Here is a 57,671-nt window from a genome sequence, read left to right as displayed (position 1 = left end):
GTACCGCTCCAGTTCGGCGAAGACGGGGCCGAAGCCGAGGGTGGAGACCTTGTCGCGCAGGCTGTAGAGCTGGATGCCGAGGCGCCCGGGCGGCAGCACGGGGCGGCCGCGGCCCTTCGCGCCGGAGGCCGCCGTGCCGGTGGCGGCCGTCGCGTTGCCGGTGGCGGCTGTCGCGGGGGCTGCGGCGCTGAGCAGGGCGGCGGCGGTGGCGCCTGCGGCCACGCCGAGCATGCCTCGTCTGCTGAGGCGGTGGGTGAGCTCGGGGTCGGGCTGGGAGAAGCGGCTCATGCGTGGAACTCCTCGTGATCGCGGGGCGTTGTCCGTGGTGAGTGCTTCACTTGTGACCGGTCGGGACTGATCGGGGCTGATCGGGACTCATCGGGACTGAGGGGTACAGCCTCAGCCGAGACCGGCGAGTCGGAGCAACAGTGACTTCACATCGGTGGCCGCGACGCGGTCGCCGACAGCGCGGGGGGTGGAGCAGATGAGGAGCGGACCGTCGTCGTCGCTCGCCGGAAGGCGGCCGTGGCTGCCGCGAATAGGTGACGGGTCCAGGGGAACCACCGCCATGCGGTAGCGCATGCCGAGCTTCTTGCGCGCCAGTGCGGTGGCCGCCTTGACCTTGACGTAGGGGTCGAGGGGATCCATGAAGAGTTCGACCGGGTCGTAGCCGGGTTTGCGGTGGATCTCGACGAGTCGCGCGAAGTCGGGCGCATGGTCGTCGTCGAGCCAGTAGTAGTACGTGAACCAGGCGTCGGGCTCCGCCACGGCGACGAGTTCGCCCGCGCGCGGATGATCGAGGTGCTGGGCCTTCTTGCCCTTGTCGTCGAGGAGTTGCTCGATGCCGGGCATGCCGTCGAGGGCGGCGCGGGTGGCGTCGAGGTCCTCGGGGCGGCCCACGTAGACGTGGGCGATCTGGTGGTCGGCGACCGCGAAGGCGCGGGAGGCCATCGGGTCGAGGTACTCCATGCCGTCCTGCGTGTGCACCTCCAGCAGGCCGGCGCGGCGCAGGGCGCGGTTGATGTCCACGGGCCGGTTCACGCGGGTGATGCCGTACTCGGACAGCGCGACGACGGTGCGGCCCTCGGCTCGGGCCTCGTCCAGGAGCGGGGCCAGGGCGGTGTCCAGGTCGGTGGCCGCCTTGAGGGAGCGCGGGTCGTCGGGGCCGAAGCGCTGCAGGTCGTAGTCGAGATGAGGGAGGTAGCAGAGCGTCAGGTCGGGGTGCCGGGTGCCGATGATGTGGCGGGTCGCGTCGATGATCCACCGGCTGGAGACGAGGTCCGCTCCGGGGCCCCAGAAGTGGAACAGGGGGAAGATGCCGAGTTTGCCGGTGAGTTCGTCGTGCAGTGCGGCCGGCCTGGTGTAGCAGTCGGGCTCCTTGCGGCCGTCGGCGTAGTAGAGGGGACGGGGGGTGACGGTGATGTCGGTGTCGGCGCCCATGGCGTACCACCAGCAGATGTTGGCGACGGTGTAGCCGGGGTGGGCGCGGCGGGCGGCGTCCCAGAGTTTGTCGCCGGCCACGAGCCCGTTGTGCTGGCGCCACAGGAGGACGTCGCCGAGTTCCCGGAAGTACCAGCCGTTGCCCACGATGCCGTGCTCCGAGGGCATGGTGCCGGTGAGGAAGGTGGACTGGGCGGCACAGGTGACGGCGGGCAGGACGGTGCCCAGCGGGGCGCGGGAGCCGGATTGGCCGAGTGCCTTGAGGTGGGGCATGTGGTCGAGGAGACGGGGGGTGAGGCCTACGACGTCGAGGACGAGCAGGGGGGCGGGGCGCTGAGCGATGGCAGGGGCCGGGTGCTCCTGGGTGCTCATGGCAGCTCCTTCAGGCCGAGATCCGTCAACAGGTCCCGGGCGAGGGCGATTTCGGCGGCGATGCCCTCGGCGAGCTGGGCGCGGCCCTTGGGGCGCAGCTGGTACGGGAGGGCCTGCCAGGTGTAGGTCTCGACCTCGAGGTGGTGGGTGAGCGGTGCCGGGCCGCCGACGAGCCGGGCCAGGGCGGCTTTCAGGACCGGGAGTGTGGAGGTGAGGGGTGCGGCGGGGGCCGCGTGCAGCGGGACGTGGAAGTGGGCGCGCCAAGGTGAGGTGTCGGGCAGGGCGTCGCCGGCGAGGGCCTCGTCGAGGTCGTCGGTGGCGCGCAGACCGGCCGGGGTGGGGGTCCCTCCCGCTCGAACGGAGTCGGGAGTGGGGGAGGTGCGGGTCTGGTGCAGGAAGCGGGGTTCGGCGAAGACGGCGAGGGCCTCGCGAACTTCGGGGAGATGGGGGTATTCGGCGTGCAGGGCGGCGGAGAGCTGGGATTTGACGACGGGGACGCGAGCGTCGGTGAGCGCGTCCAGGGCGGTGTGCGGGTCCTCGAAGGAGGTGGCGAGATGGCAGGTGTCGACACAGATGCCGATACGGTCGTGGCCGATCGCGGTGATCGGGGCGATGGCGTCGCGGGTGGTCTCGACGACACAGCCGGGTTCTGGTTCCAGGCCGACGCGAATGGAGCGGCCGGTCAGTTCCTCGATGGCGTCGAGGCGTTCGGCGAGGATGCGCAGGGCGGCACGGGCGGTCTCCGCGCGTCCGTCGTCATACGCGGTGCGCCAGGCGAGGGGCAGGGTGGAGATGCTGCCGTCGGTGACGTCGGCGGGGAGGAGCCCGGCGAGGAGGCGGGCCAGGGCGGTGGTGTGGTCGAGGCGCTCCGGGTCGGCCCAGTCCGGCTTGTAGACGCGGTACTTGACCTCCTCGGCGCCGAAGCCCTCATAGGGGAAGCCGTTGAGGGTGACGACCTCCAGACCGCGCCGGTCGAGCTCGGTGCGCAGGCCGCGCAGCGCGGAAGGGTCGGTGACGAGGGCGTGTGCGGCGTCCTTGGCGAGCCACAGCCCGATGCCGAGCCGGTCGCGGCCCAGGCGACGGCGGACGGGTTCGCAGTGGTCGCGGAGCTGGGCGAGGACGCCGTCGAGGGTCTCGGCGGGGTGGACGTTGGTGCAGTAGGCGAGGTGGACGGTGGAGCCGTCGGGGTGACGGAAGCGCATGGTTCACGCCTCCGCGGCGGAGACCCGGCCCGGCCTGTCGGGGCCGGGGTCCGGCTCGTGCGGGTCCTTCGGGGCGCCGCGCAGCACGGAGTTGCCCTCGTGAGTGGCCCCGGTGCCGGTGACGTCGAGGTTCAGGCGGCCGCTGAGCCCGTAGAAGGCCACGGGGTTGCGCCACAGTACGCGGTCGACGTCGTCCTCGTCGAAGCCCTCGGCCAGCATCAGATCGCCCACCTTGCGTGTCTTGAGGGGATCGCTCCTGCCCCAGTCGGCGGCGGAGTTGACCAGGATCTGCTCGGGTCCGTAGGCGCGCAGGATCGCGACCATCCGTTCCTCGTCCATCTTGGTGTCCGGATAGACGGAGAAGCCCAGCCAGCAGCCGCTGTCCTTGGCCTCCTTGACGGTGGTCTCGTTGAGGTGGTCGACCAGGACGCGTTCGGCGGGCAGGGCGGACTCCCGGACGGCGTCGAGGGTGCGGCGCAGGCCGGCGAGCTTGTCGCGGTGCGGGGTGTGCACGAGTGCGGGCAGGCCGTGGTCGGCGGCCAGCTGGAGCTGCGCGGCGAGGGCGGTGTCCTCGGCGGGGGTCATGGAGTCGTAGCCGATCTCGCCGACAGCCACGACGTTGTCCTTGACGAGATACCGGGGCAGTTCGTCGAGGACGGGCGCACAGCGCGGGTCGTTCGCCTCCTTGGGGTTGAGGGCGATCGTGCAGTGGTGGGCGATGCCGTACTGGGCGGCGCGGAAGGGCTCCCAGCCGAGGAGGGAGTCGAAGTAGTCACGGAAGGAGGCGGGCGAGGTGCGGGGCTGGCCGAGCCAGAAGGAGGGCTCGACGACGGCGCGGACGCCGACGGCGTGCATCGCCTCGTAGTCGTCGGTGGTGCGGGACGACATGTGGATGTGGGGGTCGAAGATGCGCATCAGGACTCCTTGCCGTGGGGGTGGTCCGTGCCGGGTGCCGGGGTGACGGACTCGGTCAGGTCCAGAACGCGGTGCAGGTCCTCGGGGACGGCGCGGCAGGCGGCGGTGCGTTCGGCGGCGTAGTCGGCCAGCATGCGGGCGAGTTCGCCGTCGCCGCGGGCGCGCTCGCACAGGTCCGCCACGTGGTCGACGGGCACGCCGGTGAACAGGCACTTCAGTACGGCGTGACGCCAGGGGTGCGGGGCCAGGTGCCGGGCGGCGTACGGGCCCACGGCGGCGGTGAGGAGCCGGGTGTCGTTGGTGCGCAGGGCGTCCTCGACGAGCGGGAGCGCGGCGGGGCCGGACACGAGGTGGGGCAGGGCGTGCAGGACGGCCCGGCGCTCGTCGGCGGTGCCCTGGAAGTACACGCGGGTCAGGGCGTCGGTGCCGGCCCGGGCCGCGTGGAGGATGAGGACCCGTGCGGCGTCGGCGTGCGCGGCACCACAGCGACGGCCGGCCTCGGCGAGGCGCAGCTCCCACACGGAGATGGGCCCGTGGATGCCGGGGTGGGCGGCGGCCTCGTCCAGGGCGCGGTCGAACCAGGTGCGGGCGGCCGGATCGAGGTGGGCGGACAGGTGGCGGCGGAGGCCTGCGAGTGAGGGGAGGGTGGTGCGGTCTGCGTCATGCGTGGGCCGGCCCGTGTGGGTTCTGGCGCTGGGGGCGTCCTGGGTGCTCTCGGTTCTCGCCTCCGGTGTGGCGCGGGGGTGGGTCATCTGCTGCTCCCCTCAGGGGTGGTGGAGGGAGCGCCGTGGGGTGGCGCGGTCTGCTGGGGGCGGAGGGGGGTGGCAGGGTGGCCGCGGACCGCTCGGCGTGGCGGAGGAACGGGAGGGAGTGTGCGGCGAAGTGCGGTCCGGCGTGGGAATGGCGGGGCAGTTCGACGACCGTCAGCCCCTGGTAGCCGGTGGCGGCGAGCGCCGCCAGGACCGACAGGAAGTCGATCTCCCCGTCCCCGAAGGGGAGGTGTTCGTGGACGCCGCGCCGCATGTCCTCGATCTGGACGTGCCGAAGCCACGGGGCGGCGTCCCGCACGCAGTCGGCGGGAGAGAGGGGTTCGAGGCACTGGCAGTGGCCGATGTCGAGGGTGAGGCCGAGAGGTTCCGGGTCGCCGAGGTCGCGGCGGAGGTGGTGGAAGTCGGTGAGGGTGGCGAGGAGGTGACCGGGTTCGGGTTCGACAGCCAGCGGGATGCCGGCGGAGGCGGCAGCGTCCAGGACAGGTGTCAGGGTCCTGGCGAGGCGCTTCCAAGCGGTGCCCGTGTCGGTCCCCTCCGGGACGACCCCGCTGAAGCAGTGGACCGCGTGGGCGCCCAGGTCGGCCGCGACCCGGACGGCCCGGACGAGCAGGTCGACTCGGCGCGCCCGGTCGTCGGGGTCCGGGTCCAGCAGGGACGGGCCGTGCTTGCGGCGCGGGTCGAGGACATAGCGGGCGCCCGTCTCCACGGTGACGTCCAGACCGAGTGCGTCCAGCCGTTGCGCGACCCGGCGGGTGCGGGCGGGCAGGTCGGGGGCGAGCGGGTCGAGGTGCATGTGGTCCAGGGTCAGACCGACGCCGTCGTAGCCGAGGTCGGCGAGGAGGGAGAGCGCGTCGTCGAGACGGAGATCGGCGAGACCGTTGGTGCCGTAGCCGAAGCGGAGGGGAGGGGGAGCGCCTGGTTGGGCTGACGTGGGTGACACGGAGGTGGGGCGGCGGTTGTCGGGGGCCGGTGTGCGGCCGGAGTTCTCCTGGACCGGTGTGCGGCCGGTGTTCTCCTGGACCGGTGTGCGGCCGGTGTTCTCCTGGTGGGCGGGGGGCGTCGCAGGGTCGGCCGACGCGAGAGGTTCGGTGGTCCCCACCGGGCGGGCCGGTGCCTGGTGTGCGGCCGGTGTCACAGGTTCTGCCTGCTCTCCGTGCACAGCCGTCGCCACAGGCTCTGTCGGCGCCTGGTGCACAGCCGACGTCACAGCCCCAGCCGCTCCCCGGTGCGCAGCCGTCACGGGTCCGGACGACCGCGGGGTCGTGTCACGGCTGCTGTCGGACGTACGGGCTGCGGAGGTCATGTGAGGCTCACCTTCTTCGCGAACCGCGCTCCCAACGGGGCGAGGGCCGCGATGACGAGAGCAGTGGCCGTTCCTCTGGAGCGGGCGGCCAGGGTGGCTTGGAGAGGGATCGTCGCGCGGATGCCTGCGCCCACGGCGCGTTGGGTGAGAGGAGGTGAGGGGTTGAGCATGGCGTGGAAGTAAGGGCGGACCGTGGTCGCGGCGTAGGCGGCTGCGAGGGCCGGGGTGAGCAGCTCTCCGGGTTGTGGACCGGGTGCCTGCCGTCGGGGCCGGGCCGCTCGGAAGCCCTTCCCCGACGGCCGGACCACCCGCAGACCCGGCCCAGACCACCGGACCACTCGCAGGCCGGGCAGGGCAGCAACAGCCGCTTCCTGGGGACCTGCCTGAACCCGCACGGAGCGGTGAGTCACCAGGCGGGTCAGCAGGGCGGTCGTCGCGAGGGCTGCGAGGGGAGGCAGGGGTGAGCCGCCCTGGGCCTCCTGCCGGGAGACCGTCGTGACGGCCAGGGTGTGGGTGCCTAGGAGGGCGGCGGAGGGCAGCGCTTCTCGGGTGCGGCCGGTGGTGGCCACGGATCCGAGGAGCAGGTCGAGGCCCCGTGCCGCGCCCATGGCCACGGGTCCGGCGGGCGTGTGTTTCAGGCCGAGGTCGTACGCCCAGACGGTGGCCGCCAAGGGGGCGGCGACGGCCAGGGCCGGGCGGCCGGCGCGGGCGGCCAGGGCCAGGCCGGCGGCGGTGAGGGCGCAGGCCGCGGTGAGGGCGGCCGACGGTCGGATGCGGCCCGAGGGCAGGGGGCGGTGCGGGCGTTCGGTGGCGTCGATGTCGCGGTCCGCCCAGTCGTTGAGGGCCATACCCGCCTCGTACAGGCAGACGGAGGACGCGATGGCGAGCAGGGTGCGGGAGTTGGGCGGCGCGCCGGCCGCGGCCGTGCCCGCGAGGGCATCGCCGGGCACGCTGAACAGGGCGGGCAGACGCAGGAGTTCGACCCAGGCGCGTCGCCGGTGCGTGCGGCCCGCGGCTCCGTAGGGGGCCGTGCCGCAGAAGCCCCCCTTGAGGGCGGCATCCCCTCCGCCGGCCGGGCTTCCAGGAAGTTGCTCGTGACGCCGCGTCACGGCCGCTCTCCGGCCCCGTAGATCTCCCGGTCCGGATCGCCGACTCGGGCTGCGACATCGCTCCGTTCCGCCGCCCCGTCGATCTCCCGGTCCGGATCGCCGACCCGGGCTGCGACATCGCTCCGCTCGGCCGCGACCTCATGCCGCGCAGCCGCGCCGTCGTGCCGCTCGGCCGCGACCTCATGTCGCGCGCCCGCGACCTCGTTCCGCTCGGCCGCCCCCTCCCCCGTCCCAGCATCCCCGGGGCGGGCGCCAGGCCGGAGCCTCCCCGCGAACCGGAGAAGCTCCTCGTACTGATCGGCCAGACCGGACGGCCCTTCCCCCACCGGGTCCTTGAAGTAGAACCCGAGCGCTGAGAGCGGGCCGCGGAGCCCCGCCTCGTGCGCGCGGGCGGTGAGGCGGGCCAGGTCGAGCACCAAGGGGGCCGCCAGGGCGGAGTCGCAGCCCTGCCAGGTGGTCAGGAGGATCATGCGGATGCCGAGGAAGCCGTCGAAGGCGATGTGGTCCCAGGCGGTCTTCCAGTCGCCGAGGGCGGGGACGTCGTCGATGTGGACCTCGCCCTGGGGGGTGGTGCCGAGGGTGTCGGTGAGGGCCCGTTCCTTGCCGGCGTTCTTGGCGGCCGCGGCGGCCGGGTCGGCCAGGGCCGCGCCGTCACCGCCGCCCAGCAGGTTCGTGCCGGACCAAGCGCGGACGGTCAGCGCCCGCTGGGCGAACATGGGGCCGAGCACGGAGCGCAGGAGGGTCTGGCCGGTCTTGCCGTCGCGGCCGGCGTACGGCAGGCCGCTCCGTTCGGCCTCGCGGGCGGCGACGGGGTGGTGCACGCCCTCGGACGGGGTGAAGTTGACGTAGGGACAGCCCGCGCGCAGGGCCGCCAGCGCGTACAGGGTGCTGGCCGGCGGTGGGGCGCCGGGCCCCTGGGGCGCGGGTTCGGTGGAGGCGACGTTCACCACCACGGCCCGCTCCAGTTCATGGCGGTGGACGAAGTCGCGTATGTCGTCGGCGAAGGCCGTGATCAGCTCGGCCTCGCTCCTGGTGTCCCCCGGAGTGGGGCCGCCGGGCCTGATCTCCCGGTCGGCGGCGGCGAGTTCGGCGGCGACGGCGGTGGCGAGACCGGGCGGGAGGACGCCGCCGGCGGTCAGGGTCTCGGCGCGTTTGGGCAGGGGGCAGTCGAGGATGTCGTGGCCGCCGAAGACGAGGGCGGACAGGGCGGGCAGACCGCTGTCGGTGAACGCCGGGGTCTCGGTCACCATGCCTGTGGGCGGGTGGAGTCCCGCGGTGACGGCGGCGCACCCCGTGACGACGGTGGTGGCGACGGAGCCTCGGGCCCCGATCAGCCACACCCCCACACGCGGTCGGGAGAGGGACACGGACATGTGCAGCCTCCTGGTCGTGCTAACCCGAGGAGAGGAAGGGGAGACGGTGGGCGGGGGTCCGGCGTCCCCCGCCCGCCGCCGTTCAGTCACCCTTGACGGGCAGTTCCTTCAACTGGATGTCGCGGAAGGAGACCTGGTCGCCGGCCCCGTGGTTCTGGAGGCCGATGTAGCCGTCGGTCAGGCTCCGCTGGGGGTCCTTGTTGGTGAAGTCGTTGATCTTGACTCCGTTGAGGAACACCCGGAGGCGTTCGCCCTGGACCTTGATCTCGTAGGAGTTCCACTGGCCGGGTGGCCGCAGGACCTGGTCACGGGCCTTGATGTTCGCCGACTTGAAGGAGTAGACGGAGCCCGTGGTGCGTTCGGGCGCGTCCGTGGCGTCGATCTGGATCTCGTAGCCCTTGCTCACCGCGGACCAGGGGTCATCGGAGGCGGGGAAGCCCACGAAGATCCCGGAGTTGTCGTCGCCCCGCATCTTCCAGTCGAGCTTGAGGGAATACGACTTCAGCTCCTTGGCCTGGTACCAGAGCAGGCCCATGCCGCCCTCGGACTCCAGGGTGCCGTCCTTGACGTTGAACGTGCCGGGGCCGGCCTGCTTCCAGCCGTCCAGGCTCTGGCCGTTGAAGATCTTCCGGTAGCCCTTGCCGGGCTTGCAGTCCGCCTTCACCTGGCCGGTGGCGTACCGCAGGCCGCCGAGCAGATGGGCGCGGAAGGCCTCGTCGGCGTAGGACTCCTTGGTGTGGCCGCCGCCGGTGTAGAAGGACCGGCCGCCGCCGTAGCTCTGGCACCAGGCGATCGGGTGGTCGCCCTTCATGGTGCCGCCCTGGTACGTGGTCTCGTCGAGGGTGGCGAGGATCTTGGCCTGCTCACGCGGGTTGGTCCGGTAGTTGTACCACTCGTCGGTGCGCTCCCAGGCGTCGTCGAGGTGTGCGGTCGACGGGTGGTCGTGGTCCTCGACGCGGACGGTGGCCTTCTGGATCGCCGGGTGCGAGTCGAAGTAGGCGCCGACGAGGCCGCCGTAGAACTCCCAGTCGTACTCGGTGTCGGCGGCGGCGTGGATGCCCATGTAGGCGCCGCCGTTCCTGACGTAGTTCTCGAACGCGTTCTGCTGGTCGGCGTTCAGCACGTCACCGGTGGTGGACAGGAAGGCCACCGCGTCGTACTTGGCGAGGTTGGCCGTGGTGAACTGCCGGGCCTCCTCGGTCGCGTCGACGGTGATGCCCGCCGGGCCGCCGAGCTCCTTCAGCGCGGCGATGCCGGCCGGGATGGAGTCGTGGCGAAAGCCGGCGGTCTTGGAGAAGACCAGGACCTTCTTGCCGGCCTTGGACGGCTGCTTGGAGAACTCGAAGTCGTCCACGTCGTACAGTGCGCCCTCGCCGCCCTTGAAGACCAGGTAGATCTCCGTGGTGCGCCTGGGCAGCGACCGCAGCGGCACGTCGACGTTCTGGAACGTCTCCCAGCCGCCGGTCGGCGGGATGTACGCCGATCCGTGCAGCGGACCGTCGGGCGAGCCGGTGCGCAGTTCGATGAAGCCGCCGGCGCCGCCCGAGGAGGCCCGCACGGTCATCTTCCTCTGCCCGTCGAACCGGTAGGGGCTGAAGGAGATCCAGTCGCCGTCGTTGATGTCGCCGACGGTCTTCCCGCCGTGGGCGGCGGTCTTGTCGATCACCGACACGCCCGACTGGGTGGAGAAGTGCTCGCCCTGGCGGTGCTGCGGCTGGAGCACGGTGCGCGCGGTGCCGGTCAGGGCCTCCTGGCCGTTCGCCCCGCCGTCGGTGTAACTGGCGCCGACGACACCGTAGATGTTGGCGTTGGGGTCGTGGCCGCCGTCACCGGCGGGCGGCCTCAGGGTGCCCTCGCAGCCCATCTCGCTGGTCAGCTCGTGGGCGTGGGAGTCGTGGCCGAGGCTGTAGGTGACCTTGACCTTGGAGCAGTCGACGGTCTCCTCGGGGTCGGTGACCTTCACCTTGAACGGGACGGGCTCGCCGAAGGCGGCCACGCTGCCGTTGGCAGGCGTCTCGATCGTCACCTTGGGCTCGGTGTTGCCGACCACGATCCGGACACTGGCGTTGCCGGTGTTGCCCTCGGGGTCCTTCGCGGTGAAGGTCGCGCTGTAGGTGCCGGCCTTCCTGTACTTGTGCGTGGGGGTGAGACCCTCGCCCTTGGTGCCGTCGCCGAAGTCCCAGCCGTAGGTGAGGTTCTGGGAGTCGGCGTCCTTGGCGGTGGCGGTGAACCTGACCTTGAGACCGGCCGCGCCGGACGTCTTGTCCGCGCTCACCTCGGCGATCGGCGAGAAGCCGTCCTCGGCGTTCTCGATGCGGTACAGCGCGGAGTGCTCGTCGCCCTGGAACCAGGAGACGCCGTAGTCGAGGACGTAGAGCGCTCCGTCGGGGCCGAACTCCATGTCCATGATCTGGGTGCCGGTCCACGGGAAGTCATTGATCTTCGCGACGGAGCCGTCGGGGCCGTCCGAGGTCTGCTCGATCCGCTTGATCCAGCGGCGGCCGAACTCACCCGCGAAGAAGTCACCGTCGTACGCCTCGGGGAACTTCACGCTGGAGTCGAGTCCGGGGTCGTAGCGGTAGACCGGGCCGGCCATCGGGGACTCGGAGCCGCTGCCGAACTCGGGCACGGAGCCGCCGTCGTACGGGATCCAGGCGGCCTGCGCGGGCGGCAGGTCGACCAGGCCCGTGTTGGAGGGCGAGGTGTTCTTCGGGGCATCGCAGTCGAACGTCGCGCCGGACTCCTTGGTGGCGAAGTCGTAGTCGACGTAGGCGTCGTTGTCGCCGGTGCAGAAGGGCCAGCCGAAGTTGGCCGGCTTGGTCACCTTGGCGAACTCGACCTGCCCTGCCGGTCCGCGCTTCGGGTCGGCGGCGCCCGCGTCGGGGCCGTAGTCGCCGACGTACACGATGCCGGTCTTGTCGTCGACGCTCATCCGGAACGGGTTGCGGAAGCCCATCGCGTAGATCTCGGGGCGGGTCCTGTCCGTGCCCGGGGCGAAGAGGTTGCCCTCCGGGACCGTGTACGAGCCGTCCTCGGCGACCTTGATGCGGAGGATCTTTCCCCGCAGGTCGTTGGTGTTGGCGGAGCTGCGGCGGGCGTCGAAGGCGGGGTTGCGGCCCTCGCGGTCGTCGATCGGCGTATAGCCGTCCGAGGCGAAGGGGTTGGTGTCGTCGCCGGTCGACAGGTAGAGATTGCCGTCCGCGTCGAAGTCGATGTCGCCGCCGACGTGGCAGCAGGTGCCGCGGGAGGCCGCGACATCGAGGACCTTCTTCTCGCTGGCCATGTCCAGCGTGCCGTTGGCCTCGAGGACGAAGCGGGAGAGGCGGTTGACGCCGTCGAACTTCTCGAAGTCCTCGGCGGTGCCGGTCTCCGGGGCGTCACCCGCGGGGGTGTCGAGCGGCGGGGCGTAGTAGAGGTAGATCGCCCGGTTGTTCTCGAAGTCCGGGTCGATGCCGACGCCCTGGAGGCCTTCCTCGTCGTGGCTGTAGACGTCGAGCTTTCCGGCGACCTTGGTGACGCCGCCCTGGTCGGTGAGGCGCAGCGTGCCGTCGCGCGCGGTGTGCAGGACGCTGCGGTCCGGGAGCACGGCGAGCGACATCGGCTCGCCCGTCTCGGGTTCGCCCTTGGCGAGCGGCACCTGCTGGAACTGGCCCTCCGCGGCCGCCGGTTCGTCGTGGTCCGGGTGGCCGGGACGGGCGCCGGCGGCGGTGGCCGGGGTGCCCACGGTCAGGAGCAGGCCGGTGAACAGGGCGACGGCGGTACGAAGCCCGGGGCGCCTGCGGGTGCGGGTGCTTCTTGGTCCGGTTGTGTGCACGAAGTCCCTCCGGGAACGGGATCGGCCGTACGGGGTGGGTGCGAAGACGTGCGGTGCGGGCGCCGGGGTGCGCCGTCACCCCGGAGGTGCGTGTGTCCTGAACACTTCAAGGAAGGTAGCCGCCACCGTCCGGGGCGAACACCCCTTGGGGCAGGGCGGGTCGGGCTTTCCCTCAGCCCCGGACGAAGCAGGATCCGGGCAGGTCGGAGGGGAGATTGGCGGTGAGACCGGTCCCCGTCGCCAACCAGCGCCGGGTGCCTGGTTCAGCTGTTGAACGCCGCGTCGAAGGACGCGCTGGGCGGCTCGAAGTCGAAGGCCTTGAGGCGGGTCAGTGCCTCGGGCGCCCCCTGGAGCCGGTCCATGCCGGCGTCCTCCCACTCGACGGAGATGGGGCCCTGATAGTTGATGGAGCGCAGCATCCGGAAGACGTCCTCCCAGGGGACGTCGCCGTGCCCGGCGGAGACGAAGTCCCAGCCGCGTCGCGGGTCGCCCCAGGGCAGGTGGGACCCGAGCCGGCCGTTGCGTCCGTCGAGGCGCTTGCGGGCCTCCTTGCAGTCGACGTGGTAGACGCGGTCGCGGAAGTCCCAGAGGAAGCCGACCGGGTCGAGGTCCTGCCACACGAAGTGGCTCGGGTCGAAGTTGAGACCGAAGGCGGGTCGCCGGTCGACGGCCTCCAGGGTCCGTACCGTCGTCCAGTAGTCGTAGGCGATCTCGCTGGGGTGGACCTCGTGCGCGAACCGCACGCCCTCGGCGTCGAAGACGTCCAGGATCGGGTTCCAGCGGTCGGCGAAGTCCTGGTAGCCCCGTTCGATCATCGTGTCGGGCGCGGGCGGGAACATGGCGACCAGGTGCCAGATGGCGGAGCCGGTGAAGCCGACCACGGTGTCGACGCCGAAGGCGGCCGCGGCGCGTGCGGTGTCCTTCATGCGGTCCGCGGCCCGCTGCCGGACCCCCTCCGGGTCTCCGTCGCCCCACACCTGGCCCGGCAGGATCGCCTGGTGGCGTTCGTCGATGATGGCGTCGCAGACGGCCTGGCCGGCCAGGTGGTTGGAGATGGCCCAGCACCTGAGGCCGTACTTTTCGAGCAGCGCCCGGCGGCCGTCGAGGTACCCGGCGTCGGAGAGCGCCTTGTCGACTTCGAAGTGGTCCCCCCAGCAGGCGAGTTCGAGGCCGTCGTAGCCGAAGTCGCGGGCCAGGCGGCAGACCTCCTCCAGGGGCAGGTCGGCCCACTGGCCGGTGAACAGCGTGAACGTGCGCGGCATACGCGTCAGCCTCCTCAGAGCGCGATCGGTGTGTAGACGGAGTTCTTCTCGGCGCTCTCCTCGACCGCGGCGAGCACGCGCTGCACCTGGAGCCCGTCGGTGAAGGAGGGTTCCGGGCTGCGGCCCTCGGCGACGGCGTGGACGAGGTCGCGGACCTGGTGGACGAAGGTGTGCTCGTAGCCGAGGCCGTGGCCCGGCGGCCACCAGGCGTCCAGGTAGGGGTGGTCGGGTTCGGTGACGAGGATCCGGCGGAAGCCCGCCTCCGCACCGGGTGCGGTGCCGTCGTGGAAGGACAGCTCGTTGAGCCGCTCCAGGTCGAAGGCGAGCGACCCGCGCTCCCCGTTGAGTTCGATGCGCAGGGCGTTCTTGCGGCCGGTGGCGTAGCGCGTGGCCTCGAAGGAGGCGAGGGCGCCGGAAGGGAAGCGGGCCGTGAACAGGGCGGCGTCGTCCACGGTGACCTCCCCCGTGCCGGAGGCCGAGCCGGCGGACAGCCCGCTGGTGGCGCCGGTGGTCAGGGGCCGCTGCCGTACGAAGGTCTCGGTCAGCGCGGAGACGCCGGCCAGCGGCTCCCCCACGAGGTGCTGCGCGAGGTCGATGATGTGCGCGCCCAGGTCGCCGAGCGAGCCCGATCCGGCCTGCTCCTTGCGCAGCCGCCAGGTCAGCGGGAACCCGGGGTCTACCAGCCAGTCCTGGAGGTACGACACCCGGACGTGCCGCAGCCTGCCGAGGCGGCCCTCGGCGACCATCCGGCGGGCCAGGGCGGTGGCCGGCACCCGGCGGTAGTTGAAGCCGACCATCGCCACCTGCCCCCGTGCGTGCGCCTCTTCGGCCGCCCGCGCCATCGAGGTGGCCTCCTCGACGGTGTTGGCCAGCGGCTTCTCGCACAGGACGTGTTTGCCCGCGGCCAGGGCGGCCAGCGCGATCTCGGCGTGGCTGTCGCCGGGGGTGCAGATGTCGACGAGGTCGACGTCGTCCCGATCGACGAGGGCACGCCAGTCGGTCTCGGTGGACGCCCAGCCGTGGCGGTCGGCCGCCGCCCGCACGGCGCCGGCGTCCCGGCCGCAGATCACGGCCTGCACCGGGTTCAGCGGCAGGTCGAAGACGCGGCCCGCGGTGCGCCAGCCCTGGGAGTGGGCGGCACCCATGAAGGCGTAGCCCACCATCCCCACGCGCAGGGGTGGCTTGCCTGCCTCCTCGGTCCCCTCTGACTGCTGCTGCGGCTGTCCCATACGGGTGTCCTCCTCCTGGTCGGGGTGGCGCACGTGGGGGGTGCGGGCGGAACCGGTCACCGGAAGCCGGTGGGCATGTACTGGTCGACGTTGGTCCTGTCGACGACGGCCGAGTAGAGCGTGATCGACGCCGGGATCTCGTACTCGGCCATGCCGCCGATGCCCTTGCCCTGGCCGAGGGCGCGGGCGAGGTCGATCGCGGAGGCGGCCATGGTCGGCGGGTACAGCACCGTCGCCTTGAGGACGCCGTCGTCCTGCTTGATGGCCTGGAAGGCGGACAGGGCGCCCGCGCCGCCGACCATCAGGAAGTCGTCGCGCCCGGCCTGCTCGATGGCGCGCAGCGCGCCCACGCCCTGGTCGTCGTCGTGGTTCCACAGGGCGTCGAACTTCGACTGTGCCTGGAGCAGCTGGGCCATCTTGGCCTGCCCCGACTCGACGGTGAACTCGGCGGCCTGCCGGGCGACCTTCTTGATGTCGGGGTAGTTCTTCAGGGCGTCGTCGAAGCCCTGGGTGCGCTGCTTGGTCAGCTCCAGGTTGTCCAGGCCCGCCAGTTCGATGACGCGGGCGCCCGACTTGCCCTTGAGCTTCTCGCCGATGTAGTGGCCGGCGTTGAGGCCCATGCCGTAGTTGTCGCCGCCGATCCAGCAGCGGTAGGCCTGCGGGGTGTTGAAGATGCGGTCGAGGTTGACGACCGGGATGCCCGCGCGCATCGCCTTCAGCCCGACCTGGGTGAGGGCCTTGCCGTCAGCGGGCAACACGACCAGGACGTCGACCTTCTTGTTGATGAGGGTCTCGATCTGGCCGATCTGCTGGGCGGTGTCGTTGGAGCCCTCGGTGATCTCCAGGGTGACGTCGGAGTACTTCTCGGCGCGGCTCTTGGCGTTGTCGTTGATGGCGTTGAGCCAGCCGTGGTCGGCCTGCGGTCCGGCGAAGCCGATGGTGACCTGCTTGCCGGGCTTGTCGGCGGCGCCCGGCTGGTCGTTCCCGGCCGGCTCGTCCTTGGAGTCGGACGGCTCGTTACTGGTGCACCCCGTGAGGAAGGCACCGGCGGAGACGGCGGCGGCCCCGAAGAGCAGTCCTCTGCGGCTCGTGATCTCTGTCATGGCGGTGAACCCTTTCCTCAGGTCGTGCTCGCGGTACGGCGCTGGACCAGCACGGCGGCGACGATGATCGCGCCCTTGGCGATCTGCTGGACGTCGCTCTGCAGGTTGTTCAGGGCGAAGATGTTGGTGATCGTGGTGAAGATCAGGACGCCGAGGACGGAGCCGGTGATGGTGCCGCGGCCGCCGGTGAGGAGGGTGCCGCCGATGATGGCGGCGGCGATGGCGTCGAGTTCGTAGAGGTTGCCGTTGGTGTTCTGGCCGGAGCCGGACAGGATGATCAGCAGGAAGGCGGCGATGCCGCAGCACAGCCCCGACAGCAGGTAGAGGTAGAGCCGCTGGCGGCGGACGTCGATGCCGGCGAGCCGGGCGGCCTCCGGGTTGCCGCCGACGGCGACCGTGCGGCGTCCGAAGGTGGTGCGGTTCAGTACCAGCCAGCCGATGACGGTGACGACGGCGAACACCAGCACCAGCGGCGGGAGGCCGAGGACGTAGGCGTCGCGTTCGCCCAGGTCGAGGACCGAGGGCACGGTGACGATCTGGGTCTTGCCGTCGGTGATCTGCAGGGAGAGGCCGCGCGCGGAGGCCAGCATGGCGAGGGTGGCGATGAACGGCACCATCGCGCCGTAGGCGATGAGCACCCCGTTGACCAGGCCGCAGCCGACCCCGACGACGACGGCCGTGAAGAGGATGCCGGCGAAGCCGTACTCCTGGGTGGCGACGGTGGTCGCCCACACCGAGGCGAGGGCGACGATCGCGCCGACCGACAGGTCGATGCCGCCGGAGACGATGACGAACGTCATGCCGACGGTGACGACGCCGATGACGGACGCCTGGGTCAGGACGAGTTGCAGGTTGCGGGTGTCGAGGAACTCGTCGGGCTTGGTGATGCCGCCGATGAGGACCAGCACGACGAGCACGCCGAGCAGGGAGAGGGTGCGGACGTCGGCACGGGCCATCAGGCCGCGCCAGGCGGGGGGCTGCTGGGCCTGGGGCACCTTGCCGGTGCTGCCGCTGCCCCGCGGCGGGGAGACGGGCTGCGTCATGACGCCGGGCTTCCTTCCATGACCAGGTCGAGTACGCGGTGTTCGTCGAGTTCGCGCGCGGGTGCCGTGTGGACGACACGGCCCTCCCGCAGCACCAGGACGCGATCGGCGAGGCCGAGCACCTCGGGCACCTCGCTGGAGACCAGCAGCACGGCGAGGCCCTCGTCGGCCAGCCGGCGGATGACCGCGTAGAGCTCGGCGCGGGCGCCGACATCGACGCCGCGGGTGGGTTCGTCGAGCAGCAGCACCTTGCAGCCGCGCAGCAGCCAGCGGGCCAGGACGGCCTTCTGCTGGTTGCCGCCGGACAGGGTGCGCACCGGCACGGACGGGTTGTCCGGCCTCAGCGACAGTTCCCGGGTCGCGGCCCGCGCGGCGCCGAGTTCGGCGCGCCGGTCGATCCAGCCGCCGCGCGAGAAGCGGGACATCGAGGAGACCGACACGTTGCGGGTGACGGACTCCAGCATCAGCAGGGCCTGCGCCTTGCGTTCCTCGGGGGCGAGGCCGAGTCCGGCCCGGACGGCGGCCCGGACGCTGCCCGGCTTCAGGGGTTCGCCGTCGACCAGCACCTGACCGGACGTCGGCTTGCGGGCGCCGTAGACGGCCTCCAGGATCTCGGAGCGGCCCGAGCCGACCAGTCCCGCCAGGCCGACGATCTCGCCGGGCCGCACCTCCAGGTCGAGGGCCTCGAACTCCCCCTGCCGGGACAGCGCCTGGACCTTCAGCACCGGCGCGCCGGGCGGTGGGGAGGCGGGCCGGTCGGGAAAGACGTACTCGACGTTGCGGCCCGTCATCAGGGCGACGACCTCGCGGGTCGGGGTCGACTTCGCGGGGAGTCCCTTCGCGACGGCCCGCCCGTCCTTCAGTACGGTCACCCGGTCGCCGATGCGCCGGATCTCCTCCAGGCGGTGGGAGATGTAGACGACGGCGACTCCGGCGGCGGTGAGGTCGCCGACGATACGGAAGAGGTTGCCGACCTCGTCCGGGTCGAGGGCGGCGGACGGCTCGTCCATCACGATGAGCCGCACGTCGTGGGAGAGCGCCCGGGCCATGGACACGATCTGGCGCTGCGCCGCGGACAACTCCCCGACGAGCCGGGCCGGGTCGATCTCCGAATGCCCGAGTCGCTTGAGCAGAGCGGCTGTTGACTCCTTCGCGGCCTTCCCGCGGACGACGAAGCCGGCGGCGGTCGGCTCATGCCCGAGGTGGACGTTCTCGGCGACCGACAGGTGCTCCACCAGGTCGAGTTCCTGGTAGATGGTCGCGATGCCGAGCCGCATGGCGGCGATCGGCGAACGGAGGGTGACCTCCTCGCCGCGCCAGCGGATGACGCCGGTGCCCGGCTGGTGGGCGCCGGCCAGGACCTTGATGAGGGTCGACTTGCCGGCGCCGTTCTGGCCGAGCAGGCAGTGCACCTCACCGGCCAGGACGTCGAGGTCGACGCCGTCGAGGGCCCGGACCCCCGGGAACGACTTGGTGATGCCGGACATGCTGAGCAGCGGTGGTTCTGGTGCCATGAGGTCCCCTTGGCGGACGTGCGGGCCGGTTCAGGGCAGGGCAGAGCAGCGGGTGGTGCGGGTGAGCCGTGTCGGGCGAGTGGCTCGCGCGGGTGCGTGAGCGGGTCGAGCGAGGGCCCTGCGCGATGCGTGAGCAATGCCGGGCAGGTGGCTGACGCGGGTGCGTGAACCGGGTGGGACAACTGGCTGACGCGAGCACGTGAGCCAGATCGGACAACTGGCTGACGCGAGCACGTGAGCCAGATCGGGCAACCGGCCTACGCGGGAGCGTGAGCCAGGTCGGGCAAGTGGCCTAGGCGGGAGAGAACAGGTGGTCGCTGATGAGCCGGGCCGCTCCGATGACGCCGGCGGCGGGTCCCAACTCGCCCAGGACGATGGGCAGGTTGCCGGTCGCCAGAGGCAGCGACTGGCGGTAGACCTGGGTGCGGATCGCGGCGAGCAGGGTGTGGCCGAGGCCGGTCACCCCGCCGCCGATCACCACCAGGCCCGGGTTGAAGAAGCTGACCAGGCCGGCGATGACCTGGCCGGTGCGGTTGCCGCCCTCGCGGATCAGGTCGAGGGCGGTGGCGTCGCCGGCCGCGGCCGCCGCGGCGACGTCGACGGCGGTCAGCCCGCCGCCGGCCTCCAGTCGTGAGGTCAGTTCGGCCGACAGCCCCTGCTGGGCTGCCTCCATGGCATCGCGGGCGAGGGCCGCCCCGCTGAAGTGGGCCTCCAGGCAGCCCCGGTTGCCGCAGGCGCAGGGGCGGCCGTCGGGGACGGCCTGGATGTGCCCGATGTCGCCCGCACTGCCCGTCGTGCCGCGGTAGACCTCACCGCCGACGACGATGCCGCAGCCGATGCCGGTGCCGATCTTGACGCAGAGGAAGTCGGCGACGGTGCGGGCGACGCCCGCGTGCTGCTCCCCCATCGCCATGAGGTTCACGTCGTTGTCGACCATGACCGGGCAGCCCAGTTCCTGGCTGAGCGCCTCCCGCACGGGGAAGCCGTCCCAGCCGGGCATGATCGGCGGTGCCACCGGGATGCCCTCGGGGAAGCGGACCGGGCCCGGGACGCCGATGCCGGCGCCGTCGAACCCCTCCGCGAGCCCGGAGGCCCGCAGTTTCGCGGCCATGGCCAGGACCTGCTCGAAGACCGCGACCGGGCCTTCGCGCACATCCATGGGCTGGTTGAGGTGCCCGAGGGTCTCCAGCTCGGCGTTGGTGACGGCGACGTCGACCGAGGTCGCGCCGATGTCGACGCCGAGGAAGCGCAGTTCGGGGTTGAGCCTGATGTTGTGGCTGCGGCGGCCACCGCGCGAGGCGGCGAGTCCGTCGGCCGCGACCAGCCCCGTCTCCAGCAGCCGGTCCACCTCCACGGCGAGCTTGGACCGCGAGAGGTCGACCTGGTCGCCCAGCTGGGCACGGGAGTGGGGGCCACCGTCGCGCAACAGCTTGAGCAGTCGGGCCTGATGGGCGTTTCCGGGTCGTGCGGTCATACGTCTCACGAGCCCCTCCCCGCCTCGATCGGCCTGTGTACGCCGGTTTTCCGCCACCGCGTGGCTTGCTTTCGGAGGGAACGTAGCAGCGGCTGCCGGGAGTGGGAAGAAGTCGCGCAGGAATTACCTCCACTTTTTCCACCCGCAGGACAAAGGCGGAGGGGGCGGGGTCTCACCCCTCACCCTTTGAAGAGGCCGCCCCCGCCCGGGTCCGGGCCGCGCTCGTCCGGGCGCCGGAGGTGTGCACGCCGGGCGGCTTCGCGCAGGGCAGTGCCCTGCTGGCGCTCGCTGACACGGCCGGCGAGGGGCCTGCGCGTTCCCAACCCGGGGGACGCTCCTGCCGCGCCGTGCGGGCGGACCCCGCACGACGAGGACGGCACCCTGGCGGGCCGGAAGACACAGACTCAGGCGGGTACTGACGGCAGGCTGAGGTCCTAGGAACGCGCCCGCGCGTGGTACGACCGCCGTGTGTGCTCGGTGTGTTCACGCATCAGCTGGGTGGCCCGCTGCTCGTCACGGGCGGTGATCGCCGCGATCAGTTCGCGGTGCTCGATCCAGGACTGGTGGCCCCGCTGGCGGGCGATGGGCGTGTAGTACCAGCGCACGCGCCGGTCGACCTGGGCGGCGAGTTCGGCGAGGACCGTGTTGCCGGCCAACTCCATGATCTTGGCGTGGAAGCGGGCGTTCATGGCGACGGCCCCGTCCACGTCGTCCGCCTCGACGGCCTTCTCGCCCTCCGCGCACAGCGCTTCCAGAGCCGAGATGCCGGCGCTGTCGGCGTTGGCCGCCGCGAGCCGGGCCGCTTCGGCCTCCAGCAGCGTACGGACCGTGAGGAGCTGGTCGGCCTCCTCCTCCGTCGGCTCGTGCACGAACGCGCCCTGGGCGGGCCGCAGATCGACCCACCCCTCGGTGTTGAGCCGCTGGAGCGCCTCCCGCACCGGTTGCCGGGAGACGCCCAGATGCCCGGCGAGCTCACTCTCGACGAGGTGCTGGCCGGGCTGGAGCGCACGGGTCGTGATGAGTTCGAGCAGCGCCTCGTACACACGGTCGCGCAGCGGTCCCGGGCGTTCCAGCTTGGGTACCGCCCCCTGGGGCAGGCCTGTCGACAGCATCGCGGTCCCCCTCCTCGGCAGGGCCGTGCACAACGCGGCGCATGCCGGTTCCCGCCGCAGAGCCAGTATCGATTGTCTTTCGTCTACAGTCTACGGCGCTCAGGAGCCAGGGTTCCGGGCAGTCGGCCGCCTCACATCACGGCCGGCCCGGCCGCGCTCAGGGGCAGCGGACGACCTGGCCCGCGTACGACAGGTTCCCGCCGAAGCCGAACAGCAGGACCGGATCGCCGGTGGCGATCGCGCCCTGCTCGACCAGCTTGGAGAAGGCCAGCGGAATGCTCGCCGCCGAGGTGTTGCCGGACTCGGTGACATCGCGTGCGACGACCGCGTTCACGGCGCCGATCTTCTCCGCGAGGGGTTCGATGATGCGCAGGTTGGCCTGGTGCAGTACGACCGCGGCGAGATCCGCCGGCTCCAGGCCGGCCCGCTCGCACGCCCGGCGCGCGATGGGCGGCAGCCGCGTGGTAGCCCAGCGGTAGACGCTCTGGCCCTCCTGGGCGAAGCGCGGCGGTGTGCCCTCGATCCGCACGGCGTTGCCCATCTCGGGCACCGAGCCCCACAGCACCGGCCCGATGGCGGGTTCGTCGGCGGCCTCGACCACCGCGGCCCCGGCCCCGTCCCCGACGAGCACGCAGGTGGTGCGGTCGCTCCAGTCGGTCACCTCGGACATCTTGTCGGCCCCGATGACCAGCGCCCGGCTCGCGCCCCCCGCGCGGACGGCGTGGTCGGCGGTGGCCAGGGCGTGGGTGAAGCCGGCGCACACGACGTTGAGGTCCATGGTGGCGGCCTGCGGGACGCCGAGCCGGGCCGCGACCCGGGCGGCCATGTTGGGCGAGCGGTCGACGGCGGTGGAGGTGGCGACCAGCACCAGGTCGATGTCGGCCGGGGTCGCCCCGGCCGCGGCCAGGGCCTTGGCGGCGGCGTGCGCGGCCAGTTCGTCGACCGGCTCGTCGGGTCCGGCGATGTGGCGGGTGCGGATGCCCACCCGGCTCCTGATCCACTCGTCACTGGTGTCCACCAGGCCCGCCAGGTCCTGGTTGGTGAGCACCTTGGCGGGCTGGTAATGGCCGACGGCGGCGATGCGCGAGCCGTTCATTGGGTGGGTTCCCCTCGTTGCCTTGGGTAGCGGATCCACCAGTCTGATCAGTGACTCGCGGGTACGAGGGCAGCCAAGGCGACAGGAAACGGGCGCCGGGGTTGTCAGCTTCGGTCAGCACCTCGGGCGCCCGGACACCTGTCGAATCCCTACCCGTCTTCTACCCGGTGAACAGCTGCGTAGCCTTTCGTACCAGTTCGTACAGTCCGTACGCGAGCGGTACGCCCACCCACACCCACGCGAGGGCGATCAGCCACCGCCGGTCGGGGCTAGGCGGGCTCTGACTGCTGTCGCTCGGCATGCGCGGCCTCTCTCGGGGCGGGGACGTGGTGGCGGGGGTCGACGGGCCGGACGAGTTCGTTGGCGACGAAGCCGACGACCAGCAGGCCGATCATGATGACGAACGACAGTCCGTACAGGGACGCGCCGTGCCGGCCCGCCTCCTCCTGGCGGTCGGCGATCCAGTTCACGATGAGCGGCCCGAGCACACCGGCCGTTGACCAGGCGGTGAGCAGCCGCCCGTGGATGGCCCCGACCTGGTACGTGCCGAAGAGGTCCTTCAGATACGCCGGAACGGTCGCGAATCCGCCGCCGTAGAAGGAGAGGATGACCAGCGCGCACAGGATGAACAGCGGCTTGGAGGAGTCGCCGAACAGGGCGATGAGCGCGTACATCAGCGCGCCGGCGCCCAGGTAGACGCGGTAGATGTTCTTGCGGCCGATCAGGTCGGACGTCGACGACCAGCCGATGCGGCCCGCCATGTTCGCCGCCGACAGCAGCGCGACGAAACCGGCGGCGGCCGTCACCGACACCGGTGTGGAGGTGTCCGCGAAGAAGTCCGTGATCATCGGCGCTGCCTTCTCCAGGATGCCGATGCCGGCGGTGACGTTCATGCAGAGCACGATCCACAGGCACCAGAACTGCGGGGTGCGGACGGCCTGGTTCGCCGAGACCTGCGGGCCGGCGGGGGCCGGCCGCACGGTTCCCCGCGCCCCTGGGGCACCGCTCGGAACCCGGACCAGGAGCACACCCAGCAGCATGAAGACGGCGTACGTCAGCCCGTGCACCAGGAAGGCGAGCGCGATGCCGGAGCTGTCGCCGCCGAACGACTCCAGCATCTGCGCCGACCACGGCGAGGCGATGAGCGCGCCGCCGCCGAAACCCATGATGGCGATGCCGGTGGCCATGCCGGGCCGGTCCGGGAACCACTTGATCAGGGTGGAGACGGGCGAGATGTAGCCGATGCCGAGGCCGATGCCGCCGACGAAGCCGTAGCCGAGGACGATCAGCCAGTACTGCTCCAGGGACGCGCCCAGCGCGGAGAGCAGGAAGCCGGAGGAGAAGCAGACCAGGGCGACGGTCATCGCCCAGCGCGGGCCCTTGCGCTCCACGAGCGTGCCGCCGAACGCGGCGGACAGGCCCAGCATGACGATGCCCAGCTGGAAGGGCAGCGCGCTCTGGGTGCCGCTGAGGCCGAGCGCGGACTCCAGGGGCGGTTTGAACACGCTCCAGGCGTAGGCCTGGCCGATGGAGAGGTGTATGGAGAGAGCTGCGGGCGGGACGAGCCAGCGGCTCCAGCCCGGGGGTGCGACTGGGGGACTCATGAACCCCGGACGGTAGGGATCCGCAACGGAGTTGAGAAGGCGGCGCGTCGACCGTATGCGGTGAGCGGTATCCAGCATGCGCCGAACGGTGGGTGCACGGACCCTTGCCGCCCCAACCTACATACTGTAGACAATATTTCGTCGACACAAGCCGTGCGCGAGCCATCCGCGCGCCGCACGGCCGCCCTTCGGCAGTCACCTCCGCGGTATCCCTCACACCGAACGGAGTGTTCCCGTGAAAGTCGCAGTTCTCGGCGCCGGTGCCATCGGCGCCTACGTCGGCGCCGCGCTCCACCGCGCGGGCGCCGACGTGCATCTCATCGCCCGTGGACCGCATCTGGCGGCCATGAGGCGGCACGGAGTCCGGGTACTCAGCCCGCGCGGCGACTTCACCGCGCACCCCCACGCGACCGGCGACCCGGCCGAGGTCGGCCCGGTCGACTACGTCTTCCTGGGCCTGAAGGCCAACGCGTACGCGGCGTGCGGGCCGCTGATCGCGCCACTGCTCCACGAGACGACGGCGGTCGTCGCGGCCCAGAACGGCATCCCCTGGTGGTACTTCCACCGGCACGGCGGCCCGTACGACGGCCACCGGATCGAGAGCGTGGACCCGGACGGCGCGGTCAGTGCGGTGCTCGCGCCCGAACGGGCCGTCGGATGCGTGGTCTACGCGGCGACCGAGCTCGAAGGCCCGGGCGTCGTCCGGCACTTGGAAGGCACGCGGTTCTCGATCGGCGAGCCCGACCGCAGCCGCTCGGCACGCTGTCTCGCCTTCGGCGAGGCCATGCGGGCGGGCGGGCTGAAGTGCCCGGTCGAACCGGAGCTGCGGGGCGACATCTGGGTCAAGCTGCTCGGCAACATCTCCTTCAACCCGATCAGCGCGCTCGCCCGCGCGACCATGCGGCAGATGTGCCTGCACGGCGGCACCCGCAGGGTCATCGAGATCATGATGACCGAGACGCTGGCGGTCGCCCAGGCCCTGGGCTGCGAGGTCGGTGTCTCCGTCGAGCGCCGGCTCGCGGGCGCCGAGCGGGTCGGCGACCACCGCACCTCCACGCTCCAGGACCTGGAGCGCGGCAAGCCGCTCGAACTCGACGTCCTGCTCGCCGCGGTCGTCGAACTCGCGGAGATCACCGGCGTGGAGGTGCCCACCCTGCGCACCGTGCACGCCCTTTCGGACCTGCTCGCGCTGAGGAGCGCCGCATGAGCACACGCGACCGCAGCCCCAAGACCTACACCCGGCTCACCCACCCCCTGGTCAGGGACGCGCGCGACGAGCCGTTCCGCCGGGCCACCTGGGAGGAGGCCCTGGACCGGGCCGCCCGTGGCATCCGGGCGGCACACGGCGCGTTCGGGATGTTCTCCTGCGCCCGCGCCACCAACGAGATGAACTACGTGGCGCAGAAGTTCGCCCGGGTCGTCATGGGCACCAACAACGTCGACTCCTGCAACCGCACCTGCCACGCCCCGAGCGTGGCGGGTCTGTCGGCGGCGTTCGGCTCCGGCGGCGGGACATCGTCGTACGAGGAGATCGAGCACACCGACGTCATCGTGATGTGGGGCTCCAACGCCCGTTTCGCGCACCCGATCTTCTTCCAGCACGCGCTGAAGGGGATCCGGAACGGCGCCCGCCTGTACGCGGTCGATCCGCGCCGGACGTCGACCGCCGAGTGGGCCGAGAGCTGGCTGGGCCTGAACGTCGGGACCGACATCCCGATGGCGCACGCGATCGGCCGCGAGATCATCCACGCGGGACTCGCCAACGAGGCGTTCGTCGAGCGGGCGACCACCGGCTTCGAGGAGTACAGGGCCCTGGTCGAGCCGTGGACGCTGTCGCTCGCCGAGAAGGTGACGGGCGTACCGGCCGCGGCGATCCGCGAGCTGGCCCATGCCTACGCCCGCGCCGAACGCGCCCAGCTGTGCTGGACCCTCGGCATCACCGAGCACCACAACGGCACCGACAACGTCCGCGCCCTGATCAACCTGTCCCTGCTCACCGGGCACGTCGGCCGCTACGGCTCGGGCCTGCAACCCCTGCGCGGCCAGAACAACGTGCAGGGCGGCGGCGACATGGGCGCGATCCCCAACCGCCTGCCCGGATTCCAGGACATCCTGGACACGAGCGTCCGGCTGAAGTTCGAGTCGGCCTGGGACACGGTGATCCAGCCGCACTACGGCCTGAACCTCACGGAGATGTTCGAGGCCATGGAGGACGGCACCCTCAGGGCCGTCTACTGCATCGGCGAGAACCCGGCCCAGTCGGAGGCCGACAGCGAGCAGGCCGTACGGCGGCTGAAGGCCCTCGACTTCCTGGTCGTCCAGGACATCTTCCTGACGAAGACGGCCGAACTCGCCGACGTCGTCCTGCCCGCCACCGCCGGCTGGGCGGAGACCGAGGGCACCACCACCAACAGCGAGCGCCGCGTCCAGCGCGTCCGCAGGGCCGTCACCCCGCCCGGCGAGGCCCGCGAGGACATCGACATCATCTGCGACCTCGCGGCCCGCCTCGGGCACGACTGGAAGTACGCCGACGCCGAAACCGTGTGGAACGAGCTCCGGTCGGTCTCCCCCGACCACCACGGCATGACGTACGGGCGCCTGGAGGAGCACCAGGGCATCCAGTGGCCCTGCCCGAGCACCGAGGGGCTCGAACCCACCTACCTGCACGGCCGGTTGTGGGAGCCCGACCCCGCGAAACGCGGCCGGCTCGCGCCCTTCGGCATCGTGCGGCACGACCCGCCCGTCGACCTCACCGACGAGCGGTACCCGATCCGGCTCACCACCGGGCGGCGGCTCGACTCCTACAACACCGGTGTGCAGAGCAGCGGTTACGCCTCCCCGCTGCGGCGCGGCGAGTACGTCGAGCTGAGCCCGGAGGACGCCGAGCGCTACGGGGTGGTGGTCGGCGAGCCGGTGCGGGTGACCTCGCGGCGCGGGTCGGTGACCGCGCCGGTGTGGGTGGACACCGCCCTGCGGCCCGGGCTCGCCTTCATGACCATGCACTTCCCGGACGAGGTGGACACCAACGCGCTGACGATCGAGGCGAACTGCCCGATCGCGGGGACGGCGGAGTTCAAGGCGTCGGCGATCCGGATCGAGAAGCTGCCCATCGCGACCATCGTGGGGTGACGTTAAGTGGACCTGCACTTCGGCGACAGCAAACCGACGGACGACGAACGGGCGGCCGTCGACGCCCTGCTCGGGCCTCCGGAGTCCTCCTGGGAGGGCGCCGACCGCTCCGACGCGGATCTGCGGTGGGCCCGGGGCGGGCGCGAGGCCCGGGAGCGCCGCGACCTGCTGTTGCCGGGGCTGCACGCGATCAACGACCGGGTCGGCTGGATCAGCGAGGGCGCCCTCGCCTACCTGTGCCGGCGGCTGACGGTGCCGCCGGCGGAGGCCTACGGGGTCGCCACCTTCTACGCCATGTTCTCCGTCAAGCCGCGTCCGGGAGCCGTGCTGCACGTGTGCACGGACCTGGCGTGCGCGGCGGCCGGGGCGCCGGAGCTGTGCACGGGGATCGAGGAACGGCTGGGCCCCGGCAGCGGGGTCGCGGTCGAGCGCAGCCCCTGCCTCGGTCTGTGCGAGCGCGCCCCGGCCGCGCTCGCGATCAAGGCCGGGGACCCGGTCCGTACGGCGGTCTCGGCGCCCGCGACCGTGCAGGACGCCGTCCTCGCCGCGAGCGCGCCGGACTCGGCACCGGAGGAGCCACCCGCCGCGCTGGCGGTGCCGCAGGCCGGGCAGGACGGCCTGATGCTGCTGCACCGCGTCGGCGTGGTCGACCCGTCCTCCCTCGACGACTACCGTGCCCACGGCGGCTACACCGCCCTGCGCCGGGCCTTCGAGCTGGGTCCCGCGGGGGTCATCCGCGAGGTCACCGACTCGGGCCTGGTCGGGCGGGGCGGCGCCGCGTTCCCCACCGGCCGCAAGTGGCAGGCCACGGCGTCCCAGCCGGACCACCCGCACTACCTCGTCTGCAACGCCGACGAGTCGGAGCCGGGCACCTTCAAGGACCGTGTGCTCATGGAGGGCGACCCGTACGCGCTGGTCGAGGCGATGACGATCGCCGGGTACGCGACGGGCGCCCAACAGGGCTACCTCTACCTGCGCGGCGAGTACCCACGCGCCCTGGGCCGTCTGGAGCACGCGCTCGCGCAGGCACGCGCGCGTGGACTGCTCGGCGACGACGTCCTGGGCCAGGGGTACGCCTTCGACATCGAGATCCGGCGCGGCGCGGGCGCCTACATCTGCGGTGAGGAGACGGCCCTGTTCAACTCCATCGAGGGCTACCGGGGCGAGCCCCGCTCGAAGCCGCCGTTCCCCGTGGAGAAGGGCCTGTTCGGCAAGCCCACGGTCGAGAACAACGTGGAGACACTGGTCAACGTCCTGCCGGTCCTGACCATGGGCGCCCCGGCCTACGCGGCGACCGGCACACGCAGGTCCACCGGGCCGAAGCTGTTCTGCGTGTCCGGGACGGTGGAGCGGCCCGGTGTCTACGAGGTGCCGTTCGGCGCGACGCTGGGCGACCTGCTCGCGCTCGCCGGGGTGCGGGACGGACTGCGGGCGGTGCTGCTCGGCGGCGCGGCCGGCGGTTTCGTACGGGCCGACGAGCTGGACATCCCGCTCACCTTCGAAGGGACCCGGGAGGCGGGCACGACGCTCGGCTCGGGGGTCGTGATGGCCTTCGACGACAGCGTGCCCCTCCCCCGGCTCCTGCTGCGCATCGCGGAGTTCTTCCGTGACGAGTCGTGCGGGCAGTGCGTGCCGTGCCGGGTCGGGACCGTCCGGCAGGAGGAGGCGCTGCACCGGATCGCGGAGCGCACCGGCGCCGCCGCCGCGGACGACATCGCCCTGCTCAGGGAGGTCGGCCGCGCGATGCGGGACGCCTCGATCTGCGGTCTGGGGCAGACCGCGTGGAACGCCGTGGAATCCGCCATCGACCGTCTGGGGGCGTACGAATGACCGTCACACCGCTGGGGATCCCGCGCCGCGTGCTGGAGTTCACGATCGACGGCGAGGCGGCCCGGGTCCCCGAGGGTTCGACGATCCTCGACGCCTGCCGGGCTGCCGGGAAGGACATCCCGACCCTGTGCGAGGGCGACACCCTGCGCCCGAAGAACGCCTGCCGGGTCTGCGTCGTCGAGGTCGAGGGGGCCCGGGCCCTCGTCCCGGCCTGTTCCCGCAAGGCCGAGCCGGGCATGGAGGTCCGCACCGGCACCGAACGGGCCCGGCACAGCCGGAAGGTCGTCCTCGAACTGCTCGCGTCCTCGGTCGATCTGTCGACGACACCCCGGGTCGCCGAGTGGCTCAAGGAGTACGAGGCGAAGCCCGACCGCTTCGGCCCGGACGCGGCCCGCCTCAACGAGGAACCGAGGGTCGACAACGACCTGTACGTGCGCGACTACGACAAGTGCATCCTCTGCTACAAGTGCGTCGACGCCTGCGGCGACCAGTGGCAGAACACCTTCGCGATCTCGGTCGCCGGGCGCGGTTTCGACGCCCGGATCGCCGTGGAGCACGACGCCCCGCTGACCGACTCGGCGTGCGTGTACTGCGGGAACTGCATCGAGGTGTGCCCCACGGGCGCGCTGTCCTTCAAGTCCGAGTTCGACATGCGCGCGGCGGGTACGTGGGACGAGTCGCGGCAGACGGAGACGACCACGGTGTGCGCGTACTGCGGAGTGGGCTGCAACCTGACGCTGCACGTGCAGGACAATGAGATCGTGAAGGTCACCTCGCCGCACGACAACCCGGTGACCCACGGCAACCTCTGCATCAAGGGCCGCTTCGGCTACCAGCACGTACAGAACCGGGGCTGATCAGGACATGGGACGAGTCACGGAACGACGCAAGGTACTCCGCATCCGGGACGGGGCGGTCTCCAGCCGTCCGGACACGCTCGTCGCCGAGGAACCCCTGGAGATCCGGCTCAACGGCAAGCCGCTGGCGATCACCATGCGCACCCCGGGCGACGACTTCGCGCTGGCGGCGGGCTTCCTGGTGAGCGAGGGGGTGCTGGGCGGGCAGCGGGACCTGCGGAACATCGTCTACTGCGCCGGGGCGACCGGTGGGGGCACCTCCCTGCTCGAGCGAAGCCGAGAGCTTGGGGGAGGCTCGAACACGTACAACGTGGTCGACGTGCAGACGGCCCCGGGTGTGGTGTTCCCCGACATCACGCTGGAACGGAACGTCTACACGAGTTCCTCCTGCGGCCTGTGCGGCAAGGCGTCGCTGGACGCGGTGCGCACGACGGCCCGCTGGCCCATCGCCGACACGCCCCCGGTCCGGGTCACGCCCGAGCTGCTGGCGAGCCTGCCCGACCGGCTGCGCGCCGCCCAGCGCCTCTTCGACCGGACCGGGGGCCTGCACGCGGCGGCCCTGTTCTCGCAGGAGGGCGAGCTGCTGGACGTCCGGGAGGACGTGGGACGGCACAACGCGGTCGACAAGCTGGTCGGCCGTGCCCTGCAGAACGGGGAGCTGCCGCTGTCGCGGGCGCTCCTGCTCGTTTCGGGCCGGGCCTCCTTCGAGCTGGCGCAGAAGGCCGTGATGGCCGGCATCCCGGTCCTCGCGGCGGTGTCGGCCCCGTCCTCGCTGGCGGTGGATCTGGCCGCCGAGACGGGCCTGACGCTGGTGGGCTTCCTGCGGGGCAGCTCCATGAACGTGTACGCGGGTGAGGACCGGATCGCTCTGCGGGCGGCGGCCGCCCAGGGCTGACCAGGTTCCTCCGCTGCACGGCGGCGGGGCCCCGACCGGCGGGGAGCGCCCCCTGCGCCGCAGGGGCCCCGTCTCGGTCCGCCCGGCGCTCGGCGCCGTCAGTCCGCCGTGCCGGATATCCGGAGCAGCATGCCCGTGAACTGCTCGCGCTCGGCCGCCGACAGCGGGGCGAGCAGCTCGTCGTTGGCGGCGCGGGCGGCCTTCTCGCAGCGCTTGAGCAGCCGGGCCCCCGGGGCGGTGAGGGACACCGCGTTCTTGCGGCGGTCCCGCGGATCCGGCTCGCGCACCACCAGGCCCGCCGACTGCAGGTCGTTGAGGATGCCGACGAGGTCCTTGGGGTCCAGCCGGACCGCGCGCCCGAGGTCGGCCTGGGCGACGGGCGCCAGGTCGCGGACGGCGGACAGCACCACGTGGTGCCACATCCGCATGTCCTGCTCGGCCAGCGCCTCGCCCACCAGGGCCCGGCCGCGGGCGGCGGCGCGGCCGAGCAGCCAGCTGGGCAGGGAGCGGATCGCGGGGAGGGGGGCAGGGGCTTCCGGCATGGCCGCAGCCTAACCAAGCCATCGTTGGTTCCTCCTATGATCCTCCTATAGCGTTGGCGATCCCAACGAATTCGTCGGGATCACCCACGACCCCGGAGGTGCGATGCGCCGCGTCCGCTACGGATCCCGAGGCGGCCCCCTGTTCGTGGAGGATGCGCCGCTCCCCGAGCCCGGCCCCGGAGAACTGCTCGTGCGTACGGAGGCGGTCGGCGTCACGCTCCCGGTCGTCCGCAAGGTCACCGAGGCGGCCGAGCCGGTCCCGCTCGGCGGCGAGATCGCCGGGGAGGTCACGTCCGTCGGCGAGGGCGTCACCCGCTTCGGCTCCGGTGACCGCGTGACGGGGCTCTGCCTCGGCCACGGCTACGCCGACTTCGCGCTGCTGCACGAGGCCATGACCTCCCCCGTGCCGGCGGACGCCGGTGGCGTCGACGCGGTCGCCCTGGTCCGCGGTGGCCTGGTCGCCCTCGGCGCCCTGGAGGCGGCCCGGCCCGAGCCGGGCGAGGCCGCCCTGGTCACAGCCGCGGCGGGCGGTGTCGGCCATCTGGCCGTACAGCTGGCCAGGACGCGCGGCGCCGGGCGGGTCGTGGGAGCCGTCTCCGCCCCGGCCAAGGCCGGCTTCGTCCGGGGGCTGGGCGCCGACCATGTAGTCACGTACGGCGACGACAGCTGGGGCACCCAGGTCGACTACGTCCTGGACGCGGTCGGAGGCGAGTTGCTCACACCGGCCCTCGCCGCGCTCGCCCCGGAGGGACGGCTGGTGGCTTACGGCTCGGGCGGCGGCACCGTCTCGGCGTGCGACCTGGTCGCGGGCGCCAAGTCGGTGACCGGGTTCCAGCTGGCCCGTGTCGCGCGCGGGAAGCCGGAGTTGTACGAACAGCGGCGTGCGGAACTGTGGCGGCTGTTCGCGGCCGGCGAGCTCGAGACCGTCGTCCACGGGGAGTTCGCCCTGGAGGACGCGGCGAAGGCGCACGCGGAGGTCGAGGGGCGGTCCAACCTGGGCAAGGTCGTCCTGATCCCCTGACGCACGCTCCTCGCGGGGGGTCTGTGAAGCCAAGTACCGTCTGCGGTCGGCACATCGGACATGGGATGTCCGAATGCCCGGATGCCGGAATGCCCGGATTGCCGACGCCCGGGTGCTGGGCTGCCCATGGACCAGGTGAGCGGCAGCAACTAACGTCACGGAGCGTGCCCGACGACTCAGGAGCATCACGAGCACGGCAGCGCACGGGAACCGGGATCGGCGTCCTGCTGGTCCTGGTTCTCGCAGCCGCGCTGCTCATCGCCCTGCCGGAGGACGAGAGTCCGGACGACGGCGCCTGCGCGGCGCGCACGGTCGGCTCGTGGCAGGCGGACGACGGCCTCACCGCCGAGTTCGGCCGCTACGGCGACGACGCGTCCCGCACCGACGACTGGACCGGCGGCGACGGCACCCACTCGGTGCGGCTGCCCGACGGCCGCGTGCTGTGGCTGTTCTCGGACACCTACCTGGGCCGGGTGCACGGCCCGCCCAACCCGGCCGGGGAACCCTACGCCTGGCGGGACACGGCCGAGCCCCTGGTGCGGAACTCGGCCGTGCTGATGCGTGACGGCCGGCTCGAGTCCACGCTGCCCGCCCCGCTGTTCGCCGACCCGGCGCCGGGCCAGTGGCGGTGGCCGGTCGCCGCCCGCGTCGAACCCCGCTCCCCCGGCTCCTCCGAGCAGGTCGTCCGGGTGCTGCTGTGGGTGCGCACGGCGGGGACGGCCCCGTGGATCTACGGCGTGCCCACCGCCACCGAGGTCGCCACGCTGTCGCTGCCCGGCCTGCGCCTGGAGTCGGTCACCAAGGTGCTCGACCAGCAACGGGTCCCCGACCCGTCCCGGCGCGTGCTGTTCGGCACGACGCTGGTGGAGGAGGACGGCTGGACGTACGTCTTCGGCGGCGACGACGGCCAGGCCGCCTCCCGCCCGGCCTCGCACGCGTACGTGGCCCGGGTGCCGGAGGGCGAACTCGCGGATCCGGCGGCCTGGCGGTACTGGAGCGGCTCCGACTGGGTGCCCGGCGCCCGTCCGCGGCCGGTGCTCGGGGACGGGCAGCGCAAGGGCGTGGGCAGCGCGTTCTCGGTCGTCCGGGACGAGGGGACGTACGTGCTGTTCACGATGGCCGCCGGCACGAAGGGGCTCACCACGGTGGCGTCCTACTGGGCGTGCGACCCGGCCGGGCCGTGGCACGGCCCGGCCAAGGAGTTCAGCCCCTCCCTGCCGCAGGGCCAGGTGGCCGCCTACAACCCGCAGGCGCATCCGGTGCTGAGCGGCGACGGACGGCTCGTCCTGAGCTACGACGTCAACTGGCTGGATACGACGAGTGCCGCCGCCGCGCTCAGCCGGAACGTGTCCCTGTACCGACCGCGGTTCGTGACGCTGCGGCTGGCGCCGCCGGGGTGAGGTCCGCCGCCGGGTCCTGGGCGCGCCGCTTGGCGATCACCGCGCACACGATCAGCTGCATCTGGTGGAAGAGCATCAGCGGCAGCACGGCGAGCGCCGCCTGCGCGCCGAACAGGACGCTCGCCATGGGCAGTCCGGCGGCCAGGGACTTCTTCGAGCCCGCGAACTGGAGGGCGATCCGGTCGGCCCGGCCGAACCGCAGCGCCTTGCCGCCGTACCAGGTCAGCAGGAGCATCACGGCGAGGATCACCGCCTCGGCGGCGAACAGCCCGCCCAGCCGCGCGGGGCTGACCTGGTTCCAGATGCCCTGGACCATGCCCGCGCTGAACGCCGTGTAGACGACGAGGAGGATCGAGCCGCGGTCCACGAGCCCGAGGACCTTCTTGTGGCGGGTGACGAAGCCTCCGATCCAGCGGCGCAGCACCTGTCCGGCGAGGAACGGCACGAGCAGTTGCAGCACGATCTTCAGCAGCGAGTCGGCGGAGAACCCGCCGCTGCTGCCGAGCAGCGAGGCCGCGAGCAGCGGGGTGGCGATGATGCCGACGAGCGAGGAGAACGAGCCCGCGCAGATCGCGGCGGGTACGTTGCCGCGGGCCATCGAGGTGAAGGCGATGGACGACTGCACGGTCGACGGGACCAGCGTGAGGAAGAGCAGCCCCTGGTAGAGCGGGTGCGTCAGGACCACCGGCACGAGCCCGCGGGCCGCGAGGCCGAGCAGCGGGAAGACGACGAAAGTACAGGCCAGGACCGTGACGTGGAGCCGCCAGTGGCGCAGGCCGTCCAGCGCCTCGCGGGTGGACAGCCGGGCCCCGTAGAGGAAGAACAGGAAGGCGATCGCCGCGGTGGAGGCACCGGACGCGACATCGGCGGCCGTGCCGCGCGCCGGGAACAGCGCGGCGAGCCCCACGATCCCGAGGAGCAGCAGGATGTAGGGGTCGATCGGCAGCCGGCTCGGCCAGTGCGGGCGTTTCACGGTGCTCCACTTGCTTGATGCGTCAGTCGGTCCCAGGGCCAGAACGGCCCCCTTCCATCCTGCTCCCCCGTGCGGCGATCGGGAATCCCGTACACCGCTCTCACTGCTATCGCCTGGCGCGATAGCCGCGGATAGCCTGGGACGCATGTACGACCCGTCCCATCTGCGCACGTTCCTGTCGGTGGCGCAGACGCTGAGCTTCACACAGGCCGCGCGGCGGCTCGGACTGCGGCAGTCGACGGTCAGCCAGCACGTGCGGCGCCTGGAGAACGTGACCGGGCGGACGCTGTTCACCCGGGACACGCACTCGGTGGAGCTGACAGAGGACGGCGAGGCGATGCTCGGCTTCGCGCGCCGGATCCTGGAGGTGCACGAGCAGGCGGCGGCGTTCTTCACGGGCACCCGGCTGCGGGGGCGGCTGCGCTTCGGCGCATCGGAGGACTTCGTGCTGACGCGGCTGCCGGAGATCCTGGAGGGCTTCCGGCACGAGCACCCGGAGGTCGACCTGGAGCTGACGGTCGAGCTGTCGGGCACGCTGCACGAGCAGCTGGCCGCCGGGAAGCTGGATCTGGTCCTGGCCAAGCGGCGCCCCGAGGACCCGCGCGGCGAGCTGGTCCGGCACGACCGGCTGGTGTGGATCGGCGCGGAACGCCTCCGGCTGGACCCGGACCGCCCGGTGCCGCTCATCGTCTACCCGCCGCCGGGCATCACCCGCGCGCTCGCCCTGGAGGCGCTGGAGCGCCAGGGCCGCGAGTGGCGCGTGGTGTGCACGAGCGGCAGCCTCAACGGGCTCGTCGCGGCGGCCCGGGCGGGCCTCGGTGTGATGGCCCACTCCCGGGGCCTCATCCCGCCGGGCCTGGTCCGGGTGCCGGACCGGGCGGGACTGCCGGAGCTGGGGCAGGTCGACTTCGTCGTGGTCCACGGCCGGCGCCGGCCCTCCGCGCAGGGCGCGGCCAACGCCCTGGCGGCGGCGATCCTGTCGGGCGGGGACCGGCTGCACCGCAGTGCGCGCAAGGGCCTGTGACCGGCCTGGACCCACTCCGCCCGAGAGAAGTCGAGTGACGGAATCCGCCGCCGCACGATGACAGAAGAGGCGCCTCCTGGTCAGCCGCCGGGTCGTACAGATTCGGTGGAGATTACGGCACCGAAACTTACTCAGCCGTCAGTATTCTGTCCGACCCTTCCCCATGTGAGCGCATTTTCCCGCGCTGACCAGCGCGGACGAGAGCGTTGCTCACCTTCGTACCCCTCCCGCACCCCTGGCCGGGTGGGGTAGCTTTCACGGCAGTGTGCGGAGCGTCACTCAACCGAAGCGCTGAGGAGCGGGAGCGGGGATTGCGCGAGTTCACCAACCCTCCGTTGGCGTTGGCACCTCCGGTGGGCGGTCTGGCCGACGTGGTCTTCGAGCATGCCCAGGAGGACCCGCTGCACATCGCGCTGGGCCGCAAGGACGGCTCCGGCCAGTGGCGGGACGTGACCAGCGCCGAGTTCCGTGACGAGGTGCTCGCCCTGGCCAAGGGGCTGCTCGCGAGTGGCATCCGATTCGGCGACCGGGTCGCGATCGTGTCCCGCACGCGCTACGAGTGGACGCTGTTCGACTACGCCCTGTGGACGATCGGCGCCCAGGTGGTGCCGGTCTATCCGACGTCCTCGGCCGAGCAGTGCTTCTGGATGCTGTACGACGCCGAGGTGACGGCCGCGGTCGTGGAGCACGAGGACCACGCGATGACGATCGCCACCGTCATCGACCGACTGCCGCAGCTGCGCCGCCTGTGGCAGCTGGACTCCGGAGCCCTGCACGAGTTGTACGACGCGGGCGCGCATCTCGACGACGAGGTGGTGCACCGCCACCGGCAGGCCGTCACGCCCGACTCGGTGGCCACGATCATCTACACCTCGGGCACGACCGGCCGCCCCAAGGGCTGTGTCCTGACGCACGGCAACTTCATGTACGAGGCCGACACCGTCATCGAACGCTGGGAGCCGGTGTTCCACTCCAAGCGCGGCGACGAGGCGGCGACCCTGCTGTTCCTGCCGCTCGCCCACGTCTTCGGCCGGATGGTCCAGGTCGCCGGGATCCGCGGCAGGGTGAAGTTCGGCCATCAGCCGCAGCTGAACGCGGCGGCCCTGCTGCCGGATCTGGCCGCGTTCCGGCCGACGTTCTTCCTGGCCGTGCCGTACATCTTCGAGAAGGTGTTCAACGCGGCCCGGCGCAAGGCCGAGAAGGAGGGCCGCTCCGGTCCGTTCGAGAAGGCCGTCGACGTCGCCATCAAGTACGCGGACGCGATGGAGGCGAAGGCCTGGGGCACCGGCCCCGGCCCCTCCACCGGCCTGCGCATGCAGCACCAGCTCTTCGACAAGCTCGTCTACGCCAAGATCCGCGCCGCGATGGGCGGGCGCATCAAGCACGCCATGTCGGGCGGCTCGGCCATGGACCGGCGGCTCGGGCTGTTCTTCGCCGGGGCGGGCGTGCACATCTACGAGGGCTACGGCCTGACCGAGTCCACCGCCGCCGCGACCGCCAACCCGCCCGGGCACACCCGGTTCGGCACGGTCGGCCGGCCCATCCCGGGCATGACCGTGCACATCGCGGACGACGGCGAGATCTGGCTGCGCGGCGAGAACGTCTTCCAGGGGTACCTCAACAACCAGAAGGCCACCGACGCGGCCCTGCAGGACGGCTGGATGGCCACCGGCGACCTCGGCTCGCTCGACGAGGACGGCTACCTCACCATCACCGGCCGCAAGAAGGAGATCCTGGTCACATCCGGCGGCAAGAGCGTGTCGCCCGGCGTGCTGGAGGAACGCGTCCGGGACCACCCGCTGGTCAACCAGTGCATCGTCGTCGGCGACGACCGCCCGTACATCGCCGCCCTGGTGACCCTCGACCAGGAGGCCGTGGAGCACTGGCTGGCGATGCGGGGCAAACCGCAGATGTCGCCGGCGGAGCTGGTGCGCGACGCCGATCTGGAGACGGAGGTGCGGCGCGCGGTGGTCGCGGCCAACACCCTGGTCTCGCAGGCGGAGTCGATCCGCACCTTCCGCATCCTGGCCCAGCCGTTCACCGAGGAACGCGGGTTGCTGACCCCGTCGCTGAAGCTGAAGCGCAAGGCGATCGAGAAGGCGTACGAAAAGGAGGTCGAGGCGCTGTACCGGGCGTGACTCACGCTCCGCGGGGCAGTCGTCGCTTCTGAATTCTCCCGTCAGGAATGCATCACGGCTCGTGATCGTTGACGATGGGAGGACACCTGACCGCAAACCGAAGGATCGAGAGCTCGTGAGCAAGGTCCCCCCGATCATCCTGAACAACGGCGTCGAGATGCCCCAGCTGGGCTTCGGCGTCTGGCAGGTGCCGGACGACGAGGCCGAGGCGGCCGTATCGACGGCGCTGGAGGCCGGCTACCGCAGCATCGACACAGCGGCGATCTACGGCAACGAGGAGGGCACCGGCAAGGCCATCGCCGCCGCCGGTCTCCCCCGCGAGGAACTCTTCGTCACCACGAAGCTCTGGAACGCCGACCAGGGGTACGACTCCACGCTGCGCGCCTTCGACACGTCGCTGGAGAAGCTCGGCCTGGACTTCGTCGACCTGTACCTGATCCACTGGCCGATGCCGGACCGGGGCACCTACGTCGACACCTACAAGGCGTTCGAGAAGCTGCACGCCGACGGCCGGATCCGGGCCATCGGCGTGTCCAACTTCCTTCCCGGACACCTGGAGAAGCTGATCGGCGAGACGTCGGTCATCCCGGCCGTGAACCAGATCGAGCTGCACCCGCACCTCCAGCAGCACGCCGCCCGTGAGTACCACGCGGAGCAGGGCATCGCCACGGAGGCCTGGTCGCCGCTCGGCCAGGGCAAGGGCCTGCTGGAGGTCCCGGCGATCGTGGCCATCGCCCGGAAGCACGACCGCACCCCGGCCCAGGTCGTGCTGCGCTGGCACGTCCAGCTGGACAACGTGGTGATCCCGAAGTCCGTGACGCCGTCGCGGATCAAGGAGAACATCGGGGTCTTCGACTTCAGCCTGGACACCGAGGACCTGGCGGCCATCAGCGCCCTGAACGAGGACCGCCGCCTGGGCCCGGACCCGGCGACGTTCAACGGCTCCTGAGCCGCGCGGGCAGCGCCCCGGTTCCGACGCCCGACGGGGCCCGGAACCGGGGCGCTGCCCGTGTGCGCCCTCGCCGTGCGACGGCGGCGCCGGTTCCGCTGCCGCCACCGGTGATGAACGCGACCTGGGCGCCGGACAGGGATTCCCCCGGTAGTGCCGGCCGGAGTGCGATGCCGGGGAGTACGCCGGTTGGAGCAGGCTCGGCCTCAGGGGCGTCGCTACGCGGGCTGGACCGCCGTGTGCACCGTGTGGGCCGCCAGGACGAACACGTCAGGGCGGTGGTGCAGGCTCGCCGCGTCGCCGGGGTCGAGGAGGCGGTCGAGGGTGGCGCGGTCGTCGGCGTCCAGGCCCTCCGCCAGGGTCTCGCGGAAGCGCGACAGGGACGCGACGACGTAGGCGCGGGCGCGCTCCGAGGCCGGGGCCGGGAGGTCCAGGAGGAAGCTGTGCGTCCGGGTGTGCTTCAGGCCCGCGGCGGACAGCAGGGCCGGCCAGTTCTCCGGCTCCGCCACATGGCCCGGCAGGTCCTCGCGCATGCGGTTGAACCACTCCTCCTCCAGCGCGTCGATCCGCGCCTGAAGGCCGGGGCGGCCGATGCCGATGTCGCGGGGCAGGAACCGCGCGGGCAGGCCGCCCTCCATGAGGGCCAGCGTGCCGCCGGGCGCCAGACGGGCCGCGAACGCGGTGAGCCCGGCCCGCTGGTCGCCGAGGTGGTGCAGGCTGCGGCTCGCCCACAGCAGGTCGGCCGGGTAGTCCAACTCATCCAGCACATCGGGCAGTTCACCGGCCAGCGTGCTGAAGCGGTCGGCGACTCCCTGGCGGTCGGCCCGTGCCCGGGCCCGTTCCAGCAGCGGCTCGGAGCCGTCCACGGCCACGATCCGCGCGCCGGGGAACGTCTCGGCGAACAGGCACGACACGACCCCGGGACCGCTGCCCGCGTCGACGATCAGGCCCGGTTCGGTCACCTCCTTCGCCAGCCAGCCCAGGGCCCGTTCGTACAACGAGGTGAACAGTTCCGCCTGGGACTCCAGCATCGGGGCCATCGCGGCCCAGTCGAGGCAGGTGTGGTCGTGATGACGGCCGTGGGCCTGCTGTCGGTCATGGTGGTGGTGCGCCATGGTGGTCAGCCTCTCGCTCGGATGCGCCCAGCGTGCGCCGACGCACCGCGAGGAGGCCACCGCTGTTGCCGCTCCCGCAAATCACCCGCCCACGGGTCCGCCGGGGCCGAGACTCCGGCGGACCCGTGGGGACGGGACGTCAGCCGGTCACGACAGCGGCGGGTACGCGTTCCGCATCAGCTGCTGGAACTGGGCGGAGAACCAGTGCCCGGACACCGGCGCGTCCGGCAGGGCACCGGACATGTTGTTGTTGTTGCGCGGGTTGCCCGTATAGGTCGGGTCGCACATGCGGTCGAAGCCCTTGCCCTCGTCGTTCGGGATCTGCTTGCTCGCCCCGTCGGACTCGCCCGGCGGCTTCATCCACACGTACGCGTCGATCCCGTCGGCCGGGTTGGCCTGCGGGCGCTCGCCGAGGCCGGCTCCGGACTGGTTGCACCAGTTGCCGAGATGGATGCGCCGGTCGTATCGGCCGCCGTCGACGTAGGTGTCGACGGAGGTCCGCGCACCGGGGCCGGCGGGCCGGGCGGTGCCGCCCCAGCCGTTGCGCGAGGTGTCGATCAGCATGCCGATGCCGGAGGGGAAGCCGATCGAGACCAACTGGTTGCGGAAGGCCTGGGCGAAGGACAGCTCGTCGACGTAGCGGTTCCAGTCCACCCACTTGGACTCGCGGACGGACTTGCCGGCCATGTTGTCGTCGATGGAGAAGTTCTCCTCCTTCAGGGCGCTGTAGTTCGCCGTGTTGGTGATGAAGCCGTGGACGTCGTTGACGGTCGCGCCCTCGGCGGACGCCGCCTCCTTGAACAGGGTCGCGGACGGCCCGAAGTTGTCGTCCCAGCCGATCCAGCCGTGGTGGCCGGCGTCGACGTAGTTGTAGACGTTCGGCACGTCGCCGAGCTTGTTCAGCGCGTAGCCGACGCCCTTGACGTAGTTGCCGTTGGCCTTCATCACGTCGCACTCCGGGGTGGCCGTCGGGCGGCTCCCGGTGTTGGTGACGAGGTTGGGCAGCGAGTCGATCTCGACGGTGGTGACGATCCGCAGGCCGGCGTACTTCGGGTCGGCGAGGATCGCCTTGATCGGGTCGATGTACTCCGTCTTGTACCGGCCGATCTCGTCCGGCCTCAGCTCGCCGTTGGAGGCGAGGGCGGCGCAGTCACGGCCGGGCAGGTTGTAGATGACGAGCTGGATGACGAGCTCGTCGGAGCCCTTCTGGCGCAGCGCCTCGTCGAGGTGGTCGCGCAGGCCCATACCGCCGTTGACACCGTTGATCGCCGCGGTCCGGTCCAGCCAGACACCGGTGGGCTGGTTGGAGATGCGGCTGCCGCCCGGCTCGGCGGCGGCCTTGTCCCGCCACTCCGGGTTCACGTACACCTTGGCGCCCTCGTAGGGGTTGTTCACCCGGTCGCCGGGGCCGCCGGGATTGCCGGGACCGCCGGAGCCGCCGTCGTCGACGTTGCAGGTCACGCCGTCGAGGGTGAAGGTGGCCGGGACGGCGTTGCTGCCGCTGTAGCTGCCCTGGAAGCCGAAGCTGACCGAACCGCCGGTCGCCAGCCGGGCGTTGTAGCTCTCGTTGGCCGCGGTGACGGTGGCACCGCTCTGGCTGAGCTTGGCGTTCCAGCCGCTGGTGACCTTCTGGTTCCCCGCGTAGGACCACTGCAGCGACCAGGACGACTTGGCGGCGCTGTTGTTGGTGAGGGTCACGGCGGCGGTGAAGCCGGTGCTCCACTCGTTCTGGATCTTGTAGTCGACCGTGCAGGGGACGGCGGCGGCGCCGAGGCCGTCCGGGTCGGCGGCGAACGCGGTGCCGGTCGCGCCGGCGACCAGGGTCATGGCGGCCAGTAACGCTGTTCTCGTACGGCTCATGAGTGGGGGTTTCCTCTTCCGTGGGGTGCGTGCGATGTCCGCAGGTACGTGGACGGTTCAGAGGTGCGGTGAGGCTTCCGCGGGCATGCCGGGGCCGGTACGGCGCCGTACGCGGCCGGCGCGGGGGCGGCACGTGTCCGCCGCGCGCGGGCGGTCACGCCGGCGGCGGCTCAAAGTACTGAACCCGGAGGGTGTCGCATGAGCGACTCCTTACAGCTCGGACACGCCGTGACGGACGCGTCGACTGATGGAACCGCTCCCACTGGTGTCAAGGAAGGTAGCGCCAAGTGTCGGCAAAGAACAGGGGAGTCACCGACTTTCGCTCGCCACACGGGGTCGAATCTTTTTCGACTCTTCAAGGACTTGACCGATACCAGCCCCGTCTTCACTATGGGAGCGCTCCCACTGGTTCAGGCCTTGACTTCTCCGAGCCGCAAGGAGGAACCAGCACCATGCATCCCCCACCCCGGAGACGCAGAGCGGTGCGGCGCATGTGGACCGCCGCTCTCGCAGCTCTCGCGCTTCCGTTGACGATGCTCTCCTCAGGATCGACACCCGCACAGGCAGCGGCACTTCAGTGCAGCGTCGACTACAAGACGAACGACTGGGGCTCCGGTTTCACGGTGGACCTGACCCTCACCAACCGCGGCACGGACGCCATCGACGGCTGGACGCTGACCTACGCCTACTCCGGCAACCAGAAGCTGGGCAACGGCTGGAACGGCACCTGGTCGCAGTCCGGCCAGAACATCACCGTGAAGAACGCCCCGCACAACGCCCGGGTCGCCGCGGGCGCCGCCGTCTCCACCGGCGCCCAGTTCTCCTACAGCGGCGCCAACACCGCACCCACGTCCTTCTCGGTCAACGGCACCGCCTGCACCGGCGCGCACCAGCCGCCGATCGCCGTGCTCACCAGCCCGGCGGCCGGCGCCGTGTACACCCAGGGCGAGGCGGTCCCGCTGGCGGCCACGGCCGCCGCCGCGGACAACGCCACGATCAGCAAGGTGGAGTTCTACGACGACACCGAGCTGCTGGGCACGGACACCAGCGCGCCCTACTCGCTCTCGGTCTCCAGCTTGACCGTGGGCAGTCATTCCCTGGTGGCGAAGGCGTACGACAGCATGGGCGCGTCCGCCGACTCCACCCCGGTCGGCATCACGGTCGCCTCGGGTCCCACCGTCGTCGCCGCGCCGCTCCAACTGGGCGTGCAGTCCGGTAAGTCGGGCACGTACGAGGTGAAACTGTCCAAGCAGCCGGCGTCCAGCGTGACAGTGAGGTCGGCCCGCGCGAGCGGCAACACGAACCTGTCGGTCTCGGCCGGAGCCTCGCTCACCTTCACACCGCAGAACTGGAACACCGCGCAGAAGGTGACCGTCGCGGCCGCCGACTCCGGTACCGGATCGGCCGTGTTCGAGTCGACGGCCGCGGGCCACGCCAAGGCCTCGGTCACCGTCACCCAGCTGGCGGCGGCGAAGGACTACGACGCCCGCTTCCTGGAGCTGTACGGGAAGATCACCAACCCGGCGAACGGCTACTTCTCCCCCGAGGGCATCCCGTACCACTCGGTCGAGACGCTGATCGTCGAGGCTCCCGACCACGGCCACGAGACCACCTCCGAGGCGTACAGCTACCTGCTGTGGCTCCAGGCCATGTACGGCAAGGTGACGGGCGACTGGTCCAAGTTCAACGGGGCGTGGGACCTCATGGAGAAGTACATGATCCCCACCCACGCCGACCAGCCGACCAACTCCTTCTACAACGCCTCCAAGCCGGCGACCTACGCGCCCGAGCTGGACACACCGGGCGAGTACCCGGCCAAGCTCGACACCGGTGTCCCGGTCGGCCCGGACCCGATCGCGGCCGAGCTGAAGAGCGCGTACGGCACGGACGACGTCTACGGCATGCACTGGCTGCAGGACGTCGACAACGTCTACGGCTACGGCAACTCACCCGGAAAGTGCGAGGCGGGCCCGTCGGACACCGGCCCGTCGTACATCAACACCTTCCAGCGCGGCGCGCAGGAGTCGGTGTGGGAGACGGTGCCGCAGCCGACCTGTGACGCCTTCAAGTACGGCGGCGAGAACGGCTATCTGGACCTGTTCACCGCTGACGCCTCCTACGCCAAGCAGTGGAAGTTCACCAACGCGCCGGACGCCGACGCGCGGGCCGTGCAGGCCGCCTACTGGGCGGACCTGTGGGCCAAGGACCAGGGCAAGGGCGGGCAGGTCTCCGCGACGGTCGCCAAGGCGGCCAAGATGGGCGACTACCTGCGCTACTCCATGTTCGACAAGTACTTCAAGAAGATCGGCAACTGCACCAGCACCTCCTGCCCGGCCGGTACCGGCAAGGACGCCTCGCACTACCTGATGTCCTGGTACTACGCATGGGGCGGCGCCACGGACACCAGCGCCGGCTGGGCCTGGCGCATCGGCTCCAGCCATGCGCACGGCGGCTATCAGAACCCCCTCGCCGCCCACGCGCTCGCCAACTACGCCCCGCTGAAGCCCAAGTCGGCGACGGGCGCGGCGGACTGGGCCAAGTCCATGGACCGGCAGCTGGAGTTCTACCGCTGGCTGCAGTCGGACGAGGGTGCCATCGCCGGCGGCGCGACCAACAGCTGGGCGGGCCGGTACGCGTCCCCGCCCGCCGGGAAGTCGACGTTCTACGGCATGTACTACGACGAGAAGCCCGTGTACCACGACCCGCCGTCCAACCAGTGGTTCGGCTTCCAGGCGTGGTCCATGGAGCGGGTCGCCGAGCTGTACCAGCAGACGGGGAACGCGCAGGCCAAGACGGTCCTGGACAAGTGGGTCGACTGGTCGCTGTCCCACACCACGTTCAACCCGGACGGCACGTTCCGCATCCCCTCGACGCTGCAGTGGTCGGGCCAGCCCGACACCTGGAACGCCTCCAGCCCCGGCTCCAACAGCGGGCTGCACGTCACCGTCGCCGACTACACCAACGACGTCGGTGTGGCGGCCGCGTACGCCAAGACCCTGACGTACTACGCCGACCGCTCCGGTGACACGGAGGCCGCGGCGGCGGCGAAGAAGCTGCTGGACGGTATGTGGGCGAACCACCAGACCGACCTCGGGATCGCCGTCCCGGAGAACCGCGCGGACTACAACCGGTTCGACGACCCGGTGCACATCCCGAGCGGCTGGACGGGCACGATGCCGAACGGTGACGCGATCAACTCCTCGTCGACGTTCGACTCGATCCGCTCCTTCTACGAGGACGATCCCGCCTGGTCGAAGATCGAGAGCTATCTCGCGGGCGGTGCGGTGCCGTCGTTCACGTACCACCGGTTCTGGGCCCAGGCGGACATCGCCCTGGCCATGGGCTCGTACGCGGAGCTTCTCGAATAGCCCCCGCCGGACGCTCCGCGGATGGGGCCGCGGAAGCTGCGGGCCGTATGTGGCTGGTCGCGCACACGCGGCGGAGCCGCACACCGATGCAGCCCCGCACCCCCGGACACGGGGCGTCCGAAGCTCCGCGTACGTGGCCCCGCACCTGACGCGGGGCCGCGGCCGGGCGACTCCACCCGCACGGGAGCCGCCCGGCCCTCGCACGTTCCCCCTCACGGAAGGACCCCACCGTGCGAAGAACCCGTATCTTCACGGCCGTGCTCGCCCTGGCGGCCGGTCTGCTGTCGGGCGCCCCCACCGCCCTGGCCGCCGATCCCCCGCCGGTGAAGCTCACCGCCGACACCTACACCTGGAAGAACGCCCGGATCGACGGCGGCGGGTTCGTCCCGGGGATCGTCTTCAACCGCTCCGAGAAGAACCTCGCCTACGCCCGCACCGACATCGGCGGCGCCTACCGCTGGCAGGAGTCCTCGAAGACCTGGACGCCGCTGCTGGACTCGGTCGGCTGGGACGACTGGGGGCACACGGGCGTCGTCAGCATCGCGTCCGACTCCGTCGATCCGGACCGGGTGTACGCGGCGGTCGGGACGTACACGAACGACTGGGATCCGAAGAACGGTGCGGTCATGCGCTCCTCCGACCGGGGCGCGAGCTGGCAGAAGGCCAACCTGCCGTTCAAGCTGGGCGGCAACATGCCGGGGCGGGGCATGGGCGAGCGGCTGGCCGTCGACCCGAACCGGAACAGCGTGCTGTACCTGGGAGCGCCCAGCGGCAAGGGGCTGTGGCGGTCGACGGACGCGGGGGCCACCTGGTCGCAGGTGGCGAACTTCCCGAACGTGGGCGACTACGTGGCGGATCCGAGCGACACGTCCGGCTACTCGAGCGACAACCAGGGCATCGTCTGGGTCACCTTCGACGAGTCCACGGGCACGGCCGGCAGCGCCACCAGGACGATCTACGTCGGGGTCGCCGACAAGGACAACGCGGTGTACCGGTCGACGGACGCGGGCGCGACCTGGCAGCGGCTGGCCGGGCAGCCCACCGGCTACCTCGCCCACAAGGGTGTGCTGGACGCGAGGAACGGCCACCTCTACCTCGCCTACAGCGACAAGGGCGGCCCGTACGACGGCGGCAAGGGCCAGTTGTGGCGGTACGCGACCGGCAGCGGGGCGTGGACGGACATCAGCCCGGTGCCGGAGGCCGACACCTTCTACGGCTTCAGCGGGCTGACGGTGGACCGGCAGAAACCGGGCACGGTCATGGCGACCGCGTACAGCGCCTGGTGGCCTGACACCCAGATCTTCCGCTCCACGGACAGCGGCGCGACCTGGAGCAAGGCGTGGGACTACACGTCGTATCCGAACCGCGAGAACCGCTACACGATGGACGTCTCCTCCTCGCCGTGGCTGACCTGGGACGCGAATCCCCAGCCGCCCGAGCAGACGCCGAAGCTGGGCTGGATGACGGAAGCCCTGGAGATCGACCCGTTCGACTCGAACCGGATGATGTACGGGACGGGCGCGACGATCTACGGCACCGAGAACCTCACGAACTGGGACAGTGGCGGCAAGTTCGCCATCAAGCCGATGGTGCAGGGGCTCGAGGAGACGGCGGTCAACGACCTCGCCTCTCCCCCGTCCGGGGCGCCGCTGCTCAGCGCCCTCGGTGACATCGGCGGGTTCCGGCACACGGACCTGACCAAGGTGCCGTCGATGATGTTCACTAGGCCGAACTTCACGTCTACCACGAGCCTGGACTTCGCCGAGTCGAACCCGAACACGGTGGTGCGGGTGGGCAATCTGGACTCGGGGCCGCACATCGCGTTCTCTACGGACAACGGCGCCAACTGGTTCGCCGGCACCGACCCTTCGGGCGTGAGCGGCGGCGGCACCGTCGCGTCGGCGGCCGACGGCGGCCGGTTCGTGTGGAGCCCCGAGGGCGCAGGCGTGCACCACACGACGGGCTTCGGCACGTCGTGGCAGGCGTCCGGCGGGATCCCCGCCGGGGCGGTCGTCGAGTCGGACCGGGTCGACCCGAAGACCTTCTACGGCTTCAAGTCCGGCACGTTCTACGTCAGCACGGACGGCGGGGCGACCTTCGAGGAGTCCCCGGCCACCGGCCTGCCGAGTGGCGGCAGCGTCCGCTTCAAGGCCCTGCCGGGCGGGAAGGGCGACGTGTGGCTGGCGGGCGGCGCGAGCGACGGCGCGTACGGGCTGTGGCACTCCACGGACGGCGGGGTGAGCTTCACGAAGCTGCCGAACGTGGAGCAGGCCGACACCATCGGCTTCGGCAAGGCGGCACCCGGCGCCTCCTACCAGGCCCTCTACACCAGCGCGAAGATCGGCGGCGTACGCGGCATCTTCCGCTCCACGGACAAGGGCGCGAGCTGGACCCGCGTCAACGACGACGCCCACCAGTGGGGCTGGACGGGCGCGGCGATCACGGGCGACCCGCGGGTGTACGGCCGTGTCTATGTGTCGACGAACGGCCGTGGCGTCCTCTACGGCGACAGCTCCGGAGGCGGCACGACGGACCCGGGGCCGGGCCCCGACCCGACGCCGACCGGCGCCTGCACGGTGACGTACAAGATCACCAGCCAGTGGTCGGGCGGCTTCCAGGCGGACGTCCGGATCACCAACTCCGGCACCAGTGCCTGGAACGGCTGGTCACTGGGCTGGTCCTTCGCCGACGGACAGAAGGTGACCCAGGCCTGGAACGCCGAGACGGCGCAGTCGGGTTCGGCGGTGACGGCGAAGAACGTCGGCTGGAACGGGAATGTGGCGGCGGGCTCGTCCGTGAGCTTCGGCTTCACGGCGAGCCGGTCGGGGACGAACACGAAACCGGCCGCGTTCAAGCTGGGTGACCAGAACTGCACGGTCGCCTGAGCGGGCCCCCGGGCGCTGTTCCCTCCGGTCTTCGGCCGTTCGGCGCCGGTCGGCGTTGGGTTGGGTCCCTCCCCCGGCCCCGGGGCCGTCGTGCCGCCGCTGGGAGCAGGCGTTCTCCCAGCGGCGGCGGAGACACCCGGCCGACCAACCGGATCACGGACTTCACCCGCCCTTCCGGAACGCCCGCAGGCTGAACACCGGGTCGGGGCGGGGGCGGTCCTGGTCGGGGAGCCGGGCCAGCCGCGCGGCGAACCCCTCCGCCAGGGGGTCGCCGGGCGGCAGGGTGACGAACCAGCCCCGGCGCAGGTCGGCGATCGTGCGGCGGGGGCTGCGGCCCTGGCCACGGCCGGTGAAGCGGGCCTGCCCGGCCGGGGCCAGGCCGTGTGCGGCCGCGCAGGACTCGATGTCCGCCGCCGCGTCCCGGACGGGGCTGGGCGGGCGGGAGGACAGGACGACATCGATGTCACTGCCCACGTTGTGGGAGGCGGCCTTGTCGACCGTGGTGACATAGATCCCGCCGGGCCGCAGCACCCGGGCGCACTCGCCGACGACGGCCCGCACGTCGGCGGGCCCGGCGACCAGGTGCAGCAGCCAGACGCTGCAGACGGCGTCGAACTCCCCGTCCTGGAAGGGGAGTCGGCGGCTGTCGGCGCGTACGACGGCACCGGGGAGCCGGGCGGCGGCCTGCCGGGCCATCGCGGGAGTGAGGTCGACGCCGGTCACACGCATGCCGTCGCGGGCCGCCGCGAGCCGCCGGGTCACGATGCCGGTGCCGCAGGCGACGTCGAGCAGGCTGCGCGTGTCCGGTGGTACGAGGCTCAGCACGGCTTCCGCGGCGGCGGCCGCCCGGGGCTCGCCGCCGCGCGAGGCGTCGTACCGCTCCGCTTCCTTGTCGTAGTCGAGCACGCGGTCAGTGTGCCCCGTGGCCGGGGGCCAGGTCCTCCACCTTGCGGGCGAGCTCGAAGTCCTTGCCGGTCACGGCGCCGCCCGCGCTGTGCGTGTGCACGGACAGCGAGACGGTGTTGTAGCCCAGCGTGAGGTCGGAGTGGTGGTCCAGTTCCTCCTGGACCTGGGCGATGTGCACGACCATCGCCGTCGCCGCGAAGTGCGAGCCGAGCCGGTAGGAACGGGTGAGGCGGTCTCCGTCGAGCGACCAGCCCGGCAGCTCGGCCAGCCGGTCCTCGATCTCCTTCTGTGACAGCGGTTCGACGGGCATGGGCTGCGCTCCTTCCCTGGCTCCGGTGTCCACGTCGTCCTCCCAGCCTGCCACAGCGGGACGTCCGGGGCCCTGGTCAGGAGGCTGTGCCTGTCCGGCACAGCCGGTTCTCGACTACGGTCCCGGCATGACCACTCACCCGACCACCGCCGGAAAGGGCGTGGGACCGCTGCTGCGGGCCTGGCGGGAGCAGCGGCGGGTCAGCCAGCTGGAGCTGGCCCTGCGCGCGGACTCCTCGGCCCGGCACATCAGCTTCGTCGAGACGGGCCGCTCCCGGCCCAGCGAGGAGATGGTGCTGCGGCTGGCCGAGCATCTGGACGTCCCCGTGCGGGAGCGCAACGCGCTGCTGCTGGCGGCCGGTTACGCCCCGCGCTACCCGGAGACGCCGCTGGACGACCCGGCGCTGGGCGCGCTGCGCGCGGGCATCGAGCGGCTGATCAGCGGCTACGAACCGTATCCGGCGCTGGTGGTGGACGCGCTGTACAACGTGGTGGCGGCCAACCGGGGGATCATGACGCTGGTGGACGGCGTCTGCCCGTCCTTGCTGGAACCACCGCTGAACGCGATGCGGCTGGCCCTGCACCCGCGGGGTCTGGCACCCCGGATCCGCAATCTGAGCGCCTGGCGCGGTCACCTTCTGGAGCAGATGGAACGGCGGATCGCCCTGCACCGCTCCGAGCCGCTGCGGGCGCTGTACGCGGAGGTGGCGGCGTATCCGGTGCCCGCTGCGGATCCGGCGGAGGAGCCGTCGGAGCCGGCGGCGTACTTCGCGTTGCCGCTGCGGATCGAGCACGAGGGGCGGACGCTGTCGTTCATCTCCTCGATCTCCACGTTCAACACGCCGATGGACGTGACCGTCGCCGAGCTGGCCATCGAGACGCTGCTCCCGGCCGACCCGGCGACAGTCAAGTACCTTCAGTCGCTGTCGGCCTGACGGACCCTGAGCGTCGCGTACTGGAGGGCGGCGAACCCCGCCACGGTCAGGGCCTGGAGCACCGTCCACACGGAACCCGCCGTGCTCGGCGAGAGCCACAGCGCCAGGGCCGCGAGGCTCAGCACGCTCCAGGCGAGGTTGGCCTCGACGACGGCCCGCACGCCGAGCGCGGGCGGTTGCCGGCGGGCGGCCAGCAGGCCCACACCGGTCGCGTAGACGGCGAGGAAGGCGCCCAGGGCGAGCAGCAGGGCGGAGCCGACGCCGAGGAACCGGCCGAGCGGACCGGAGAAAGCCAGGTAGGCGAGCGCGTTGGCGCCGGTGACAAGGGCGTCGAGGGCCAGGAAGCGGCGCAGCATCGACTGCGGCTCCGAGGTCCGGGCGAGCGCGGTGAGCTGGATCGCGGACATGGGACATCACCCTCCGTCGGGTCGTGGTACGGCGGCCGGGGCCGGGTCCCGGGCCGGAGTGCGCCGGCCCGGGGCCCGGTGGGTTCACCCTCCCGTTTTGGTGGCGCCCGGTCGATTACCCGCGGGGTAATGCCCCGGCGCTCCTTCGTCCCCCGCGATCTCCTCACCGCCAGGCCTGTGATGGAGCCGACCCGGCGTGACAGACTGATCGCAGGCTTGGGCACGTTGGGGAGGCGTGGCGTGAGTGAACGGCGGGCCGCACCCACCGTGGGCCAGGTGGTGCTGGGCAAGCGGCTGCAGGAACTGCGCGAGGCGGCGGGTCTCAGCCGTGACGAGGCGGCCCGGGTGCTGCGCGTCGCGCCCGCGACCGTCCGGCGGATGGAGACCGCCGACGTCGCACTGAAGATCCCGTACGTGCAGATCCTGCTGACCGCGTACGGGGTGGCCGAGGACGAGGTGACGGCGTTCGTCGAGCTCGCCGAGGAGGCGAACCGGCCGGGCTGGTGGCAGCGGTTCCACGACGTGCTGCCGGAGTGGTTCAGCCTGTACGTGAGCCTGGAGGGCGCCGCCCGGCTCATCCGGTCGTACGAGCCTCACTTCGTGCCCGGGCTGCTGCAGACCGAGGGGTACGCGCGGGCCGTGCTGGAGGCCGGGACCATCGGGAACGCGGGGCCCCAGGCCGTGGAGCGGCACGTCTCGCTGCGGATGGAACGGCAGCGGCTGCTGGAGGGCCCGAACCCGCCGCACCTGTGGGTGATCATGGACGAGACGGTGCTGGCCCGGCCGGTGAGCGTCGACGGCCGGGTGATGCGCGACCAGCTGGACAAGCTGCTGGAGTACGCCGGGCGCGACCGGGTCACGCTCCAGGTCGCCGAGTTCGGGGACGGGCCGCACCCCGGGACGTACGCGCCGTTCTCCCTCTTCCGCTTCGCCGAGCCCGAACTGCCCGACATGGTCTTCACCGAGTACCTCACCGGCGCGCTGTACCTCGATTCCCGCAAGGAGGTCTCCGCGCATCTGGAGGTCCTGGACCACATGACGACCCGTGGGGGCTCCACGCAGCGCACGCGGGAGCTGCTGCGGGAGTACCGGGAGAAGTACTGAGCCGCGCGGCATCCTCCGGGGTGGGTGGCGTCTTCTCGTCGGTCCCGTTCGTACCCGTCACGCACCGCCGGCCCTCAGGAGAAGCCGCCCCATGATGGGATCCGACGCCACGCCTGCCGCCGTCGACACCAGCCCACCAGCCGGCCGCACCCGGCCCGGGTCTGCGACTGGTGGCTGGGCGGCAAGGACAACTACCCGGTGGATGAGGAGCTGGCCCGCCGGATCCTCGCCGCGGACAGCTCGGTGCTGCGTGGGGCCCGCGCCAACCGCCGCTTCATGCACCGGGCCGTGCGCACCGCCGCCGAGGCCGGGATCCGCCAGTTCCTGCACGCGGGGGTCGCCCGCAAGCCGTGACGTCATGGCACGGGTACTGACCCGTACGGGCCCCGTCGGCAGGTGTGCTCCCCGGCCCGCCCCTAGCGTCGGGATGACGGGGCAGGCAAGGGAGCGCACGCGAAGGAGGTTCCGATGCCAGGATTCGAGGTGCTCTACCAGGCGGCCGCGCTGTGCCTGATGTACCCCGACGACGACTTCCGCGCCCGGTTGCCGCTGCTGCGCGAAGCGGCCCCGCAGCTACGGGAGTTCGCCGACCACGCGGCCGTCACCCCGCCGCGGGAGCTGGCCGCGCACTACGTCGAGGTCTTCGAGGCCAGGCAGGACCACAGTCTGTACCTCAGTGTCTGGCGCGAGGCGGCCCCGGCCCCCTCCGAGGAGGCCTACCGCGCCCACGGCCTGGAGACCACGGGCGAGGAGCCCCCGGACTTCCTCCCCGCGGTCCTCGAACTCGCGGCCCGCACCGGCACCACCGACCTCCTGACGGACCACCGCGACGGCCTCGACCGCCTCCGCACCGGCCTCACCGCCTTCGGCACGCCGTACGCGACGGTCCTGGACGCGGTGTGCGCGACGCTGCCGCCCGCGCACACCGGAGCCTAGGAGCCATGCACTCCGGCTAGCAGAAGCACGGCTCCACGCCCGAGCCCAGGAACGGGATGTCCCTCTCGCTCAGCGCGCCGGCGAACGCGTGCACCTCGTCCACGTCGCCGTGCAGGTACTCGCCCCAGCCGTCGCCCGTACGGGCCCGGCCGATATGGAGCGGGCCGGAGCCGCGCCAGCCGTTCGGGAGGTCCGCGGTCGCCTCGGCGTCGGCCTGGCCGTCGAGGTAGAGCCTGATCTTGTCGGTGGCGTCGTCGTAGACGACGGCGAGCCGCTGTCCGACGCCCTCGCCCCCGTCCGCCATGGCGAACTGCGCCACCACGGTTTCGGGGGCGCCGCGCTCGTCCTTGTGCGGCATCACCAGCTGCCAGGCGCGCTGCTCGGGCTGGTAGCGGACCTTGAAGGCGTCGGTGTGCTCACCGGGCAGCGACAGGACGGTCATGGGGCGCTCCGGCTCCGTGTCCGCCAGGCGTACGACCACACCGATGGTGAAACTGTCCGAGGTGTCGACGACCGGCCCCTCGGCGGTCGCGTGACCGGTCTTGCCGTCGAGGGCCAGATGGCCGTCGCCGACGAGTGCCTCCGGCGCCGGCGCGCAGTCCGGGTCCAGCCACGGCAGGCACGAGCCGTCCGGGACGCGGTAGATCGTCGCGCCGGGCCCCAACTTCAGGGGCGGGCCGCCGTTCTGGCCCGGGCTGGCGCCGTCCGGGGCCGTCTCAAGGGACCAGTGGCCGCGCAAGGACGGCTTGCGGTGAGCCAGTTCGGCCGCCTCGGCCGGGACGACGACCCGGTCGTGGACCCTGACGTCGCCCAGCTCGCCCTGCCAGCGGTCGTGATAGGCGTTGCCGTCTCGGGCACGGCCGATCTGAAAGGCCTCGGCGGTGCCGGCGGGGGCGGCCGCTGCCTTCTCGCCGGTCTCACGGCCGTTGACGTACAGGCGCGCCTTGCCGGTCTGCGCGTCGTACACGCCCAGCAGATGGGCCCATTCTCCGGTCTCCGGCGCACCGCCGGAGACCTTCGCGCCGCCGACGGTGAAGGACCAGGCCGGGGCCTCGCCCCGGGCGCTCAGGCCGAGGGCCAGGGCCGCGGACTCCCCCGCGTCCTGGCTGGCGACGGTCATGTCCCGGTCGGTCCGTGCGGGACGCACCCAGGCGCTGACGGCGAAGCTCCTGCGGGGGTCGGCGACGGCCGGATCGCCCGGGGTGAGCCAGCCGTGGCGGCTGCCGTCCAGGGTCGCTGTGGCAGTGAGAGCCGTGCGCGCGGGGGCCGGGCCACCGAAGGTGACGCCGGAGCCGGCCTGGGCATCGGTTCCCGCTTCGGCGTCGGCGCCCGTGGCGCCCTGGGCGTCGTCCAGGGGCCAGTGCGCGACGGGGGCGCGGCCGGCCTTCACGTAGAAGCGGTACGACGACTCGCCACTGCTGCGTCCGGAGCGGTCGACGGCCCGGACGGTCAGCCGCTCGGGACCCGAGTCGAGGGGCAGGAAGGGGATGACCGCAGGGCCGCCGGGCCGCTCCGGACGGGCGGTCCCGTAGGGGCCGCCGATGAAGTTGTATTCGTAGGAAACTACGTCGTCCGACGGCGAGTCCACGGTGAAGTGACCGTAGACGCCCACTCCGTCCACCCAGAACACATCCTCCGGGTACTCGGAAGAGGTGACCGTCGCCGGGTCCGGATTGTCGTCGTCGTAGACGAACTCACAGACAGAGCCCCCTCCCTCAGAGCTCCAAGGGGAGTTCGCCTCGCCGTCGTTCGCGCGGACGCGCCACGAGACGACCGTGTCCGGCGGGAGGACGTCCTCGGGCATGCGCCACTGCTGCCGGGTGCCGGAGAGGGTCTCGTGCGTCGTGTACGTGCGCCGCTGCTCCCTCCCGTCGGCGTCCGTCCACCAGGCCTCGAACTCGCCCCTGACCATGTTGGCCTCGGCGGGGTGGTTGTCCTCCACCGGGTCGTACAGGACGGCGGTCAGGGTGGGCGGTCCGGAGACGTACACCCTCTGGTCCCCAGCCGCGCAGTCCTTGTACCCCGTCTGCAGATCCCGGACGAGCGGCTGCTTCGGCGGCAGGTTGTCCGCGGCCTGTGCCACGCCGGTGCCGGTCGTCATGACGGCCGCCACCGCACACCCCACCGCCAGCAATCTGCGGCCGCCGGATCTTCTCAGTGCGTCCAACTGTCCCTCCCCTGTGAAACTTCCCTCGCCCGTCGGTCACACGAGCCGCTGGAGGTTAACAGGGGGCACTGACATCACCGAAGGGGTTTTGCCCGAGGGGAGTTCGGACTATGCCGCACCCCCCTTCTCGTCCCGCTGATTCTTCTCCTCGTCGACGATCTCCGCGTCCACCACGCCCTCCTCGTCCTGCGGCGGGGTGGGGGTTTCCCCGGTGGGGGACTGCTGAGTCCGGGCGTACATCGCCTGGCCCATCTGCTGGCTGACGGAGGCGAGTTTCTCGACGCCGGCGCGGAGTGCGGCGGTGTCCGCCTGCTGTTCCAGCCGGGTCTTCACCTCGGCGACGGCCGACTCGACACCGGACCTGGTGTCGGCGGGGATCTTGTCGCCGTTGTCACGGAGGAACTTCTCGGTCTGGTAGACGAGTTGCTCGGCCTGGTTGCGGGTCTCGGCGGCCTCGCGGCGCCCCCGGTCCTCCTCGGCGTACTGCTCGGCCTCGCGCATCATGCGGTCGATGTCGTCCTTGTGCAGGGCCGAGCCGCCGGTGACGGTCATCTTCTGCTCGCGGCCGGTCGCCATGTCCTTGGCGGAGACGTGCATGATGCCGTTGGCGTCGATGTCGAAGGCCACCTCGATCTGCGGCACGCCGCGCGGCGCCGGCGGCAGGCCCGTCAGGTCGAAGACGCCGAGTTTCTTGTTGTAGGCGGCGATCTCGCGTTCCCCCTGGTAGACCTGGATGCCGACCGAGGGCTGGTTGTCGGCGGCGGTGGTGAAGATCTCCGAACGCCGGGTGGGGATCGTCGTGTTGCGTTCGATGAGCTTCGTCATGATGCCGCCCTTGGTCTCGATGCCCAGGGACAGCGGGGTGACGTCGAGCAGCAGCACGTCCTTGACGTCGCCGCGCATGACGCCCGCCTGGAGCGCGGCACCGAGGGCCACGACCTCGTCGGGGTTGACGCCCTTGTGGGGTTCCTTGCCGGTGAGTTCCTTGACCAGGTCGGTCACCGCGGGCATCCGGGTGGAGCCGCCGACCAGGATCACGTGGTCGACCGCGGAGAGCTTCACGCCCGCGTCCTCGACCGCCTGGTGGAAGGGCGCCTTGCAGCGGTCCAGCAGGTCGGCCGTGAGCTCCTGGAACTGGGCCCGGGTGAGCTTCTCGTCGAGGTGCAGGGGTCCTTCGGCGGAGGCCGTGATGTAGGGCAGGTTGATCGTCGTCTCGGTGGAGCTGGACAGCTCGATCTTGGCCTTCTCGGCGCCCTCACGCAGCCGCTGCACAGCCATCTTGTCCTGGCCCAGGTCGACACCGTACTGGCCCTTGAAGCGCTTGATCAGGTATTCGACGACCCGCTGGTCCCAGTCGTCACCGCCGAGGTGCGTGTCGCCGTTGGTGGCCTTGACCTCGATGACGCCCTCGCCCATCTCCAGCAGCGACACGTCGAAGGTGCCGCCGCCGAGGTCGAAGACGAGGACCGTCTGGTCGTTCTCCTTGTCCAGGCCGTAGGCGAGGGCCGCGGCCGTCGGCTCGTTGATGATCCGCAGGACCTTCAGGCCGGCGATCTCACCGGCTTCCTTGGTCGCCTGCCGCTGGGTGTCGTCGAAGTAGGCCGGCACGGTGATCACCGCGTCCGTGACGTCCTCACCGAGGTAGGACTCCGCGTCCCGCTTCAGTTTCTGCAGCACCCGCGCGGACAGTTCCTGCGCGCGGTAGCGGGTGCCGTCGATGTCGCCGTGCTCCGGGAAGCGCCAGTTCGTGTCGCCCATGTACCGCTTGACCGAGCGGGCGGTGCGCTCCACGTTCGTCACGGCCTGCCGTTTGGCGACCTCTCCGACCAGCACCTCGCCGTTCTTGGCGAACGCCACGACCGAGGGTGTGGTCCTGGCCCCCTCCGCGTTGGCGATGACGGTGGGCTCGCCGCCTTCCAGCACGGCGACCACCGAGTTCGTGGTTCCGAGGTCGATGCCGACCGCACGTCCCATCGCTGTCCCCTTCCGTCAGGGCACTCTCCACACTCTCCAGCACAAAACTTGAGTGCGCTGTTGTCAATGCCGCGACGGGGCGATCGGCCCGCGGAGCGCCACCGCGCGCCGGGGCCGGTCGGTGACGAGCACGTCGACGCGCGGGTGGGCGAGGAAAGCACGCATGAGGGTGTCGTCGTTGACCGTCCACACCAGGGTGAACAGCCCGTGCCGGGTCGCCTCGCGCAGCACGTTCGCCCTGGCCAGCCGCTGGTGCACGGCGACGCCGTGGGCCCCGCAGGCCCGGATGCGGCGGTTGGGGAACAGTTCGCTCAGCCGGGTGCCGGGCAGCCGGGCCAGGGACAGCTCCCCGCGGTCGCGCCCGAGGGACAGGGCGGTGCGCACCCCCGGGTAGGCCCGGGTCACAGCGGCGACGGAGCGGTCCTCCAGCGACGTCACGACGAGCCCGTCCACCCCGAGCAGGGCCACCGCCCGGTCGATCACCTCCTGCTCGTAGCCGGCCTCCTTCAGGTCCAGGTGGGCCACGAGCTTCCCGGCGATCAGTGCCATGACCTCGTCCACGACCGGCACCGCGTATCCGGCCCGCTCGCACAGTTCGGCGTGGGTGAGCGCGGCCAGCGGCGGGCCGGTGCGACCGGCGCGGGGATCGTGGTGGACGACGAGGACGCCGTCCCGAGTGCGGCGGATGTCGAACTCGACGTACTCCGCGCCGGACTCCAGCGCGTCCTCGTACGCCTCCCAGGTGGCGGGCCCGGCGTGCTCGGAGCCGCCCTGGTGGGCGGAGACGGCGGGGCGTGGCGTCATGGTCGTGGGCTCCCGGAGGGCGATCGCGGAGGCGGAACGGGTGCGAAGGCGTCTTCGTCGCGGACCGGGACGGGGTGCACGTCCTGGCCGGTCATCAGGTGGGAGGCGAAGCGGCCGTGGTCGTAGCGGCCGGCGAGGGCGCCGAGAGCGTTGTCCAGAGGGCGCGGCGGGCCGGACAGGCTGAACGGCAGCGGGACGCGGGTCCGGTCGCGGGTGGCGGAGTCGAGCTCCGTCGCGTGCGCGGAAGGTGCCTGCAGCATCGCGCTCCTTCCTCCCCGTCGGCGGTGAGGCGTCTGGTTCATACCCGCCCCGGGTGGCGAACCGACGACGTCGGGGGGGGGGGGGGGGGGGGGGAGGGGGGGGGGGAAGGGGGGGGGGGGGGGGGGGGGGGGGGGGGGGAGGGATGGG

Annotated in this window: 45 protein-coding genes and 1 pseudogene (1 of these 46 only partly in view); 16 read left to right on the top strand and 30 right to left on the bottom strand. The window is 71.7% G+C overall.

The window, feature by feature from the left end; translation table 11 throughout:
- The 19 genes from ACZ5TL_RS04055 to ACZ5TL_RS03965 all read right to left on the bottom strand — a co-directional run.
- Positions 1–288, bottom strand: partial view of a sugar phosphate isomerase/epimerase family protein gene (locus ACZ5TL_RS04055; RefSeq protein WP_468587424.1) — the start only. 774 nt of this gene lie to the left of the window's left edge; 288 of the gene's 1,062 nt are visible here — the first part of the coding sequence; the start codon lies at positions 286–288; its stop codon lies beyond the left edge, outside the window.
- A gap of 111 nt (positions 289–399) precedes the next feature.
- The gene (locus ACZ5TL_RS04050) at positions 400–1,812 is read right to left on the bottom strand and encodes a nucleotide pyrophosphatase/phosphodiesterase family protein (protein ID WP_468587422.1); all 1,413 of its coding nucleotides are present in this window, start codon (positions 1,810–1,812) and stop codon (positions 400–402) included.
- Positions 1,809–3,014 (bottom strand): metabolite traffic protein EboE, encoded by a 1,206-nt coding sequence (eboE, locus tag ACZ5TL_RS04045; RefSeq protein WP_468587420.1) that lies wholly within the window; start codon positions 3,012–3,014, stop codon positions 1,809–1,811. Before eboE ends, ACZ5TL_RS04050 begins: the two co-directional genes overlap by 4 nt.
- Before the next feature lie 3 nt (positions 3,015–3,017).
- A complete protein-coding gene (locus ACZ5TL_RS04040) occupies positions 3,018–3,929 on the bottom strand; it encodes a TatD family hydrolase (RefSeq protein WP_468587418.1) in 912 nt (303 codons plus the stop codon).
- Positions 3,929–4,681: an EboA domain-containing protein gene (locus tag ACZ5TL_RS04035; protein ID WP_468587416.1), complete on the bottom strand. Its 753-nt coding sequence runs from the start codon at positions 4,679–4,681 to the stop codon at positions 3,929–3,931. The genes ACZ5TL_RS04040 and ACZ5TL_RS04035 overlap by 1 nt, the downstream gene beginning before the upstream one ends.
- Positions 4,590–5,834, bottom strand: coding sequence for a sugar phosphate isomerase/epimerase family protein (locus ACZ5TL_RS04030; protein ID WP_468587414.1), 1,245 nt, complete (start codon positions 5,832–5,834; stop codon positions 4,590–4,592). Before ACZ5TL_RS04030 ends, ACZ5TL_RS04035 begins: the two co-directional genes overlap by 92 nt.
- Before the next feature lie 164 nt (positions 5,835–5,998).
- Positions 5,999–7,111: an SCO3242 family prenyltransferase gene (locus tag ACZ5TL_RS04025; protein WP_468587412.1), complete on the bottom strand. Its 1,113-nt coding sequence runs from the start codon at positions 7,109–7,111 to the stop codon at positions 5,999–6,001.
- Positions 7,108–8,484 (bottom strand): inositol-3-phosphate synthase, encoded by a 1,377-nt coding sequence (locus ACZ5TL_RS04020; protein ID WP_468587410.1) that lies wholly within the window; start codon positions 8,482–8,484, stop codon positions 7,108–7,110. The genes ACZ5TL_RS04025 and ACZ5TL_RS04020 overlap by 4 nt, the downstream gene beginning before the upstream one ends.
- An 82-nt stretch (positions 8,485–8,566) precedes the next feature.
- Positions 8,567–12,298 carry a ThuA domain-containing protein gene (locus tag ACZ5TL_RS04015; protein WP_468587408.1) on the bottom strand — a complete coding sequence of 1,244 codons (3,732 nt, stop codon included), beginning with the start codon at positions 12,296–12,298 and terminating at the stop codon, positions 8,567–8,569.
- 263 nt (positions 12,299–12,561) lie between these two features.
- On the bottom strand, positions 12,562–13,560 hold the full coding sequence (locus ACZ5TL_RS04010; protein WP_468587406.1) for a sugar phosphate isomerase/epimerase family protein: 999 nt from the start codon (positions 13,558–13,560) through the stop codon (positions 12,562–12,564).
- Between the two features lie 14 nt (positions 13,561–13,574).
- On the bottom strand, positions 13,575–14,789 hold the full coding sequence (locus ACZ5TL_RS04005) for a Gfo/Idh/MocA family protein (RefSeq protein ID WP_468587995.1): 1,215 nt from the start codon (positions 14,787–14,789) through the stop codon (positions 13,575–13,577).
- A 56-nt stretch (positions 14,790–14,845) separates the two neighbouring features.
- The gene (locus ACZ5TL_RS04000; protein ID WP_468587404.1) at positions 14,846–15,892 is read right to left on the bottom strand and encodes a substrate-binding domain-containing protein; all 1,047 of its coding nucleotides are present in this window, start codon (positions 15,890–15,892) and stop codon (positions 14,846–14,848) included.
- 17 nt (positions 15,893–15,909) lie between these two features.
- Entirely contained in the window at positions 15,910–16,935 is a 1,026-nt protein-coding gene (locus tag ACZ5TL_RS03995) for an ABC transporter permease (protein ID WP_468587402.1), read from the bottom strand.
- Positions 16,932–18,449 carry a sugar ABC transporter ATP-binding protein gene (locus tag ACZ5TL_RS03990; RefSeq protein ID WP_468587400.1) on the bottom strand — a complete coding sequence of 506 codons (1,518 nt, stop codon included), beginning with the start codon at positions 18,447–18,449 and terminating at the stop codon, positions 16,932–16,934. Before ACZ5TL_RS03990 ends, ACZ5TL_RS03995 begins: the two co-directional genes overlap by 4 nt.
- A gap of 292 nt (positions 18,450–18,741) precedes the next feature.
- A complete protein-coding gene (locus ACZ5TL_RS03985) occupies positions 18,742–19,923 on the bottom strand; it encodes an ROK family transcriptional regulator (RefSeq protein WP_468587398.1) in 1,182 nt (393 codons plus the stop codon).
- Between the two features lie 434 nt (positions 19,924–20,357).
- Positions 20,358–21,035, bottom strand: a complete 678-nt coding sequence (locus ACZ5TL_RS03980; RefSeq protein WP_468587396.1) for a GntR family transcriptional regulator — start codon at positions 21,033–21,035, stop codon at positions 20,358–20,360.
- A 157-nt stretch (positions 21,036–21,192) separates the two neighbouring features.
- Complete coding sequence (locus ACZ5TL_RS03975; RefSeq protein WP_468587394.1) at positions 21,193–22,131, bottom strand: beta-ketoacyl-ACP synthase III; 939 nt, start codon at positions 22,129–22,131, stop codon at positions 21,193–21,195.
- A gap of 160 nt (positions 22,132–22,291) precedes the next feature.
- A complete protein-coding gene (locus ACZ5TL_RS03970) occupies positions 22,292–22,432 on the bottom strand; it encodes an MFS transporter small subunit (RefSeq protein WP_179272410.1) in 141 nt (46 codons plus the stop codon).
- Entirely contained in the window at positions 22,401–23,735 is a 1,335-nt protein-coding gene (locus ACZ5TL_RS03965; protein WP_468587391.1) for an OFA family MFS transporter, read from the bottom strand. Before ACZ5TL_RS03965 ends, ACZ5TL_RS03970 begins: the two co-directional genes overlap by 32 nt.
- 235 nt (positions 23,736–23,970) lie before the next feature.
- On the opposite strand from ACZ5TL_RS03965, the gene ACZ5TL_RS03960 reads away from it, so the two are divergent.
- Genes ACZ5TL_RS03960 through fdhD form a run of 5 tightly spaced genes read left to right on the top strand, consistent with a single transcriptional unit; the run spans position 23,971 to position 30,446 of the window.
- Entirely contained in the window at positions 23,971–24,942 is a 972-nt protein-coding gene (locus ACZ5TL_RS03960; RefSeq protein WP_468587389.1) for a 2-dehydropantoate 2-reductase, read from the top strand.
- Positions 24,939–26,864, top strand: a complete 1,926-nt coding sequence (locus ACZ5TL_RS03955) for a molybdopterin oxidoreductase family protein (RefSeq protein WP_468587387.1) — start codon at positions 24,939–24,941, stop codon at positions 26,862–26,864. The genes ACZ5TL_RS03960 and ACZ5TL_RS03955 overlap by 4 nt, the downstream gene beginning before the upstream one ends.
- Positions 26,865–26,870: 6 nt before the next feature.
- Entirely contained in the window at positions 26,871–28,694 is a 1,824-nt protein-coding gene (locus ACZ5TL_RS03950) for an NADH-ubiquinone oxidoreductase-F iron-sulfur binding region domain-containing protein (protein ID WP_468587385.1), read from the top strand.
- A complete protein-coding gene (locus ACZ5TL_RS03945) occupies positions 28,691–29,551 on the top strand; it encodes a 2Fe-2S iron-sulfur cluster-binding protein (protein WP_468587383.1) in 861 nt (286 codons plus the stop codon). Before ACZ5TL_RS03950 ends, ACZ5TL_RS03945 begins: the two co-directional genes overlap by 4 nt.
- Positions 29,552–29,558: 7 nt before the next feature.
- Entirely contained in the window at positions 29,559–30,446 is an 888-nt protein-coding gene (fdhD, locus tag ACZ5TL_RS03940; RefSeq protein WP_468587381.1) for a formate dehydrogenase accessory sulfurtransferase FdhD, read from the top strand.
- A 98-nt stretch (positions 30,447–30,544) separates the two neighbouring features.
- On the opposite strand, the gene ACZ5TL_RS03935 is transcribed toward fdhD, so the two are convergent.
- A complete protein-coding gene (locus ACZ5TL_RS03935; RefSeq protein ID WP_468587380.1) occupies positions 30,545–30,988 on the bottom strand; it encodes a MarR family winged helix-turn-helix transcriptional regulator in 444 nt (147 codons plus the stop codon).
- Positions 30,989–31,091: 103 nt separating this feature from the next.
- Here ACZ5TL_RS03935 and ACZ5TL_RS03930 point away from each other — a divergent pair, with 103 nt between their 5' ends.
- Both ACZ5TL_RS03930 and ACZ5TL_RS03925 read left to right on the top strand, forming a co-directional pair.
- Positions 31,092–32,009, top strand: coding sequence for a quinone oxidoreductase family protein (locus ACZ5TL_RS03930; RefSeq protein ID WP_468587378.1), 918 nt, complete (start codon positions 31,092–31,094; stop codon positions 32,007–32,009).
- 164 nt (positions 32,010–32,173) lie between these two features.
- Positions 32,174–33,409, top strand: a complete 1,236-nt coding sequence (locus tag ACZ5TL_RS03925; RefSeq protein ID WP_468587376.1) for a DUF4185 domain-containing protein — start codon at positions 32,174–32,176, stop codon at positions 33,407–33,409.
- Here the strand turns inward: ACZ5TL_RS03925 and ACZ5TL_RS03920 are convergent.
- Positions 33,345–34,355 carry a bile acid:sodium symporter family protein gene (locus ACZ5TL_RS03920; protein WP_468587993.1) on the bottom strand — a complete coding sequence of 337 codons (1,011 nt, stop codon included), beginning with the start codon at positions 34,353–34,355 and terminating at the stop codon, positions 33,345–33,347. The genes ACZ5TL_RS03925 and ACZ5TL_RS03920 overlap by 65 nt on opposite strands.
- Before the next feature lie 172 nt (positions 34,356–34,527).
- Between ACZ5TL_RS03920 and ACZ5TL_RS03915 the strand changes: the two genes are divergently transcribed.
- From ACZ5TL_RS03915 to ACZ5TL_RS03905, 3 genes are all read left to right on the top strand, one after another.
- On the top strand, positions 34,528–35,406 hold the full coding sequence (locus ACZ5TL_RS03915; protein WP_468587374.1) for a LysR substrate-binding domain-containing protein: 879 nt from the start codon (positions 34,528–34,530) through the stop codon (positions 35,404–35,406).
- Positions 35,407–35,717: 311 nt separating this feature from the next.
- Positions 35,718–37,544 carry an AMP-dependent synthetase/ligase gene (locus tag ACZ5TL_RS03910; protein WP_468587372.1) on the top strand — a complete coding sequence of 609 codons (1,827 nt, stop codon included), beginning with the start codon at positions 35,718–35,720 and terminating at the stop codon, positions 37,542–37,544.
- Between the two features lie 157 nt (positions 37,545–37,701).
- Positions 37,702–38,493: an aldo/keto reductase gene (locus tag ACZ5TL_RS03905; protein ID WP_468587991.1), complete on the top strand. Its 792-nt coding sequence runs from the start codon at positions 37,702–37,704 to the stop codon at positions 38,491–38,493.
- 218 nt (positions 38,494–38,711) lie between these two features.
- On the opposite strand, the gene ACZ5TL_RS03900 is transcribed toward ACZ5TL_RS03905, so the two are convergent.
- A complete protein-coding gene (locus tag ACZ5TL_RS03900; protein WP_468587370.1) occupies positions 38,712–39,608 on the bottom strand; it encodes a class I SAM-dependent methyltransferase in 897 nt (298 codons plus the stop codon).
- Positions 39,609–39,755: 147 nt separating this feature from the next.
- On the bottom strand, positions 39,756–41,468 hold the full coding sequence (locus ACZ5TL_RS03895) for a glycoside hydrolase family 6 protein (protein WP_468587368.1): 1,713 nt from the start codon (positions 41,466–41,468) through the stop codon (positions 39,756–39,758).
- 452 nt (positions 41,469–41,920) lie between these two features.
- Here ACZ5TL_RS03895 and ACZ5TL_RS03890 point away from each other — a divergent pair, with 452 nt between their 5' ends.
- Positions 41,921–44,836 (top strand): glycoside hydrolase family 48 protein, encoded by a 2,916-nt coding sequence (locus tag ACZ5TL_RS03890; RefSeq protein ID WP_468587366.1) that lies wholly within the window; start codon positions 41,921–41,923, stop codon positions 44,834–44,836.
- A gap of 230 nt (positions 44,837–45,066) precedes the next feature.
- Entirely contained in the window at positions 45,067–47,721 is a 2,655-nt protein-coding gene (locus ACZ5TL_RS03885) for a cellulose binding domain-containing protein (RefSeq protein WP_468587364.1), read from the top strand.
- 162 nt (positions 47,722–47,883) lie between these two features.
- Here ACZ5TL_RS03885 and ACZ5TL_RS03880 read toward each other — a convergent pair whose 3' ends face one another.
- Together ACZ5TL_RS03880 and ACZ5TL_RS03875 are read right to left on the bottom strand one after the other, a co-directional pair.
- Positions 47,884–48,627 (bottom strand): class I SAM-dependent methyltransferase, encoded by a 744-nt coding sequence (locus ACZ5TL_RS03880; RefSeq protein WP_468587362.1) that lies wholly within the window; start codon positions 48,625–48,627, stop codon positions 47,884–47,886.
- A gap of 4 nt (positions 48,628–48,631) precedes the next feature.
- Positions 48,632–48,937 (bottom strand): 4a-hydroxytetrahydrobiopterin dehydratase, encoded by a 306-nt coding sequence (locus tag ACZ5TL_RS03875; RefSeq protein WP_468587360.1) that lies wholly within the window; start codon positions 48,935–48,937, stop codon positions 48,632–48,634.
- 127 nt (positions 48,938–49,064) lie between these two features.
- Here ACZ5TL_RS03875 and ACZ5TL_RS03870 point away from each other — a divergent pair, with 127 nt between their 5' ends.
- Positions 49,065–49,871, top strand: coding sequence for a helix-turn-helix domain-containing protein (locus tag ACZ5TL_RS03870; protein WP_468587358.1), 807 nt, complete (start codon positions 49,065–49,067; stop codon positions 49,869–49,871).
- Here ACZ5TL_RS03870 and ACZ5TL_RS03865 read toward each other — a convergent pair.
- Entirely contained in the window at positions 49,853–50,278 is a 426-nt protein-coding gene (locus ACZ5TL_RS03865) for a hypothetical protein (RefSeq protein WP_468587356.1), read from the bottom strand. The genes ACZ5TL_RS03870 and ACZ5TL_RS03865 overlap by 19 nt on opposite strands.
- A gap of 240 nt (positions 50,279–50,518) precedes the next feature.
- Between ACZ5TL_RS03865 and ACZ5TL_RS03860 the strand changes: the two genes are divergently transcribed.
- From ACZ5TL_RS03860 to ACZ5TL_RS03850, 3 genes and pseudogenes are all read left to right on the top strand, one after another.
- Positions 50,519–51,382: a helix-turn-helix domain-containing protein gene (locus ACZ5TL_RS03860; RefSeq protein WP_468587354.1), complete on the top strand. Its 864-nt coding sequence runs from the start codon at positions 50,519–50,521 to the stop codon at positions 51,380–51,382.
- A gap of 91 nt (positions 51,383–51,473) precedes the next feature.
- A pseudogene (locus ACZ5TL_RS03855) lies at positions 51,474–51,718 on the top strand (SAM-dependent methyltransferase); the annotation flags it as partial.
- Between the two features lie 132 nt (positions 51,719–51,850).
- A complete protein-coding gene (locus ACZ5TL_RS03850) occupies positions 51,851–52,318 on the top strand; it encodes a nitrate reductase molybdenum cofactor assembly chaperone (protein WP_468587352.1) in 468 nt (155 codons plus the stop codon).
- Positions 52,319–52,334: 16 nt separating this feature from the next.
- On the opposite strand, the gene ACZ5TL_RS03845 is transcribed toward ACZ5TL_RS03850, so the two are convergent.
- The 4 genes from ACZ5TL_RS03845 to ACZ5TL_RS03830 form a co-directional block, all read right to left on the bottom strand.
- Positions 52,335–54,419, bottom strand: coding sequence for a LamG domain-containing protein (locus ACZ5TL_RS03845; protein WP_468587350.1), 2,085 nt, complete (start codon positions 54,417–54,419; stop codon positions 52,335–52,337).
- 174 nt (positions 54,420–54,593) lie between these two features.
- A complete protein-coding gene (dnaK, locus tag ACZ5TL_RS03840; protein ID WP_468587348.1) occupies positions 54,594–56,459 on the bottom strand; it encodes a molecular chaperone DnaK in 1,866 nt (621 codons plus the stop codon).
- A 63-nt stretch (positions 56,460–56,522) separates the two neighbouring features.
- A complete protein-coding gene (locus tag ACZ5TL_RS03835; protein WP_468587346.1) occupies positions 56,523–57,263 on the bottom strand; it encodes a glycerophosphodiester phosphodiesterase family protein in 741 nt (246 codons plus the stop codon).
- On the bottom strand, positions 57,260–57,523 hold the full coding sequence (locus ACZ5TL_RS03830; RefSeq protein WP_468587344.1) for a hypothetical protein: 264 nt from the start codon (positions 57,521–57,523) through the stop codon (positions 57,260–57,262). Before ACZ5TL_RS03830 ends, ACZ5TL_RS03835 begins: the two co-directional genes overlap by 4 nt.
- Positions 57,524–57,671: the final 148 nt, after the last annotated feature.

The organism is Streptomyces sp. NPDC033136, from assembly GCF_055578235.1.
This window is presented reverse-complemented; position numbering and strand designations above follow the sequence as displayed.

Bases quoted from the DNA above. Each gene is read 5' to 3' on its own strand.
- ACZ5TL_RS04050 (WP_468587422.1), bottom strand. From the start codon at position 1,812: ATGAGCACCCAGGAGCACCCGGCCCCTGCCATCGCTCAGCGCCCCGCC.
- eboE (WP_468587420.1), bottom strand. From the start codon at position 3,014: ATGCGCTTCCGTCACCCCGACGGCTCCACCGTCCACCTCGCCTACTGC.
- ACZ5TL_RS04040 (WP_468587418.1), bottom strand. From the start codon at position 3,929: ATGCGCATCTTCGACCCCCACATCCACATGTCGTCCCGCACCACCGAC.
- ACZ5TL_RS04035 (WP_468587416.1), bottom strand. From the start codon at position 4,681: ATGACCCACCCCCGCGCCACACCGGAGGCGAGAACCGAGAGCACCCAG.
- ACZ5TL_RS04020 (WP_468587410.1), bottom strand. From the start codon at position 8,484: ATGTCCGTGTCCCTCTCCCGACCGCGTGTGGGGGTGTGGCTGATCGGG.
- ACZ5TL_RS04010 (WP_468587406.1), bottom strand. From the start codon at position 13,560: ATGCCGCGCACGTTCACGCTGTTCACCGGCCAGTGGGCCGACCTGCCC.
- ACZ5TL_RS04005 (WP_468587995.1), bottom strand. From the start codon at position 14,789: ATGGGACAGCCGCAGCAGCAGTCAGAGGGGACCGAGGAGGCAGGCAAG.
- ACZ5TL_RS04000 (WP_468587404.1), bottom strand. From the start codon at position 15,892: ATGACAGAGATCACGAGCCGCAGAGGACTGCTCTTCGGGGCCGCCGCC.
- ACZ5TL_RS03995 (WP_468587402.1), bottom strand. From the start codon at position 16,935: ATGACGCAGCCCGTCTCCCCGCCGCGGGGCAGCGGCAGCACCGGCAAG.
- ACZ5TL_RS03990 (WP_468587400.1), bottom strand. From the start codon at position 18,449: ATGGCACCAGAACCACCGCTGCTCAGCATGTCCGGCATCACCAAGTCG.
- ACZ5TL_RS03985 (WP_468587398.1), bottom strand. From the start codon at position 19,923: ATGACCGCACGACCCGGAAACGCCCATCAGGCCCGACTGCTCAAGCTG.
- ACZ5TL_RS03980 (WP_468587396.1), bottom strand. From the start codon at position 21,035: ATGCTGTCGACAGGCCTGCCCCAGGGGGCGGTACCCAAGCTGGAACGC.
- ACZ5TL_RS03975 (WP_468587394.1), bottom strand. From the start codon at position 22,131: ATGAACGGCTCGCGCATCGCCGCCGTCGGCCATTACCAGCCCGCCAAG.
- ACZ5TL_RS03970 (WP_179272410.1), bottom strand. From the start codon at position 22,432: ATGCCGAGCGACAGCAGTCAGAGCCCGCCTAGCCCCGACCGGCGGTGG.
- ACZ5TL_RS03965 (WP_468587391.1), bottom strand. From the start codon at position 23,735: ATGAGTCCCCCAGTCGCACCCCCGGGCTGGAGCCGCTGGCTCGTCCCG.
- ACZ5TL_RS03955 (WP_468587387.1), top strand. From the start codon at position 24,939: ATGAGCACACGCGACCGCAGCCCCAAGACCTACACCCGGCTCACCCAC.
- ACZ5TL_RS03945 (WP_468587383.1), top strand. From the start codon at position 28,691: ATGACCGTCACACCGCTGGGGATCCCGCGCCGCGTGCTGGAGTTCACG.
- fdhD (WP_468587381.1), top strand. From the start codon at position 29,559: ATGGGACGAGTCACGGAACGACGCAAGGTACTCCGCATCCGGGACGGG.
- ACZ5TL_RS03935 (WP_468587380.1), bottom strand. From the start codon at position 30,988: ATGCCGGAAGCCCCTGCCCCCCTCCCCGCGATCCGCTCCCTGCCCAGC.
- ACZ5TL_RS03930 (WP_468587378.1), top strand. From the start codon at position 31,092: ATGCGCCGCGTCCGCTACGGATCCCGAGGCGGCCCCCTGTTCGTGGAG.
- ACZ5TL_RS03915 (WP_468587374.1), top strand. From the start codon at position 34,528: ATGTACGACCCGTCCCATCTGCGCACGTTCCTGTCGGTGGCGCAGACG.
- ACZ5TL_RS03905 (WP_468587991.1), top strand. From the start codon at position 37,702: ATGCCCCAGCTGGGCTTCGGCGTCTGGCAGGTGCCGGACGACGAGGCC.
- ACZ5TL_RS03900 (WP_468587370.1), bottom strand. From the start codon at position 39,608: ATGGCGCACCACCACCATGACCGACAGCAGGCCCACGGCCGTCATCAC.
- ACZ5TL_RS03895 (WP_468587368.1), bottom strand. From the start codon at position 41,468: ATGAGCCGTACGAGAACAGCGTTACTGGCCGCCATGACCCTGGTCGCC.
- ACZ5TL_RS03890 (WP_468587366.1), top strand. From the start codon at position 41,921: ATGCATCCCCCACCCCGGAGACGCAGAGCGGTGCGGCGCATGTGGACC.
- ACZ5TL_RS03875 (WP_468587360.1), bottom strand. From the start codon at position 48,937: ATGCCCGTCGAACCGCTGTCACAGAAGGAGATCGAGGACCGGCTGGCC.
- ACZ5TL_RS03870 (WP_468587358.1), top strand. From the start codon at position 49,065: ATGACCACTCACCCGACCACCGCCGGAAAGGGCGTGGGACCGCTGCTG.
- ACZ5TL_RS03865 (WP_468587356.1), bottom strand. From the start codon at position 50,278: ATGTCCGCGATCCAGCTCACCGCGCTCGCCCGGACCTCGGAGCCGCAG.
- ACZ5TL_RS03850 (WP_468587352.1), top strand. From the start codon at position 51,851: ATGCCAGGATTCGAGGTGCTCTACCAGGCGGCCGCGCTGTGCCTGATG.
- ACZ5TL_RS03845 (WP_468587350.1), bottom strand. From the start codon at position 54,419: ATGACGACCGGCACCGGCGTGGCACAGGCCGCGGACAACCTGCCGCCG.
- dnaK (WP_468587348.1), bottom strand. From the start codon at position 56,459: ATGGGACGTGCGGTCGGCATCGACCTCGGAACCACGAACTCGGTGGTC.
- ACZ5TL_RS03835 (WP_468587346.1), bottom strand. From the start codon at position 57,263: ATGACGCCACGCCCCGCCGTCTCCGCCCACCAGGGCGGCTCCGAGCAC.
- ACZ5TL_RS03830 (WP_468587344.1), bottom strand. From the start codon at position 57,523: ATGCTGCAGGCACCTTCCGCGCACGCGACGGAGCTCGACTCCGCCACC.